This window comes from Rhizobium oryzicola, assembly GCF_030504645.1.
GTDB classification, from domain to species: domain Bacteria; phylum Pseudomonadota; class Alphaproteobacteria; order Rhizobiales; family Rhizobiaceae; genus Neorhizobium; species Neorhizobium oryzicola.
Map to the genome: position 1 here is coordinate 282,450 of NZ_JAUKWQ010000002.1, position 57,087 is coordinate 339,536.

Consider the following 57,087-nt stretch of genomic DNA (forward strand, 5'->3'; position numbering starts at 1 on the left):
GGCGTTTCTTCGCCGCAGAACATTCTGGAAAAGCTGCGCGAGAAGATCGCTGCCTGATCCTTCTAGCAATCTAATTTCGAAGCTGCGGCGCGCAAACACGCGCCGCAGCTTTTTTGGGGGCGGGATGCTCCATAAATTTCCTGTGCTCAGGCCGCATTCGGCTTGTGTTGAGCGTTCCGCGTGGCAATGATGTCGCCGAAGTCACAGGAACCGAACTCTATGCAGCATGTCCATTCCTATCGTCCGGCTGGCAGCGTTTCCGATGCGCCGGTGGATACTGTTTCGCTTCCGCACGATCTACGCCACCTGCGCCGCAAGCTTCTGCACCTCTCCAATGGCGAGATGATCATGCTCGACCTGAAGGAGGCGGTGCTGTTTGCGCATGGCGATCGGCTGGTGCTGGAGAATGGCGATACGGTCGAGATCCAGGCGGCGGCGGAAAAGCTGTTCGAGATCAAGCCGCGCAATACGCTGCATCTCATCGAACTGGCCTGGCATCTCGGCAACCGCCATCTTGGCGCACAGATCGAGGAAGACCGTATCCTGATCCTGCGCGATCACGTGATCCGCGCCATGCTGGAAGGCCTCGGCGCGACGGTCAGCGAGGTGGAAGAGCCTTTCCAGCCCGCACGCGGCGCCTATCATGCGCATGGCGGCCATAGCCACGGTCATGATCATCATGGGCACGATCACCATGGTCACGATCATGGCCACGGCCATCATCACCACGACTGAGCTGCCGGCCCCATGCAGGATACGCAAGCGCTGCTGCGCCTGATCGCCTGGCTCTCTCCTGCCTTTCCGGTGGGCGGCTTTGCCTATTCCGGCGGCCTGGAGCGGGCGGTGCATGACCACCTCGTGACCGACGTGTCCAGCCTTCAGGATTGGCTTTTTACCCTGTTGGATCACGGCAGCCTGTGGAACGATGCCGTTCTGTTTGCCGCTGCCTCAAAGGCCGAAGGGCAGGGTGCGCGGCTGACGGAACTGGCGGAACTAGGGCTGGCGCTGGCCGGGTCTGCCGAGCGGCATCTGGAAACGCTCTCGCTCGGCAAGGCGTTCCTCGCAGCGGCGGTGGCCTGGCCGCATCCGGTGTTCGAGGTTCTGCCGAAGGATTGCCCCTATCCGGTTGCGGTGGGTGCCGTTGCGCAAGCGCATGGCATTGCACCCGTGTCCGCGCTGGCCGCCTATCTGCATGCCGGGGTTTCGCAGGCGGTGTCAGCCGGCATTCGCCTTGGCGTTTGTGGCCAGCATCAGGGCGTTGCCCTGCTCTCCGGCCTGGAAGACAAGCTCTCCGCCGTGGCGGAACGCGCGCTTGTTTCGACGCTCGATGACCTCGGCACGGCCGCCGTGCAGGCGGATATCGCCACCATGCGGCACGAGCAGCAACACTCGCGGCTGTTCCGATCCTGAAGACGCGCCTCTATTGATCTTGTGCGCTGCATTCGCGGCGCTATTCTGCAGCCGAAGAATTGAAAGGATGAGCCTCATGAAGTCAGCCAATGGACCTTTGCGCGTCGGGATCGGCGGACCGGTCGGGTCCGGCAAGACGGCCCTGACGGAAAAGCTCTGCAAGGCAATGCGGGAGAGATATTCGGTCGCCGTGGTCACCAACGACATCTACACCAAGGAAGATGCCGAGGCGCTTGTGCGCATGCAGGCGCTGTCGTCGGACCGCATTGTCGGCGTGGAAACCGGCGGCTGCCCGCATACGGCGATCCGGGAGGATGCGACGATCAATCTGCAGGCGATTGCCGGGCTGAACGAGCGCATCCCGGATCTCGATGTCGTCTTTATCGAATCGGGTGGCGACAATCTGGCCGCGACCTTTTCGCCTGACCTCGCCGATATCACCATTTATGTGATTTCCACCTGTCAGGGTGAGGAAATTCCCCGCAAGGGCGGGCCGGGCATTACCCGCTCCGATCTGCTTGTCATCAACAAGAAGGATCTCGCGCCCTACGTCGGTGCCGATCTCGACGTGATGGACCGCGATGCAAACCGGATGCGCGAAGCCAAGCCCTTCGTCTTCACGGATCTCAAGCGCGGCGAGGGTGTCGATCACATCGTCCGCTTTCTGGAAACGAATGGCGGGCTGGCCGCATGAGCATTGTAAGACATTTTGGCCCCTACGAGGTGTTCGTTCTGCGCGATGGCCAGTTTGAAGCCCCCGCAAAGGCACTTGTCCATACGGGCGGGGAATCCAAGCTGGAAGCCTTCAAGGCGCAGCTCGGAAGCGATACGCTTCCCATAGACGTGAACTGCTTTCTGCTGCGGGGACCGAACGGGCTGACCTTGATCGATTCCGGTTGCGGCACTGCCTGGGGCGAAAACTTCGGAAAGGCGCGTCAGTCCCTGGAGGATATGGGCATATTCCCGATGGATATCGACCAGATCCTGATCACGCATATCCATACGGACCATGTGCTCGGGCTCTTTGATGAGGATGAAGCCTATTTCCCGCGGGCGTTGATTCTGGTGCCAGCAGAGGATTTTGCCTTCTTCACGGATCCCGAAGCCAAGCTCTCCGTTCCGCCCGAGCGGCGTGGTGGCTTCGATCTCGCAGAGAAGATCGAGCGAGTCTATGGTGATCGCCTGGAACTCATCGAGGACGCGCTCGCACTGGAGTCGATTGAGGCTTACCCGCTACCGGGGCACACGCCTGGTCATACCGGCTATCGGATCGGTTCTGGCAACGAAGCTCTGATGGTGATTGGCGATGCCCTTCACCTGGCGAACCATCAGCCTTCCGATCCTGATCTCGCCTTCGTCTTCGATCTCGATCCTGTCCTTGCGGCAGAGACACGCAAGGCGCTGCTACAGCATCTTCAGACATCGGGAGATGTCAGTGTCGGCGGGCATACGCCTGGCTTCGGGCGACTAAAGACGGTTGATGGCGTGCTCCGGATCGTCGCGGAAGAGTAACCTCGACGCCATCCGTCAGAAACGTCTCAGCGCATCGATGTCACTGATCTGGATCACGCGGCCACGCACGGTGACACCGGCGCGGCGCAGTGTCGAGAAGGCACGCGACAGCGCTTCCGGAGCCAGTCCCAGCATGCCGGCCAGCAGGTTCTTCTGGAAAGGCAGGCGGATGGAGGCCTGCCCCGTTTCGATCGGGCAGCGATTGATCAGGTAGTCGGCCACGCGCTGGGGTGCTGTGTGCAGGCGGTCGTTCACCACGCAGTCCATCGTGGACAACAGGTGCTGAGAGAGCGCTGTAATGACGGACCTGGCCACAGCGATGTCGTCATTGGCGGCCTGACGGATATCCTGCATGTCGAAGCGTGCAAGGCTGACATTTTCTGCCGCCTGCGCGCTGAAACGATAGGCGTCACCACCATAGATCAGGCATTCCGCAAAAATGTCGCCCGGACCGCAGATGCGAATATCGGCCTGGCGCCCGTCACGGCTCACACGATAGATGCGGACATAGCCTGCCAAGACGCTATAGAAGGCCAGAGCCGGCTCGCCTTCCTGGAAGATGGTCGTGCGGGCCGGAAAGCTGAAAACGGTCGCGGCGTCCAGAACCCGCGCCAAGGATGGTCCTGTCAGGTCCTTCAGGAAGCTCGTCTTGGTCAACAGGTTTCGTTCCCGAAGGCTTGCCTTGTGGCTCTTGTCCAGCATGTCGATTACCCCCAAACGTGGGCCAATCTTGTCTTGGCCCCAGCGCTCAAATTCGTTGAAGCGGCGCTCGGGTTGGAAAACCGGCTGCGCCAATGCCTCCGATACCCCCGGAGGATTAGCGTCACGATATCTTGGGCTGGGACAAGCCGATTTGATCGATGTCAAATCGTGAATGCCCCAGCGCAATTTTAGCTGTGTGTGAAAGCCTTACTCTGCAGCCAAAGGAGGCAGCCGCAGAACGTTGTTGCCGCCGGTGGAGCTTCCAGCATTGGCCTGCTGGTTCTTGGCCTCAATCGAATGCAGTCGCTCCTCGAGAGATGCCAGACGTTCGCGGTTTTCGCGTGCCGCGCGGGTGAGCTCTTCTTCGGAAAGGATCACGTCTTCCTCTTCCTTCTTGCCAACCATGCGCCCGAAGATGCGGCCAATCAGGCGCGAAAGATCGTCCATGATCAGGAAAAAGGCGGGCACGACGACAAGGCTGAGCACCGTCGAAACGATGATGCCGCCGATGACCGCAATCGCCATGGGCGCACGGAAGGCACCGCCTTCGCCAACGCCGAGCGCAGACGGCAGCATGCCTGCCGACATGGCAATCGAGGTCATGATGATCGGGCGCGCGCGCTTTCGGCCTGCTTCGACCATGGCGTCCAACCGCGTGAGCCCATGCCGCTTCATCTCGATGGCGAAGTCGACAATCAGGATGGCGTTCTTTGTCACGATGCCCATCAGCATGAGAATGCCGATGAGGACAGGCATGGAGAGAGCGTTGTTGGTGATGATCAGCGCCGCAGCGACACCACCAATGGCGAGCGGCAGCGAGAACAGAATGGTGAAGGGCTGTATCACGTCCTTGAACAGCAGGATCAGCACAACCAAAACCAGCAAAAGACCCAGCAGCATGGCATTGGCGAAGCCTTGCACCATTTCCGCCTGCACCTTTGCGTCGCCGCTATTGGCAAGGCGAACGCTGGGCGGCAGCTTGGTTTCTGCCACGATCCGCTTGAATTCGTCGGTTGCCGTATCAAGTGCGGTGCCCTGCGGCACGTCCGAACCGATGGCGACGACACGGCTGCGGGCGTTGCGCTTGATGGAGCTTGGGCCCTCCGAGTAATCGATATCCGCCACGCTCGAAAGCGGTACGGTTGCGCCGGCAGCCGTCTTGACCTTGAGGGCGCGCAGCGCCTGCAGGTCGCGGCGAAGGTCGAGCGAAGCCTGAACGCGGATCGGGATCAGGCGATCATCCAGCGAGATCTTTGCCAGAAGCGAGTCTACGTCACCAATGGTTGCCACGCGAATGGTTTCCGAGATTGCCTGGGGCGTAATGCCGAGGCGTGCCATCTGGTCCTTGCGCGGGCGGATCTGCAGTTCCGGGCGTGGCAGGGCGCCTTCCGAGCTCACATTGGCCAGGATGGGAGACGCGCGCAAACGGCTTTCCAGAATGGAAACGGCGTCATTCAGATCATCGCTGTTTCGCGACAAAAAGTTGAAGGTCAAGTCGCGCTCGCCGCGATCATTCAACTTCGTCACGCGAACATCGGGAATTGTGCGCAAGCGGGCAAAGACTTCCTTTTCAATGTCCCATTGCGGCCGGGTGCGGCCATTTTCCTGCATGCGCGGAATGTATTGCCCAACCAGCGGCAGGTTTCCGAGCCCCTTGTTGACGAGGGTCTTCAACAGCGAATGGTCGATCTTTTTCAGAAGGATGCGAACGGTGGCGCGGCGCAGTTCCAGATCACCCTTCGGCGATGCACCGCCGAGAACGAAGACATTCGCGACACCATCGAGGGTCTTCACCTCATTGTAGATGCGAGTTGTAGTGGCATCTGTTTCGTCCAGCGTGGCGCTCGGCGGCAGTTCCACCGAAAGCACAATGCGGGAGGCATCTTCCGGCGGCAGGAAACTGCCCGGCACGCGGGAGAGCAGGGCGACCGAGCCGACGAGGAAGACGATGGCGCCAACCATGGTGGCATAACGCATATACCAGCGCCGCGTCGTGCCCTTCACGACCCAGGTATAGGCTTTCATGATGCGGCCGTCATTGTCGTGATGGTCGTCCATCGCGTCTTCGGCACGCATCAGATAGGCCGCCATCAGCGGTGTAATGAGGCGCGCCACAAGCAGCGAGAACAGCACCGAAAAGGCAACCGTCAGGCCGAACTGAATGAAGTACTGGCCGGGAATGCCCGGCATGAAGGAAACGGGGACAAACACCGCAATGATGGTGAAGCTGGTCGCAATAACCGCAAGACCGATTTCGTCTGCCGCATCCAGCGCCGCCCGATAGGGTGTCTTGCCCATTTTGATATGGCGGGCAATATTTTCGATCTCGACGATCGCGTCATCGACGAGGATACCGGTCGCCAGCGTCAGGGCCAGAAAGCTGACCAGGTTCAGCGAGAACCCCATGAGGTTCATCACCCAGAATGTCGGGATGGCTGAAAGCGGCAGTGCAACAGCGGCAATCAAGGTGGCGCGCCAGTTGCGCAGGAACAGCAACACCACCACGACGGCCAGCGCCGCGCCTTCCATCAGAGTGTGCAATGCGGCTTCGTAATTGCCGTAGGTGAAATAGACGCTGTCATCCACCATTTCGATGGAGACGTTGGGATTGGTCTGACGGATCTTGTCGAGTTCCGTAGAGACCGTCTTGGCGACGGTGACTTCACTTGCGCCCTTGGAGCGGAATACGGCGAAGGTGACGCTGGGGTTACCGTTGAAGCGCGAGAAGGAGATCGGTTCTTCATAGGTGTCGGTAATCGTTGCGAGATCCGACAACTTGACGAAGCGGTTGTTGGAAAGCGCGATCGTGGTGTTGGCCAGCGTTGCCACATCGCGTGCATCGCCCAGCGTGCGGATTGTCTGCTCGTTGCCCCCGACCTGGCCGCGCCCGGAGCCCAGGTCGATATTCGAGGTTCTGAGCTGCGTGTTCACTTCGCTGGCGGTAATACCGTAGGAGTTCAGCTTTTGCGGCTCCAGCGCCACGCGGATTTCACGATCGGCGCCGCCATAGCGGTCGATCTTGCCAATGCCCGGGCGACCCTGCAGAGCGCGCTTGATCGTATCGTCCACAAACCAGGACAGTTCCTCCAGCGTCATATTGGGGGAGGAAACCGCAAAGGTCTGGATGGCCTGGCCTTCCACGTCGATCTTCGAGACGATCGGCTCATCCACATTGGCAGGAAGGTTGCCGCGAATACGGTCGATCGCATCCTTCGTGTCCTGCACAGCCTCCTGTGTCGGCTTTTCGATGCGAAACAGCACGGAGGTGACCGACTTGCCATCGGTCACATTCGACTGGATTTCATCAACACCGCTGATGGAGGCAACCGCGTCCTCCACCTCCTTCGTTACCTGCATCTCCAACTCGGCGGGAGAACTGCCGCTTTGCGTGACGGTGATGGCAACGACGGGAACATCGATGTTCGGGAAGCGCGTGATCGGCAGCTTGTAGAATGCCTGTACGCCCATGAACATGAGCAGGGTGAAGGCCAGAAGCGGCGCGATGGGATTGCGGATGGACCAGGCGGAGAAGTTCATCGTCTAGACCTCAGTTTCCGGCAGCCGGCTCGGCGGGAACGGGAGAAATCCGATCGCCATCCCGCACGAAGGCGCCCGCCTTTGCCACCACCACATCGCCTGCCTGCAGCCCCGTCACGATCTGCACATAGCCATTGTCCTGAATGCCGGTTTCCACCGCCACCTGCTGCACCGTATTGTTATCCACGCGGCGGGCGATCGAACCCTTCTTGTTGGTTGTGACGGCCGATTGCGGTAGAGCGAGAACATTGTCCTGCTTTACGATGATGCGGGCGCTGCCATACATCCCGGCTTTCGCTCCGGAGTTTCCGTCGAGCAGGACATAAACCAGCCCAAGCCGGGTGGTGGCATCCACCGTGGGTGAGATCAGCCGGACCTTGCCCTTGATGGGGGTGTTGCTGCCTGAAACGGTAATCTCCGCCGGCATGCCCACCTCGATCTTGCGGATCTGATTTTCTGGCACGTCAGCCACCAGTTCAATGGCGCCATCCCGGATCATGGTGAAGAGCGGTGAACTCGCATTCGTGGCAATCGCACCGACCTTGGCATTGCGGGCCGAGATCACGCCATCAACAGGCGCCTTCACCTGCGTGCGGGAGAGTTTCAGCTCCGTATCGGCAATCTGCGCTTCGACAACTTTGATATCCGCCTCACCAACAGACACGGCCTGTCTTGCGGCATTCAACTGCGCAAGTGCTGCATCGGCGGAGGAGGTTTGGCTTTCGACCTGTGAGGTGGACACCGTACCCGAGCGACCAAGCTGGATCTGGCGATCCCTTTGGCGCACCGCATTATCCGCATTGGCCTGCGCCTGAATGACCTGAGCCCGATACTGTGCCAGCGCCGCTTCGGATTTTGCCTTTGTTGCAAGATACTGGCTGCGTTGCAGAACCAGAGCATCGCCGTTGAGTTCGGCCAGCACATCGCCCGCTTTCACACGATCGCCCACATCGGCTTTCAGCGTTTTCACCGAAAGCGCGTCGATGAGGGGCTGCACATAGACTTCCTCAACCGCCTTCAACGTGCCGGTTGCGAGCACCCGATCCGTCATCGGGCGGGTCACCACTTCCGTCACCACGATGGCGGGCAGTTTTTGCGGGGCGGCCTGTTGTGCCAGTGCTCCGGAACAAGCGAATCCGACAAGAAGGGCACTGCTGAAGATGTTAGCAAGAGTGCCTGAAAGCTTAGACCTGCCGATGCGCATGGTTCTGTCCTGATGTAAGAAGATGTTCAGTCTGCGTATACGGGACAACTGTTGAACCGGCTCAGCAACGCGCGCACAATTATGCGGCGGCTCCCCCATTGCCGTTCTCCCTTCAGATTGTGGGTCCGCCCGCCTCCTGCAAGACCACCAATCCCTCAATCACGACATTTAATTCAGCGGTCCTGCATAATCAATCAGGCGCTTGGAATGGGTTCGATACATAGTTTGAATGGAAAAGCACGCGGCATGGGCCGCGTGCTGCTAAAAAAGACGAATGCTTCAGGCGCTTATTTCAAAGCGGCGTCGGTGATTTCGGTCGTGTAGGCGCCTTCAGGCTTCTTGCTGATGATCTTCTGATCCAGAAGAGCCTTTGCCGTGCGTTCGTAGGTTGCCATGTCGAGCTTGCCGGAGCCGCTGCCGATCAGCTTGGCCACTTCACCCATCATGCGCTTCTGGTGCTTTTCGTCCTGGCCGCCATTGTCCATGACGATTTCAGCGGCTTCATCCGGGTGAGCGATCGCATATTTCCAGCCCTTCATCGAAGCGCGGACGAACTTGACCATGGTTTCCTTGAACTTCGGATCCTTCAGCTTGTCGCCATTGGCGTAGAGACCGTCTTCCAGGAGATCATTGCCCATGGCCGAGTAGTTGAACACCGTCAGATCCTGCGGCTTGAAGCCTGCATCGATCGCCTGCCAGTATTCGTTATAGGTCATGACAGAGATGCAGTCTGCTTGCTTCTGCAACAGCGGCTGAACGTCGAAGCTCTGCTTGAGAACGGTCACGCCGTCCTTGCCGCCGTCGGTCTTGAGGCCCAGCTTGTTCATCCAGGCGAAGAAGGGGTACTCGTTGCCATAGAACCAGACGCCCAGCGTATGGCCCTTGAAATCGGCTTCCGTCTTGATCGGCCCGTCCTTCGGGCAGATCAACTGCATACCGGCCTTCTCATAGGGTTGCGCGATGTTGACGAGCGGAACGCCCTTTTCGCGTGCCACCAGAGCACCACCCATCCAGTCGACGATCACATCGGCGCCGCCCCCGGCAATCACCTGTTCCGGTGCGATATCGGGACCGCCGGGCTTGATCGTAACATCAAGGCCTTCTTCCTTGTAGAAGCCCTTGTCCTTGGCGACGAAGTAACCGCCGAACTGGCCCTGTGCCACCCATTTCAGCTGCAGCGTAACCTTGTCTGCGGCCATGGCCGCCTGTGTTGCGGCCAGCGACATGGCGCCGGCCATCAGTGCAAGCATGAATTTTTTCATGTCTTTTATCCTTCCCTCTGAGGTTTGGCCTTAAGGCCGGTTGAAGTTCAGGTCTGCCCTCCACGGACAGACGGATGCCAGAAGGTCACGGTACGCTCCGTCAGGGCGATCGCGCCATAGAAGATTGAGCCTATGATCGCTGCAACCGCGATTTCAGCCCAGACCATATCGACGTTCATGCGGCCGATCTCGGTGGAGATTCGGAAGCCCATGCCGACGATCGGCGTGCCGAAGAATTCCGCAATGATCGCGCCGATCAGCGCCAGCGTCGAGTTGATCTTGAGCGCGTTGAAGATGAAGGGCATGGCTGCGGGCAGCCTGAGCTTCAGCAGTGTCTGCCAGTCGCTGGAGGCATAGGTGCGCATCAGATCTCGTTCCATATGTCCGGCCGCCGCCAATCCCGCCACCGTGTTCACCAGCATGGGGAAGAAGGTGAGGATGATCACCACCGCCGCCTTGGATTGCCAGTCGAAGCCGAACCACATGACCATGATGGGTGCGACGCCGATGATCGGAAGCGCTGACACCATGTTGCCGATGGGCAGCAGGCCCCGCCTGAGGAACGGCACGCGATCCGCCAGGATCGCGGCGACAAACCCGCCCGCGCAGCCGAGGATGTAGCCGGCCAGCACGGCCTTGAACACGGTCTGCCTGACATCTGCCGTCAACACACCCACGGATTCCGCCAGCCGGGCGCCAATGGCGGAGGGTGGCGGAAGTAGGATGAAGGGGATGCCCGCGCCGCGGGTTGCCGCCTCCCAGAGGATCAGGATCCACGCGCCGAAAATCGCCGGTATCAGCAGTCTCAGTGCGTAATCCGCAAATTTCGTTCTCGCTTTTAAGGATGAGAGAACCGTCGCGGCGCGCCAGGCGAGAACCCAGCCAGCAGCAAGCAGCAGCCCGAAGGAGACGGTCGCCTTGCCTTCGTTGCCGGAGAGGCTGCCGATGAGAAGCCATGCGATGAGGTGGGCGCCTGCAAACAGAATGATGGCTGCCACCAAGCGGCGCATGGGGATGAGCGAGGCAATCGCGGTCGCAAAGATCAGCAGGAAGACAGCGACGCTCCATCCACGGCCGGGGATCGAAGTCGCATCGCTTTCGAAAGGCGGAATGGAAATCATGGCGAGAAGCCCAAGCAGAATGGCTGCCGCGCCTTGCCAGGAATCGGTTGTACGGCGGGTCATGCGGGCTTTCCTCCCATCGCCTTGTCGACCAGACGGCCGACGATGGTGACGATGCTGACCAACAAGGCTGCCAGCACGGAACCGGCGACCAATGCCGCCCAGATATCGATGGTCTGGCTGTAATAGGAGCCAGCCAGCAGCTTCGCTCCGATACCGGCGACGGCGCCGGTGGGAAGTTCGCCAACGATCGCGCCGACCAGACTTGCGGCGACGGCCACCTTCATGGAGGCAAACAGGAAGGGCACGGATGCCGGAACCCTGAGCTTGAAGAAGGTCTGCGTGGCGCTGGCATTATAGGTGCGCATGAGATCGAGATGCATGATCTCAGGCGATCTCAAGCCCTTCACCATGCCGACCGCCACGGGGAAGAAGGAGAGATAGGTGGAGATCAGCGCTTTCGGCAAAAGGCCGGTAATGTTGATCGCTCCCAGCACGACGATCACCATGGGGGCAATCGCCAGGATCGGCACTGTTTGCGAGGCGATGATCCACGGCATCAGGCTGCGTTCGAGCACCTTCACATGCACGATGCCAACCGCAATCAGAATGCCGAGCAGCGACCCGAACAGGAAGCCGACCGCCGTGGACGAAAGGGTGACCCAGGCATGATAGACGAGGCTGCGATTGCTTGTCACGGAGCGCAGGAAGGTGTTTTCGTAGACGTTGACGATCACCTGATGCGGCGCCGGCAGGATGGGCTTCGGCTGTGCAAGTGTCGCCCCTATGAACTCGACTTGCGAGCGCTCGACATTGGCCCGCTTGTCCATGTCGCGCTGAAATGGCGTGTTCATCAGCACTGCCGCCACATACCACACCGCCACGATGACGAGCAGGATGGTGCTGACGGGCACGATCTTGTCCTTGAAGCTATCGGGTTTCATGGCAACTCCTTTGTCAGGAACGGCATGATTGTTTGCTCGATGACGATGGACACATGATCCGGGTTTGCAAGAACAACCGCATTATCGAACCTTAGGATCTGAAAACCTTCTGCTTTCAAAAATGCATCGCGGCGGCGATCATGTTGCTTGCCGGCATTGGTTTCGTGACTGTCGCCATCCACTTCCACGACCAGCTTCGCCGATAGCCAGGCGAAATCCGCAATATAGGGACCAATCGGTGTCTCTCGGCGGAACCGGGCGCCACGGGAACGGAAGTCGCGCAAAATGTCCCACATTTCACGCTCCGCCTTGGTTAATTCGCGGCGAAGGCGGCGTGCTCTGTCACGTGTTTTCGGCTCGATGTTTGAGTGGGGCATCGCCGGCCTCCTGCTCACCTTACCAGTGATTTTCCTCGCATCAGGCACGGACATCCCGATCGGGACAAAGACCCCTCCCCAACCCCTCCCCACAAGGGGGAGGGACTTAACTTGCCGCACCGTCGCCACCTCGATCGGCCCGCAACGGTGCCGCGCGTCTTCTCCCCCCTTGTGGCGGGGTCCGAAGGACGGGTCGAGACGCGTGGCTCGACCCCAAAGGCGGCAGCCAGAGGGGGACTTTTCGAGATCGCTACTCGTCATAGCTGTGCCCCGCTCTCAGACCCTCGCGGACGCGATGGGCGATTTCCAGAAATTCCGGGCTCTCGCGAATGTCCAGCGGTCGCTCGCGGGGCAGTGTGGATTCGATCACGTCTGTCACGCGGCCGGGGCGGGGGCTCATGACAACAATCTTGGTGGAGAGATAGACGGCTTCCGGGATGGAGTGGGTCACGAAGCAAATGGTCTTGTTGGTGCGCTCCCACAGCTTGAGAAGCTGCTCGTTCAGGTGGTCGCGAACGATTTCATCCAGCGCGCCGAAGGGTTCGTCCATCAGAAGCAGATCGGCATCGAAAGCCAGCGCACGGGCTATGGAGGCGCGCTGCTGCATGCCGCCGGACAGCTGCCAGGGATATTTTTTTCCGAAACCGGAGAGGTTCACCAGATCCAGCGTTTCTGCGATCCGCTTCTGCTGCTCGGATTTCGCATAGCCCATGATTTCCAAGGGCAGCGCGATATTCTTCTCGATCGTCCGCCAGGGATAAAGCGCTGCGGCCTGAAACACATAACCGTAGGCGCGGCTTTCGCGCGCCTGCTGCGGTGACATGCCGTTGATCTCGATTCCGCCGCTGGTGTGCTTTTCGAGATCGGCGATGACGCGCAGGAAGGTGGTCTTGCCGCAGCCGGAGGGGCCGATGAAGGACACGAAGTCACCCTTCTTGATATCGAGGTTCACGCCTGTCAGCGCATGCACAGGCCCGTCATTGGTCTGGAAGGCCAGCCCCAGATCACGTGCCGAGACAACCGAGGGTACAGGCGAATTCATCGGATGATCTCCGGCACGCAAAGGGAAATAGTCAGGGGCATTTTATCTGTTATCTTCTCTGGCTGAAGCCCTGTCGACACAACGCGGCAATGGCGGCCGACAAAGCGGATGGAGGATTTGAAACATGGATGCATCATCGAAACCCACCTGCCGGCTGGTGAAGCCGGGCAATACCTATGACGGCAAACAGGGACTGAGCTATTTTGAAGGCATTTCGGCCGAGAGCGTCGGCTCGAAGGGCATCTGCATGCATATTCTCACCATGCCGCCGGGCGCGCGCGCCAAGGCGCATCTGCATGAGAACCATGAAACGGCGATCTACATGCTGGCCGGCAAAGCCGACACCTGGTACGGCGACAACCTTGAACATCATGTTGTGGTGAGCGCGGGCGAGCTGTTTTACATTCCGGCAGGCGTGCCGCATCTGCCCGCCAATACGTCCAACGAACCGGCGACAGCGATCATAGCCCGCACGGACCCCAACGAGCAGGAAAGCGTCGTGCTTCTGCCGGAGCTGGACCGGTTGGTGAAATAGTCGAGCAAGGCAAATCGACTGGTAGTCAACTCGTCTTTTTGCGGTCAACTTGGTTTTCATTGGAACACGTATCGGCTGAATTGTCCGGAAGGTGATGTCCAACCTGCTTCAAGAAGATTTTTCAATCTTGTCTGCAGGCGGCTATAGAGAGACACATATGTTTCCCAAAGGGTTTCAGAAAATGTGTGTGGCCTGTCTGTTCGGTCAACGTTAAGATCACAGGGATAGCGCGCCCAGGATACTATTCCATCCGAAATTAAGTCGGCAAATTCTAAGTCCTTTAATGTGGCATCCGCTACATTTGCATCTCTTAGTAGCTTACGGAGGTCGTGGGTTTTTACTTTACTGTGCAGTTGCCCGTTCTCGATCAGCTTGCAGTTGTTGTGGATTATTAACCCCTTGAGCAGATTTTCCAGGCAAAAACCAGCCAGCAAAAAGCATGCTCGATCCGCACCGTCGAGTTGATTAACTAACCGATTGTTGTGATCTAGCTCTGTTAGTATCAACCTGCCGCGTTGCTTTCGAAGTATTAATATCTGTTCGTGCAAGTCCTCGGCGCTCAGCAGCCAAGAGTGAGGACCGGCAAATGTCTCAAATTGTTTGTGCCGGACTGCTGTCATCCTGCCATCCTCAAACCCCTGTTGCCGGAATGCCCGTGCGTTCCACCTTGCGCGGCGCAACCAGTTCCTTCCAGGTGGAGAGTGCCTTGTTAACCGCCGTGAAGGGCTCGCGCTTGACGAACTGGCCGTGTCCCTCGCGGGTCTTCACGGTGTCCTCTTCAATGGCCACGTAGCCGCGCGTCAGCGTGAAGCGCGGCAGGCCGGTCACTTGCTTGCCCTCAAAGACATTGTAATCGATGGAGGATTGCTGGGTTTCGGCCGAGATCGTCTTGGAGCGCTTCGGGTCCCAGACGACCAGATCGGCATCGGCACCCACCAGCACCGCACCCTTCTTCGGATAGATATTGAGGATCTTGGCGATGTTGGTGGAGGTGACGGCCACGAATTCGTTCATGGTCAGGCGGCCGGTCATGACGCCATAGGTCCACAGCATCGGCAGGCGGTCTTCCAAACCACCGGTGCCGTTCGGGATCTTGGCGAAATTGCCGACGCCGAAGCGCTTCTGCTCGGTGGTGAAGGCGCAGTGATCGGTCGCAACGACCGAGAGCGATCCGGATTGCAGGCCAGCCCAGAGTGAATCCTGATGCTGCTTGTTGCGGAAGGGCGGGCTCATGACGCGGCGGGCGGCGTGATCCCAATCCTTGTTGAAATATTCGCTTTCATCCAGCGTCAGGTGCTGGATCAGCGGCTCGCCATAGACACGCATGCCCTTTTGGCGGGCGCGGCGAATAGCTTCATGGGCCTGCTCGCAGGATGTATGAACCACGTAGAGCGGAACGCCTGCCATATCCGCCAGCATGATCGCGCGGTTGGTGGCTTCGCCTTCCACTTCCGGGGGCCTCGAATAGGCATGGGCTTCCGGCCCGTCATTGCCTTCGGCCAGCAGCTTGGCGGTCATGGAGGCAACGACATCGCCGTTTTCCGCATGCACCAGCGGCAGCGCGCCGAGTTCCGCACAACGCTGGAAGGAGGCGAACATCTCGTCATCATTCACCATAAGCGCGCCCTTATAGGCCATGAAGTGCTTGAAGGTGTTGATGCCCTTTTCCTGAACGATCACCTTCATCTCGTCAAAGATGCGCTCGTTCCAGCCGGTGATTGCCATGTGGAAGGAATAGTCCGCCGTGGCGCGGGAGGTCTTGTTATCCCACATGGTGAGCGCTTCGAGCAGCGATTGATCCGGCGCGGGCAGACAGAAATCCACCACCATGGTGGTGCCCCCGGCAAGACCCGCACGCGTGCCGCTTTCGAAGTCATCAGCGGAATAGGTGCCCATGAACGGCATTTCGAGGTGAACGTGCGGATCGATGCCGCCCGGCATCACATAACAGCCGGTGGCATCGAGAACCGTATCGCCTGACAGGTTCGGTCCGATCTCGACAATCTTGCCGCCGTCCACCTTCACGTCAGCCTTGTAGGTCAGGTCTGCCGTGACGATGGTTCCACCCTTGATGACTGTGGTCATTGGTCTGCTCCCTCCATCTATTTTAGGCGGTTCAAGTCGATCGTTCCCTCGATCAAAAGATCTTGGAAGTGACTGCCAGATATTCCTGGGCCCTTCAAAAGCGCCTTCCAACTCGGATTTTTGATAAGAAAGTACGCTAACTCTTCCTCAGTCTCGAATGCCGCTTCGTAAGTCTGCTCATTCTCTGAGCTTGGAAATGCTCGGAATTTGGCAGGTCGACCATCGCGATAGGGGCGCTTATAGGCGCGGCAATCAGGCGCCCCTCTCAAGTAAACCCTCACGCCGCAATCTCCGCCGTCTCCACCACCGCATGGAACAGCACATCGCAACCGGCGGCGGCCCAGTCCCTGGAGATCTCTTCCGCCTCATTGTGGCTGAGGCCGCCGACGCAGGGGCACATGACCATGGTGGAGGGGGCCACCTTGGCGGCCCAGCAGGCATCGTGGCCGGCGCCGGAAATGATGTTCATGTGGCTGTAGCCCAGCTTTTCCGCCGCATTGCGCACCCGGTCCACCAGAACCGGATCGAAGGTGACGGGATCAAAATGGCCAACCGCTTCCACCGAGCAACCAACGCCGAGTGCTTCGCAGATTTTTGCGGCTTCCGCCTCGATCTTGGCACGCATACGGTCCAGCTTTTCCTGGGAGGGGGTGCGCAGATCGACCGTAAAGACCACCTTACCCGGCAGCACGTTGCGGGAATTGGGCGAGAAGAACGTCTGGCCAACACCAGCAACAGCGCCGGGCTGCTCGGACATCGCGACCTCCTGCACCATTTCCAGGATGCGGCCAAAGGCGAGGCCGGCATTCACACGCATGTTCATGGGCGTGGAACCGGTATGGGCTTCCTTGCCGGTCAGCGTGAATTCCAGCCACCACAGGCCCTGGCAGTGCGTGACGACGCCGATCTGTTTCTCTTCTGCCTCGAGAATCGGGCCCTGCTCAATGTGGTATTCGAAATAGGCGTGCATCTTTCGCGCGCCCACTTCTTCCTTGCCCAGCCAGCCGATGCGCTTCAACTCGTCGCCATAGGTCTTGCCTTCAGGATCCTTGCGGCCATAGGCATAATCCAGAGAATGGACGCCGGCAAACACGCCTGATGCCAGCATGGCCGGTGCAAAGCGTGCGCCTTCCTCATTGGCCCAGTTGGTGACGACGATGGGATGCTTGGTCTTGATGCCGAGATCATTCATCGTTCTGACAACTTCGAGGCCAGCCAGAACGCCCAGCACGCCATCATACTTGCCGCCGGTCGGCTGCGTATCGAGGTGGCTGCCGACATAAACAGGCAGCGCGTCCGGGTCCGTGCCGGGGCGGGTGGCAAACATGGTGCCCATCTTGTCGACGCCCATGGTCAGCCCTGCGGCCTCGCACCACTGCTGGAAGAGATGGCGGCCTTCGCCATCGGCATCCGTCAGCGTCTGGCGGTTGTTGCCGCCTGCAATGCCGGGGCCGATTTTCGCCATGTCCATCAGCGTGTCCCACAGCCTGTCGCCGTTCACGCGCAGGTTTTCGCCTGGTGCCGCCACCATACGTGTATTCCTTCATCTGTTTCAGCCGGGAAGCTGATGTCCGGCTGCTGTTCCCTTTGGTCGTCACGCCCACCTTCTTTGTGACTTCGGGCGCGCTGATGGCTTGCCTTTGTCGAGTGGGTCATCGATATTTGACCGATTGGTAAAAGCTTACAATGTCCACGGCGGCACTCAAGCGCAAAATCGCGATAGCGATGAAAAAATGAACAAGTTTCCGGCAGAGTTTCTGCTGGGGTAAATTTTGTGCATTTGCAATCCGTGCTATGCCGCTGAAGGACGAGACGAGGCATGATGATTCCACGAGCGGCCAAGACCCAGCGGCGCACCCGCATTCAGGAAGAGAAAGAGGAAAAAATCCTCGAAGCGGCGCTGGACGTGTTTTCCGCCAATGGCTTTCGCGGCGCCACCATCGACCAGATTGCGGAAGCGGCCGGCATGTCGAAGCCGAACCTGCTCTATTACTTCCGCACCAAGGAGGCGATCCACCGGGCGCTTCTGGACCGCATGCTGTTTACCTGGCTGGAGCCGCTGCAGGCCTTTGATCCTGAAGGCAATCCGGAAACGGAGATCCGCTCCTACATTCGCCGCAAGCTGGAAATGTCGCGGGATTTTCCGCGCGAAAGCCGCCTCTTCGCCAATGAGATCATCCAGGGCGCCCAGCATATCGAGGACGAGCTGAAAGGCCCGCTGAAAGAGCTGGTGGATGAAAAGGCCGAAGTGATCCGCGCCTGGATCAAGGCCGGCAAGATCGCCAAATGCGATCCCTATCACCTGATCTTCTCCATCTGGTCCACCACGCAGCATTACGCGGATTTCGATGTGCAGGTGCAGGCTGTGCTGGGCGACAAGTCAGGGGAGGGGCGCTTCGAGGATGCCGCCCGCTTCCTCGAAGATCTTTTCATGCGGGGGCTGGCGATCAAGCCGGCCACTGGTTGAGACGAATTAGAACCCCGCCAGCTTCACCATCATAAATCCGAACACCGAGATGAAGACCCAGCCGAAGGCGCCAAGCGCCAGCGGGCGGAGCCCCTCTACAGCCAGTTGCTTCACATGCGTCTGCAGGCCCATGGCGGCCAGGCCGCAGGAGAGCAGGAAGGTGCCGACCAGGTTCAGGTCCTGCGTCAGGCTTGCCGGAATGTGGATTAGGCTGTTCAGCACGACCAAGGCTAGGAAGCCGATCACGAACCACGGGAAGGGCGCGCGATCCGCCTTGTTGGCGCTTGGGGCGCGAAACAGGGTGAGCGCCAATGTCATGACCAGCGGTGCCAGCAGAACCACGCGGGCCAGCTTGGCAATGGTGCCGAACTGGCCAGCGACCTCGCCGCTCTGGAAGGTGGCGGCAACCACCTGCGCCACTTCATGGATGGTGGCCCCGGACCAGACGCCATAGGCGACGGCACTCAAATGCAGCGGCACCATCAGCAGCGGAAAGAGCAGCATGGAGATGGAGCCGAAAATGGTGACGCAAGCGACTGCATAGGCCACATCCTCCTGCCGGCCACGAATGGCGGCATTGGCTGCAATCACCGCGGATGCGCCGCAGACAGAAGTGCCCGCCGCGATCAGCCCCGTCAGACGACGATCGACGCCGAGCAACCGACCAACGAACATGGTGCTGACGAATGTGGCGGCGAGTGTCAGCGTAACGACCGCCACGCCAGGCAGGCCCAGCGAGAGCAACTGCGGCAGGGTGATCTGCAGGCCGAGCAGGATGATCCCGATTCGCAGCAACCGCTTGAGGGAGAAGGACAGGCCCGGATGCAACACACCATGAGGCCGCCGGATATTGCCGATGACCATGCCGATCACGATCGACAGGATCAGAGGCGAAAGCGTCTGGATGCCTGTCCATGCGCGGAAGGCCAGCGCCGCCGCTGCAATGCCGCCCGTCAGCGCCAGCCCCGGCAGGATGTGCGCAACGGTGGTCAGGATCGGATGGTGATGGCTTTCCAATGTGTGTGGGCGAACGAGCATGCCATGCTTCCCAATGGGGTATTGATCATGCACCTATTCTCCGCCTGCCATTCCCATAGTTCCAACGAATTGATATGATCAGATTGATCGGCAAAAACGAATGATTGTCCATGACGCTCGAACAGTTGCGCATCTTCCTTGCCGTGGCAGAGAAAAGCCATGTGACGCGGGCCGCCGAACAGCTCAACCTCACGCAATCCAGCGTCAGCGCGGCGGTGGCAGCACTTGAGGAGCGATATGGCGTCAAACTCTTCAACCGTGTCGGGCGCGGTATCGAGTTGACGGAAGCGGGACGGCTGTTCGTGCCGGAAGCACGCGCCGTGCTGGAAAAGGCGGCAGGGGCGGCGCGGCTGTTGAAGGATCTCTCCGGCGCGCCATCCGGGCATCTTGCCATCCATGCCAGCCAGACGGTGGCCAGCTACTGGCTGCCTTCGCGGCTTATGGCTTATCACGAGCGGCATCCGCAGGTGGATGTGGCGATGAGCGTCGGCAATACGAAGTTGGTGGCGGGAGCTGTGCTGGGCGGGCAGGCGGATCTCGGCGTGGTGGAAGGCCGGGTGAATGAGCCGGCGCTGTCCGTCACAAAGGTGGGCGAGGACCGGCTGGTGCTGGTGGTGGGCCGCAGACACCGCTGGGGCAAAGGGGAGGGATTGGCTCCATTCGATCTCCTGGAAACCGGCTGGATCCTGCGCGAGGCGGGATCGGGTACCCGCGCTGCCCTGGAGGAGGAGTTGCGGCGGCTGGGCATTGCGCCTTCAGAGCTTCAGGTAGTGCTGGAACTGCCCTCCAACGAGGCGGTCATTGCCGCCGTTGAGGCGGGCACGAGTGCTGCCGTGCTGTCGCTACGGGCCGTAGAAGCACACCTGGCGCAGGGGCGGCTGGTGATGCCGGATTTCCCCATGCCGACGCGGCCCTTCTTTCTGCTCACTCACCGCGAGCGCCACGTGACGCGGGCCATGCGGGCGATGATGGATGTGCTGGGTGAGGGGTAGCAGCCTGTAATTCCGCCTGGCCGAAACGGCGCTGACGCCGTCTCAATGCTGGATGTCGAGATTGAAGGCAGCTTTTCCGTCAGCTTTAACCCGGTAAAGCGCTCTGTCAGCGCGGAGAAAAATCTGTTCGGGTGTACTCGCAGGGTCGATCGTGGCAACGCCCACCGACGCGCTGACCTTGATGCCGTGGCCGATGAGTGAGCTTTGATCGTCCAGCGCCCGCGTGATCTGGCTGGTCAATGCCGTCAATGCATCCCGCGTTTTCCATGCGTGAATAATGGCAAATTCGTCGCCGCCCAGTCGCGCACGGGTCAGGGCGTCCGGGGCGGCTTCTTCAAGCCTACGCGCAGTCAGCCGCAGGAATTCGTCCCCGGCCTGATGCCCCAGCTTGTCGTTCACGGCCTTGAAGCCATCAAGGTCGATCAGCAACAGGGCATGCGGAAAGTCCGTGGGCTGCTCCCATATCTTGCGGAACAGTTCTTCGAACTTCATGCGGGATGCCATGCCGGTTAGTCCGTCCACTTCGCTCATGCGGCGGATCTGTTCGAACATCAGCTTTTCAGCGGTAATGTCCTGCTTCATGCCGAACAGGCGAACCGACTTTCCATCGATCTGATCGACGATGGCGGTAATCCGGATCCAGCGCGGGTTTCCCTTGGCGGTGGTGATCCGGGCATCCAGGGAAAAACCTTCGCCGTCGCGGATCGCCTTGTCGCGTACAAGTTTCAATTCTGCGCGGGATTCGGGGGCGTAGAGAGCGACGACATCGTCCCGCTTGATTGCCGACTGCGGTTCGATCTCGAACAATTCGAACACCGTATCCGTCCAGCGCAGCGTCTCGTCTGGCAAAGTGCATTCCCAGATGCCAACCCGCGCAGCCTTGAAGGAGCGATCAATGACCGTCTCCAGGTCTCCGAAGTCATCGCCGGGGGCGGAGTTGCGCAGAATTGGCTTTGAATCCGGGGATGCCTTGCGGCGCGTGTCGAGCCATGACCGCAGAATATTCGGCATAAACGCCACCGTTAAGTCGACAATAATGTTCCGATTGACGGCAGCTTAGGGCGCATAACTTTAAACTTCGTTTAGCGAGCGCTGTTGTAGCCGGGCCGCGGAGAGGGCGATCGTGGATACAGGAGGCTACGATGCCTCCTTTCAATTGAGGGGCGTTGCGCTATCTGTCGTCTCACGATGTTGGTCGGTGCCGGGGCCAAAAACATGATGCCAATGGTTCGCCGCAAGGTTTTGACGATGGGAGGTATGGCAGTGATCAGCTCGGCATTTCCCGGACACTCCGCCCCGGCCACGCTGTTTCGGGGTACCCTCTTTGCCGATTATTTTCAGGTGTATCTGGCAGATGCAGATCATCTCGGTCTGCCGGATGAATACACGGCTGAGGCTGTCGAGCAGCGTCTGATGGCCGGTCCCTATGCTGTCGTTGTCCATACGGCGCGCAATATGGGCGTGCCCGTCACGGTGGAATGGCATGCCGCGCCTCCTGCCATTGATCCGGCCTATCAGCATGTGGTCGAGGCTGTCTTCTCTTGCCCTTCAGGCACTCTCATTCTTGCCGGTTTGATGGATGATATCTCTTCGGCACACCGGTTGGCGGTACCGCCCGGATTTGTTCACTTTAGGGTCAGCATGGCAGGACTGGATACGCTGAGTGATGATGGCCTTGATGGCGACGACCGCTATCTTCTGCAGCTTTGGCCAGGCAGAGCCGGCGAAGGCGTCCGTGTCCTGAAGGCATGGAGAGAGTAGTTGCCGCTGCGAGGAACTTGAGGGTTAGAATGCTCCGGGCATCTATCGCTGCGGTGTCAGAGCGCAACCTCTTGCGTTGATCCCGCATAAGGCGATCTCAGCTTCGCGCAAGTATCGCAAGGGTAGTGTTTGGCATTGCTAGAACGCGACCTTTACGGGATTGAACATGCAGATAACCAACTCCTATGCATCTCCGTTCATTCAACCTCCTCGTGTTGATATTGCCCGTAAGACTCCTGACGCTTCCGCTGTGTCGGAGGCTTCCAATCATTCTCCGGCTTCGGAGAGCGGAGATGAGTTTGCAGCTGGCTCCGCCAGCGATACAGCGGAACCGAAATTCCCCTATTACGACATATTGGGACGACCGCGTGATCTTGAAGGCCGGTTGGTCGATGAGCAGGGACATCTGCTCCAAAGCGAAGCGGTTGAAAAACCGCCAGAGAATTCGACGGACAAATTCTGGGAGCAAAAACCTGAGCGGGTTCAGTTGTTCCCAACTCGGTTAATCTCGAAACAACGCGTTCTTGAGCACGCAAAGCTCATGCAAGACTACAACGAGTTTGTCGAGACGGTGCTAAAGTATCATATGCGTACGCCGTCATCCCTCCAGCAGATGATGGATGACAAGGTTACTTCTGAAATGCCGAAGGCGGTTGAGTGGCTTGATACGACGGTATCGGTCTATAACGTTTTCAAACAGCGAGCGAATAGCGAGCAATATCGCACCGACGCGGCCTATAAGGCATCTGTCGATAACTGGCTCGCGAACAGCAAATCGCTTGTGACCAATGCCTATCAGGCGATTGCGGGACAGACGGATGTCAAGGGCTCCCTGCTGGAGTGGAATGCCGATGGCACATTGAATGTGCCGAGCTTTGCCCTGGCCTTGAAGGGGCAGACCATTCTGACCCACACCGCTGCATCTTGATTGGGCTATCGGCGCCCGCGATGGAGCGCCGGATGCCATGAAGGTTGATTACTCCGCAGCCACCTGAGCCATCGGGTTGTTGGGGTGCGTCGTCCAGTTGGCGTAGGTGGGTTCAACGATGGTTAGCTGGCCGAGGGAAGCGGTGCGGGGCTGGGCAGCTAGTTCAACTGCACATGCGCCGACGCGCCGGTCTTATGGGCTGCTGCCATCAGCCGCTTGTCTCTCGTCCAAAGCGCGGTGCCGCGATCCAGCAGCACTGACGCCAGCAAGTGAGCGTCAGTATAGCCGATTCCCATGCTGAAGATGGAATGGCGATTGATCAGCAGCATGACTTCTTCATGGGTGGCAACAACGGCTTGCCGCTGGGCCAACAGAACATCGAGTACTTCGTTTCGGTTCTTGAGGCTGCCGAGTGCCAGTTCTCCGATGACGAACGGATGGCACAGGAGTCGATTTTCTTCGATGATTCGCCGCAGCTCATCATCCGGCGATCGGAAGTGATCGATCCAGATCGATGTATCGACCAAGATCATTTTGCGGCGTCACTGCGGCGCCTCGGGGCGCCTTCCGCATCGGGCATAGATCCACCAAGTGCAATCAGGCGCTTGCCGGACTCCACACGGACTAGCGTTTCAAGGGCCTGTCGCACGAGCGCTGCCGTTTCTTTTGTCCCCGTCAGGGCGCGGGCGCGTTCGAGAAGCTGGTCATCGAGGTTGATTGTGGATCGCATGGCGGGGCCCTCCTGAGCGTTAAATATAGCACCGTTTGGTGCCAAATTCTACGCCTATAAATTGTTGTTGGGAGCAGGGCAAGCGCCGCCCCGACCGTGCCGCCGAAGCTTACCTGCGGGTGATCGAGCGCATGCCGGACGCGGCAAGAGTGGCGCAGGAGGATGAATTGCAGAGCTTGAGGGTGGGTTGAGGGGCCAACTCATTTCTCTTCGAGAACGAGTTTTTGAACTCGGGCGTCGCTCTTAAGCCCGAGAAGATCGTTTCTATCTTCTACAAGTTTTAAGAGGCATCTCTTTAGGAATTTCACGGCTTTGGCGCGTTCTTTAGGAATATCGAGCTTCGCAAGCCGACTCTGATCTCCGTGGACGATCGAGCTACGAGCATTGTAAAATTTCTTTACTTCTTCGAAAATGGCTTTGCGTTCTGTGTTTGATTTACCAAGAAGAGCCGAGACCCCCGCGGAAACCTGGAATGTAATTTCAGATTTTCCGCCGAACAAGCTTTCCAGACCTATCACGGCATCAATCAAACTATCATGAAAATCACTTCTGTTAATGACCGCGCTGATATAGCGCTTAATAGCAACTTGTATATGATCGAGATCTAAACTTTCAATATTCTTGAACAGCGTATCCAGCTGTATGCATTCTTCTTCGGTAGCCAGATGGTGGCCGCCAAGCGGTGACTTTGAATGAGTCCATCTCCGCGAAATGCCATTGATAGGGTCAATTGAAATCGTTGACCTGAAACGCGCTGCCGTTGCTACGTCGTCGTTAATCGCTAATGCCGTCACAAGTGAGACGCGCACTTGATCTTTTTCGGAGCCAACTGTTATTTCAATAGGCGAGCCCGCCTCCGGGTTGAATTCGGATTCGTGCTGAGCCAAAAGTACTGAGAAGGGTGCTTTACGAACGAGCATACATCCGAGGCTCGCTTGCTCTGAAATAATCGCAGGTCGTGCTGATGGCGGAATCGCGTCGTGGAAGTCGCGAGGTATGCTGCGAAGTGTCTTACCTTGAACTGTTATTTCAGCATTTTTCGGTATCCCCACCAGATCGAATACGTCGATGACTGGCAGATAAGCGGTTTCCCCGTTCGCAACTTTGCGCAGAATATTTAGCATTTCTACGGAGTTGAGTTGTAGATCTCTAGGGCTGCATTGACTGCGTAATTGCATTAGCCCAATTGCCGCTCTGATAATGTTTTCATGTAACATATGTAGATAGACACTTGAACTGGTTCCAAATGAGGTAAATATCTGAGTGCTCATGCTAAATTCGTTCGGAGCACCATCTGGGAACAGCTTCATCAGCGATTCGTCACCTCGAACAGCGTTCATGAACTCCAAAAGCAAAGAGCGCCTGACAAACTGCGGTAGTTCCCGGCGCCCAAAGTCAAAGCCCCAAGGATTTACATTTAGCAGCGCAAAGGGAAACGACTCAAAGGCGAGTTTTGAAATGGATCGTTCGACTGCGTCGATTTGACCTTCCGATATCTCATCCGCGCCTATTTTCGCTCGAATCTCGGTAAAAATGTTTTTGCCTTCAGGCGAAGTGTTTAAACCCAGCCTGAAAATATCGCCCCACTCGATAATCTGGTTTTCGGCACGTTGGTACGCAATCTGGTTCAGGTTATACTCTAACTCGTATAGTGCTGCCGCCTCCTCAGGATTGGGCTCTGCGTTGTGGCGAAGTATATCTTGAGCGCGATCGTCACTAACATTGAGCGTAAAAGCCACCAAACGAGGATCAAGATGCTTTACGCGGACAAGCTCAAGCCCAATCATAATTTCCAACTCCAAATGATGCAGTCTGTAATGATTAGCTGGGTGCCGTTCGCCTTTGGAGATAAAACACGAGATGTCTACAACTAAATAAAAGCAGGGCGCCGCAGCACCCCGCCCAATCTCTCCCCTAAGCCCGATTACTCCGCAGCCACCTGAGCCATCGGGTTGTTGGGGTGCGTCGTCCAGTTGGCGTAGGTGGGTTCCACCACCTTGCCGGTGCGCTGGTCGAGCGTTCCCGGTTCCAGACCCACCATGGTGATGCAGTTTTCGACCGGGCAGACGTTGACGCAGAGGTTGCAGCCCACGCATTCGTCTTCCATCACCTCGAAGTGCCTTACGCCATTCACCATGCTGGTGATCGCCTGATGCGAGGTATCCTCGCAGGCGATGTGACAGCGGCCGCATTTGATGCAGGCGTCCTGATCGATATGGGCTTTCGCCACATAATTGAGGTTCAGGTATTTCCAGTCGGTCACGTTGGGAACGGCGCGACCGGTGATGTCGGAGAGCGAGCGGTGGCCCTTCTCATCCATCCAGTCGGAGAGGCCGGAGATCATTTCCTGAACGATCTTGAAGCCATAGGTCATAGCGGCGGTGCAGACCTGCACATTGCCAGCCCCAAGAACGAGAAACTCCGCGGCATCGCGCCATGTCGTCACGCCACCGATGCCTGAGATCGGCAGGCCGTAGGTTTCCGGATCGCGAGCGATTTCAGAGACCATGTTGAGCGCGATGGGCTTCACCGCCGGGCCGCAATAGCCGCCATGGCTGCCCTTGCCGTCGACGCTCGGAACGGGTGCGAAATTATCGAGATCAACCGAGGTGATGGAGTTGATGGTGTTGATCAGCGAGACGGCATCCGTGCCGCCGCGTTTTGCGGCGCGGGCCGGGTTGCGGATATCGGTGATATTCGGCGTCAGCTTGGTGATGACGGGCATGCGGGTGTATTGCTTGCACCAGCGCACCACCATTTCGATATATTCCGGCACCTGACCGACGGCAGACCCCATGCCGCGCTCGCTCATGCCGTGCGGACAGCCGAAGTTGAGTTCGATGCCGTCTGCGCCGGTTTCTTCCACCAGCGGCAGGATGGCCTTCCACTCTTCCTCCACGCAAGGCACCATGATCGATGCGATGAGCGCCCGATCCGGCCAGTTCATCTTCACCTGCTTCATTTCCTGCAGGTTCACCTGAAGAGGCCGGTCAGTGATCAGTTCGATATTGTTGAGGCCCAGCAGGCGGCGATCAGCCCCCCAGATCGCGCCGTAACGCGGGCCGTTGACGTTGACGACCGGCGGGCCTTCGGAGCCCAGCGTTTTCCACACCACGCCGCCCCAGCCCGCCTTGAAGGCGCGCTCCACATTATAGGCTTTGTCAGTGGGCGGTGCGGAGGCCAGCCAGAAGGGGTTGGGCGATTTGATGCCGACGAAATTATTGCGCAGATCAGCCATTGTTCAATCCTCCACCGGGTTCAGGCAACGGCCACAGCCGGTTGCCCGGCAACGGCAAAGGCGGAATGAATGGCTTCGGCGGCGTCGCGCCCATGGGCCACGGCGGAAACGGTCAGATCCTCGCCCCGGCTGACGCAATCGCCCCCGGCGTAGACCCGCTCCATGGAGGTGCGACAGTGATCGTCCACCACGATGCGGCCTTTCTCCATGGCCAGCGCGCCCAGGCCGCTGGCCTTGAAGGACTGGCCGATGGCCTTGAAGATCTGGTCGGCGGCAATCACGCCCGTCTCGCCGGTGCCGACGAGGTGACCGTCGCGCAGCGCGGTATATTCCAGCTCGATGCCAGCGACCGCGCCGTCCTTGCCGACAATGCGCTTCGGCGCCAGCCAGTGGCGGATGGTGACGCCCTTGGAGGCGGCGAGATCCTGCTCGAATTCGGAGGCATTCATATGCTCCTTGCCGCGGCGATAGCAGATGGTCACTTCTTCCGCGCCCAGAAGCTTGGCCTGAACGGCGGCATCAACAGCGGTCATGCCGCCGCCGAGAACCACGACACGGCGACCGATCGGCACATCCGCCTTGTTGTCCGCCTGACGCAGATAGGCGATGAAATCCACCGCATCATCCACGCCTGCCAGCTCTTCGCCTTCGATGCCGAGACCGTTGACGCCCGCAAGACCGATCCCGAGGAACACCGCATCGTAATCGGCAGCCAGATCCTGAAGCGAAAAATCGCGGCCCAGCGCCTGACCGTTGCGGATGTCGATGCCGCCGATGGCGAGCAGATAATCCACCTCCTTCTGGGCGAAATCATCAGGCGCCTTGTAGGTAGCGATGCCGTATTCGTTGAGGCCGCCCGCCTTTTCGCGTGCATCGAAAATCACCGCCGTATGGCCGTGCATGGCCAGCCGATGGGCGCAGGCAAGGCCCGCCGGACCCGCGCCGACGATCGCGATTGTCTTGCCGGTCGCTGCCCCACGATGGAAGAACTGGCGTCCCTGTTCCATGGCAATATCGGTGGCGTAACGTTGCAGGCGGCCGATATCGACCGGACGGTCCTCTGCCGTGTTGCGCACGCAGGCCTGCTCGCACAGCGTTTCGGTGGGACAGACGCGGGCGCACATGCCACCCAGAATGTTCTGGGAGAAGATGGTGCGGGCAGCGCCCAGCGGATTGGCCGTCGAGATCTGCCGGATGAACAGCGGAATATCGATTTCGGTGGGACAGGCCGTCATGCACGGCGCGTCATGACAGAAATAGCACCTGTCGGATGCCACCAGCGCTTCGTGCTTGTCAAAGCGCGGATGTAGGTCTGAAAAATTCTGTTCGTACTCCGCGGGCGCCAGACGGCCTCCCGCGATACCGCTTCCCAGTCTGTGCATGTTGCTTCCCTCTTTTATGGACTTCTATGCAACTGAGGCAGAGCGTAGCACGGCCAAAATTTTTATCAATCGGTCAAATTTTGCTGAATTGGCAGAACGCAAATCCCGGATCTGAAGCTTGCGTGGGGCTTGCTTCAGCGCATTCTGATAGACTGTTCGAGATTGCGGCGCAGTCTCGCGTTCTTTATGCCTAACAGACAGTTAACGGCATCCAAGGGTTGCGACGCATGGCCGACACGCAGAAGTCTCGTCACTCTCTCGCAGGGCTGAACCGGCCTACACCCCGCGTGGATCTGCAATTCCGCGATACGGATTTGCAGGCGAGAGCCGTCTATTATTCGCGCGGCATGAAGGTTTCGTCTTCCATGCAGGTGCGCATCGTGAGGCTGTCAACGGGTGGGGCGATCCTGCAGGGCGAGCTGCTGCCTTTCCTGACCGACCAGTTCTACCTCGTTCTCGGTGATCGCGAGATCTTCATTACCTGCGCCAAGCGCCATCTGGCGGATGGCAAGATGGCAGTTGCTTTTGCGTCCCCGGAACATCGCGAATTCATTGATGCGCTGGCAGGGATTTCCGAACCGCAGACCACGCTGAAGCGGTTGCGGGGCGCAACGCCCATGATCATCGAAAGCCGCATTACGGCGCGCTACGCGCTGTAAAAACTGCCCTCCGACATCCATTGCCTGGCGTCAAAAAATGAACCCCGAGAGGCGCATCCGCATCTCGGGGTCTTTGATGTTCGCTGCTGTACCGGTTTACGATGCGAGGCGCTGTTTGCTTTCGTCCGCGGCTGTTTGCGCGGCGTACCAGTTGGCGATTTCCTTGGCCAATACCTGGCTTGCCTCCACCTTGAAATGCATGGAGTCCACCATTCCCTCTGGGCCGATCAGGCTTTCCACGTCAAGCATGTCAATGCAGTCGTGGCGGCTTGCGACCGCATGCCACGCAGCATTGAAGGTTTCCACGCGTTGACGCGTGACGCCGGCTTCCAGCCAATAAAGATCATCCGGCAGATCCGATGGCGTGGTCAAAACCAGCATGCGCTTGCCTGTCGCAGCCAGATGCTGGGCCAGGGTTTCGGCGCATTGTTCGTAAAGGCCATTTTCCACTTCCGGCAGCCGGTCACGCCAGGCTTTGTCCATGTAGTCGATGCCATTGTAATAGACGAGATAGTCCGGAAAATTCTGGATTAGATGACCATGGGTCAGCACCAGCGGAAGCGCAAAAATGCGGGGGAAGTTGTCCACTTCCGCCACGTCGCGCAGCCCTGAGAAATGGGCGAATACGCCGGAATGGCAATGCGCCATGAAGCGAATGCGGATGTTGGCAGGATCGACTTCCAGACTATTTTCCTTGCGCAGGATCATCTCGCGGATTTCCGCGTCGTGGTAATCCTCCAGCTTGATCCAGGTCGCGTAGCCTGCCGGCATGGAAACCTGCTCCGGTATGATCAGCGCCGGATACCGCTGCAGCACATGCGCGAGCATGAAGCTTTCCATGCCCATATGCATGATGCGGCAGGAGAAGGCCATGTGCAGCAGCCGCTTCGTGCGGGTTTCCACGGCCATGAAACCGACCAGGCCGTGATAGCCGAACTTGTCCCAGGCAAAGAGGGCAAAGCCCGCATAGAGCGAGGGCTCCGACAACAGTGCCACGATTTCGCCGGGCTTTACGCGTGTCTTCAAGAAGTTGAGCTGGTTCGTGCGGTTGATCAGCTCTTCGATGCGCGGCGCAAAGTCCATGAGATCGGCTGATTCCACCAGAACGATATGGATATCGCAGGAATGCAGAAACTCCTCGCGACTACCTTCGTGTTGCTGGCTTTCGGTTACGCGGTTCTGTAATGCGCGGTAATCCTCGACGCGCGACTTGGTGACGCTCCCATGCGCCTCCAACAGGGCGTGCAGGAAGAGATCGCATTCTTCGCTTGTGGCATCCAGCACGTTGAGATCAGGAAGGGTCGCGACCGCTTCTGCCAGGTTCACGGCGTTGTCGTCGATGAAGAGGCAGTTCTTCGGCCGCAACTGCATGTCATCAATCATCGATTTCAGCGCAGCACCTTTCGGCACGAAGTTGATGCGCGGAAACACGAAATCATCCCAAAGCCCCAGGCTTTCCAGTTTTGCCTTGGCGATTTCGAAATCGTTCTTGGAACAGATGGCGGAGATCAGCCCATGGCCGTTCAGGCGGCGGATGGCTTCGACGCGGAATTCTTTCAGTTTGATGTCGCCGACGTCATCCAGCGTGCCGTCCCACAGCGTATCGTCAAGATCCCAGATAATCGCTTTGATCGATTTCGCCAGCTCTTCACGGGATTGGGGCTGCTTGGTGGCGGGCAGCGGCAGAGCAGCTGTCACGCCGTGTAGGAAGTACATGGCCGAATCTACGCCGTAAGCCTGCAACTCCGGACCTGCGTCGGGCTGGAAGCAGGTGAAGGTGGGAAGACCGGCGCGACCGAGCTTTTCGAAGCTGCTCATGAATTCCGGCGGCGGCACCAATGCGTCAAGTGCTCCGTGTACGAGAAACACTGAGGGACGGCTGCGGACTTTCTGCGTCCAGCTATCAATCCGCTCGAACCGGGCGGAGAAGCCGATCACGGCGGCGATCTTTTTCTCCGCCTGAACTGCGGCAGAAAGCGCGATATCGACCCCGCGGCCGATTGCAATCAGGCTGAGGTGCTGGCTGTCAAGCTTGATGTCGTCGGCCAATGCGAGAAGGCGCTGATCCAATGAGGTGGGGGCATTGGCATCAATCAAAGCAAATGCAGTCTGCGGCATATGCGATTGCCAGCGCATTTGGATTGTCCGCACTTCCAGAAGGCCGTTTTCTCCCTCGTGCAGCAAAGCCACCAGATGCCGGGCATTATCCGGCCGGGAGAGATAATGAACACCTGAAAGCATATGTCCCTCTTCGATAATGATGCTCTACGCGGCATTGTAACGCGAAGGTCTTGCCTGAAGCTTGAAACTCTCTAGGCAAGTGCGTGTTTTCGACATCGCTACAGGCCGCCATCGCTTTCGTGAGAAATCCGCGAGCTTAATCTTTACTATTTTTATCATGTTATCTATGGTGCCCGTCATATCGCCCCTGTGGGCACGGATCAAAGGAAGACCGAGACGTGGCGAAGAAGGACAAGCGCAAGACAAATCAGCGCGATAGCGGTGAGCAGGCGACCAACAAGTCGGAGCAGGCTCAGGGCGTGAAAAGCTTTCTTTATGTCGGCGGGCGCGATTGCCAGGTGGCGCATTTGCGCCAGATCGCCAGCGATTTCGGTGCTGAACTCATTCATCACGATGGCGGTTTGAGAGAGGCCGTTTCCCGGATCGATACGGTGCTGCCGTCAGTCGACTGCGTGTTCTGCCCCATCGACTGTATCAGCCATGATGCATGTCTCAGGGTCAAAACCGGCTGCAAGAAGTTCGGCAAGGCTTTCATTCCGCTTCGCAACGGGTCGAAGTCAAGCTTGGAGCGGGCCTTGCAGACCATGAAGGAACGGAATGCCCAGCAATGAATGACGATCAGAACGATCTGACGATGTTTATCGGTCTGCATAAGCTCGCGCAGCAGAATGGCGATGGTCTGGTGCCGGAACTTTACGCCCTTTTGACGAGCCGTCCGGATGAACTTGCCGATGGCGACCGCATTCTTCGCTTTCCCATCGGTCGTGCACGAATGCCGCATACGCCGCGTCCATCGGAGCTTGCGGACGAGCCTGGGCGAATCATCCCGTTGCGCCAGATAGGCCTTTCGCGCTGATTGTCTCATATCGATGCAGTTGACAGTTGAACCGCTGCAGTTTTCTGCGGCGGTTACGCTTTGTTGACAGCTAACGTGACTTTAGGTTGCCGTCAGGATCATTTCGCCGGATGTTTTCATCAGGAGGTATCTGGCCATGATCCGGATGTGTTTGGCATTGATCTTCAGCATGCTCTCCCTTCCTGTTTGGGCTCAGGAAAACCGCGCGGAATTGGTGGACGATTTCCTCGCCTATTCCATGTTCATGGTTGCAAACCGGAACTGTCCGGGCCTCACCTTCAATCCCGATCGCCTGCATCAGCAAGTCTCTGAAATCGGCCGTCATCTTTATTTTACACCGAATGAACTGCGCTCCCGGACCACAGCCATCGTGCAGCAAAGCGTGGAACAGTTCCAAGCGGACCGTGGTGCCTTCTGCGTTCAAGCGTTGGCTGTGCTCGGTGATCAGGATACCCAGAAGCTGCTTAAGGCCGGCATGCTGACACGCTGAAGATCCGGCCAACCCCATCCCGCGTAACCGGTGTCAAGATAATCTTGCCATCGGGATGTGCATGGTCCGCAATCTCATCTTTATCCTGGGCGATCAACTGTCGCCCGAACTCTCCAGTCTTGATGGAGCCGATCCGGAACGCGATCACATCCTCATGTGCGAGGTGATGGCGGAGGCGACTTATGTGCGCCACCACAAGCGCAAGATCGCGTTCATCTTTTCCGCCATGCGCCATTTTGCGGAAGAGCTGCGTGCGAGAGGCTTTCAGGTTCGCTATGTGACCTTGGATGACCCCGACAACGGCAGCTCCTTCGGTGCCGAACTTCGCCGGGCCGTCGAGGCCCTGTCACCGGAGCGCATTGTCGTGACCGAACCCGGCGAATGGCGCGTGCTGGAGGACATCAAGTCCTGGCAGCAGTTGACGGGCATTCCCGTCGAGATGCGGCCCGATCATCGCTTCCTCTGCGCGCATGCGGATTTCCGGGCCTGGGCCGAGGGGCGCCGGGAGTTGACGATGGAGTTCTTCTATCGCGAAATGCGCCGCCGCACCGGCCTGCTCATGGAGGGGGACGCGCCGGTGGGCGGCCGCTGGAACTTCGATGCTGAAAATCGCAAGCCCGCCAAGCCCGATCTGCTGCGTCCGAGACGTCTTTCGTTTTCACCTGACGAGACGACCAAGACAGTGCTGGCGCTGGTGGAGGAGCGGTTCGGCGGGCATATCGGCAGCCTCAAGGGGTTCGATTTCGCCGTCACGCGTGCCGATGCAGAGACGGCGCTTGATGCCTTCATCGAAAATCACCTGCCTCAGTTCGGTGAGACGCAGGATGCCATGCTATCAGGCGATCCCTTCCTCAATCACGCGCTGATTTCCTTCTACATCAATATCGGCTTGCTCGATCCGCTCATGGTCTGCCGCCGAGCGGAGGCGGAATATACGCAAGGCCGGGCGCCGCTGAATGCGGTGGAGGGCTTCATTCGCCAGATCATTGGCTGGCGGGAATATGTACGCGGCGTCTATTGGCTGAAGATGCCTGACTACGTGCACAGTAATTTCCTTGATGCCCGACGCGCCTTGCCGGATTTCTTCTGGACCGCAGAGACGGACATGGCCTGCCTTGCCACGGTCATCGATGAAACGATTAAGCACGCTTACGCCCATCACATTCAAAGGCTGATGGTGACGGGCAATTTCGCGCTGCTTGCCGGGCTTGATCCGCATGCCGTGCACGAATGGTATCTGGAGGTCTATGCAGATGCCTATGAATGGGTGGAGGTGCCGAATGTCATCGGCATGAGCCAGTTTGCCGATGGTGGTGTGCTGGGTTCCAAGCCGTATGCGGCGAGCGGCAACTATATCTCCAAGATGTCGGACTACTGCCAGAACTGCCGCTACGACGTGAAGAAGAAGACAGGGGAGGGGAGCTGTCCCTTCAATTCGCTCTACTGGGACTTTCTCGATCGCAACGGCGAAAAGCTATTGGGCAATCGCAGGCTTGCGCAACCCTATGCGACATGGCGGCGGATGAGCGACGCACAGCGTCAGGATTATCGCAGCACAGCGAGGCGCTTTCTGGAGAAAATGGATCGCGGTGAGCGCGTCTGAAGAGAACTGTTCGCCCGGCGCTGACGTAATGGCTTGCGACCAGGAGGACGATCATGACGACAGCTTTGATGAACTCTCTTGCCCATGGATACCGCGCCATCGTGATCGGTCGCAGCGGCGGCATCGGCAGCGCAATTGCTGCTGCGGTCCAGGCAGATCCAGCCTGCGGCGAACTGATTGCCTTGTCGCGTAGCGGTGATGGGCTGGACGTGACCAGCGAGGAAAGTGTCGCGGCCGCCGCCTCCCGTCTCTCCGGTGAATTTCAGCTGATCTTCTGCGCCACCGGCGGGCTGACGATTGATGGTGTCGGTCCGGAGAAATCGCTGCGGCAGATCACGGCGGACGCGATGATGAAGCAGTTCTCGCTGAACGCGGTCGGCACGGCGCTCGTGCTCAAATACTTTGCGCCGTTGCTGGCGCGTAAGGAAAGGGCGCTGATGGGCTTCCTGTCCGCCCGCGTCGGTTCGATCGGCGATAACCAGCTGGGCGGTTGGATTTCCTACCGCGCTTCGAAGGCGGCGTTGAACCAGATCGTCCGAACGGCTTCGATCGAGCTTGCCCGCACGCATCCGCAATCCGTGCTGGTGCCTCTGCATCCCGGCACTGTCGCGACCACGCTGTCGGAGAAATATTCCGGCAATCACGCCCGCACCGAACCGCATGAGGCGGCGCGCAATCTGCTGGCTGTGCTGGATGGATTGCAGCCTGTGCAGACCGGTCGCTTTTTCGCCTATGACGGTAGTGATATCGAGTGGTGATCAGAGGAAAAGGATTGCTGCCACATAGCATGCGCTGACAATGGCCGTGATGCGGATCCGCATGTCCCAATACCAGCGCGGCTCTTGCGAAGCGCTTGTCAGTTCGCGATCGACGAGCAACAGGCCGGCAAACACGACAAACTGGATCATCAGGGCCATTCGCCCCGGCGCCATCAACAGAGTGGCCCAGGCGAGTAGTGCTGCGACATTGCTGGCAATCAATATTCCAGCCGGCGGCTGTCCATCCCGTTGCACCAATCCCCACAGGCTGCCGGCCATGAAGCTTGCGATGACAGCGCCATAGGCTAGCAATGCGTTCACGCGCTGCGCTTCATCGATCAGCGGAAGATGCGGAATGGCCAGAACCGCAAACGGGATCGCGCCGCTAAAGGTGAGCAGACCGGTGAGGCTGATGCTGCTCAGGTTCATGCCGCATTCTCCTTGATGATAGAGGTGAGGGCGTCGCCAAGCCGATGTCCGCTGATGAACGCCGCCTCAACGCGATTGCCCATGCACCAGTCGCCGCAAGCGGCCAACTGCCGGTCTTCGTCCAGCAGGAAGGCCTCACCAAGCGGCTGCTCGACGCTCGCATATCGCCAGCGATGCAGGGCTACATTCATCGCAGATGCAAGCGGCAGGTTGGGCAGAATCGTCGTCAGGGCGGCAAGCATGTTTTCGCGGACCTGATCCAAGGCACTGTCGAGATGGGTCTGGGCCCACTCATTGTTGGCGTGCACGATGATGCAGGGCGCGGCGTCGCGCTCGGGCTTGCTATTGTTGGCGCCAATCCAGCTGAGTCTATCGTGTTCCACCTGACATGCGTTAAAGGGCAAGAGAACGTCGTCCGGCAGACGGATCATCATTGTGAAGCAACCATTCATGCGCACCTCTCGCAGCATTGCCTGTTCCGGCTCTTTGAATGGCATCAAGGCTGCGGTTTGCGGCGCGGGTGCTGAGGATATCACCCAGTCAAACGGACCGAACCGCTCATCCTCCGTCTCGACCAACCAACGGCGGGGTTCGCCTGATATCTTCCGGATCTGGGTTTCCGTCTGGAAGTTAAGTGCTGATGCCCAGCTTTTGGCGAGTGCCGTCATGGAAGGCACGGCAACAAAGCGTGGCGAGCGATCTTCTAGTTTTTCAACCTGCCCATCCGCACCCATCCGATGCAGCGGTTCGGACCAGGCCTGTACGGTGCCGTTGTCCAGCATCGGCTCGAGAGCGTCATGAAAGGCGGGATCGCGGATGGTGAAGTATTGCGCACCGTGATCAAAGCTTCCGTGTTCACCGCGACGCGTGGCCATCCGCCCGCCTGTGCCGCGGCTCTTCTCGAAGATCGTGACCTCTGCAAAGCCGGACAATCTGCGCGCCAGGGCTAGACCCGCAATACCGGCACCAATGATGGCAACGGAATGTTTGATCATCGTGCGGCTCCCTTTTCGCTCCGGCAACGTTCGGAGCAATACTTCACGGCTTCCCAATCCCGCGCCCATTTCTTGCGCCAGACGAAGGGGCGTCCACAGCGAGGGCAGGTCTTGCTCGGCAGTTGGCTCTTGGGAACTATTTTCGGCATGGCTTCACGCTGCAATCACACGACGGTGATTACGTCTTGGTTTCGTGCTTGGATCAACCGCACGGCGCCATTGCTATGAGCCTGCGCGTTCCGTGAGGTGTTGCTTTGCGATCTCGGGCCTCCTAAACCTGCCGCAACAGCTATTGCGGAGCATGAGTCATGAGCACGGGACGATATTACTCACAGATGGGCGGCCTGCCGGGACAGACGGACCTGTTGTCCGGACGCGCGGTCTTCACCACGGCATATGCGGTGATACCCAAGGGCGTGATGCGTGATATCGTCACCAGCCTCCTGCCGCATTGGGACAAGACCCAGGCATGGATCATTGCTCGCCCACTGACGGGCTTTGCCGAAACCTTTGCGCAATACATCATGGAAGTCGCGCCGGGTGGCGGCAGTGATCGGCCGGAACCGAACCCGGCGGCCCAGGCGGCAATCTTTGTCGTCGAAGGCGAGTTCACCCTGACGATTGCCGGCAAGGCGCATGCACTGCGCGAAGGTTCGTTTGCCTATGTGCCGGCAGGAACGGCCTGGAGCGTCAAGAACACTTCAAACGCGCCTGCCAAGTTTCACTGGGTACGCAAGAAGTTTCAGGCCGTCGAAGGGCTGGAACTGCCCCCGGCCATCGTCTCGCATGAAGACGAACATCAGATCTCGGGCATGCCTGACACGGACGGCAAGTGGGGCACGACCCGTTTCATCGATCCCGCCGATGTCCGCTACGACATGCATCTGAACATTGTGACCTTCGAGCCGGGCGCGATCATTCCCTTCATGGAAACGCATGTGATGGAGCATGGTCTCTATGTTCTCGAAGGCAAGGCGGTCTATCGCCTCAACAGTGATTGGGTCGAAGTAGAAGCCGGCGATTTTATGTGGCTTCGCGCCTTCTGCCCGCAGGCCTGCTATGCAGGCGGGCCCGGGCGCTTCCGGTACCTTCTTTACAAGGACGTCAATCGGCACGTCGATCTCTGGTGAGCGGAATTTCTCAAGTATAAATTCTGCGACGGGAGGCCGCTATTGGTCGTCTGTCTGGCGGCCGTTAGCCTGCTGCAAATGGGGGATCGCCCGATCCCCCTCTGTGTTTTCAGCCAAAATCAAAAAATGATTAAGGGTTATATTTTCGCTCACCATAAGTTCGCAGGCGGCTTTGCTGATCCGACTATTGTCAAACTTAGAAATTTTCGTAAGTTTCACTCGAAATTAAGAATCATTCCCTATGGTCTAGTCAGCCATGCGAGGCGGTCTATATCTCAAAGTAGAGTGCCAGAATATACCGAGATATATTCCCGAAGTTTTTCGTAACGCGGCGGCGGATTTTCCCAAAAACAGAGCGAATCACGTAAACTAATACGTGGGGAACTTTCATAATTCCCCGCTACCCTGTATTGATTTGGGAATAATTTAATTCGGGCAATCGAAGCCTCTTCATTAATTTAAAATTAAGAGGTAAAAGCGTATCTGTTTAGCATCGCGAGCTTATGCTGCATGACAGAATCGCTCAACCACGGAACTTTGTGAGCGCATCCTCTCATTCGTTAGCTTGGCGGATACTGGCGTGAGGGCAGGATCGATGTAGATCCTGTATGCATGATGCCCTTTCACCGCGCTGGCTCGTGCGAGCCATGTTTCTATCACATTTCCTTCCGTAGGCCGTTCGTGTGATGGGTGCCGTTTTTGGTGTCTTTCGCCTGGGCGGGGCCGCCAGCGGCGCCATTGCGTTTGAGCCGATGATTTAGGTTCTGCTGGTTTTCGCAGGCGGTCGTGAGGAGGGAAAATGCTCGCAACTGTCCCGAAAACGAGAGACGCACGTCTATGACATCGATCATTTCCTCTCTGAGCATCCCCCAGATCAAGGCGCTATCAACGTCCGCGATCTCGAAGTTGACGACAACCGATATCGCGGCTCTGACGTCTACCCAGGTTCAGGCACTTAGCTCCGCCCAGATCCGCGCCATCAACACGGATGACGTCGCCGCCCTGAAGTCGGACCAGCTGAGCCAGATCGCAACAAGCGCGATTATCGGCTTCTCTCTGGACCAGCTTGCAGCGATCAGCACGGCAAACATCACCGCCCTCAACACCGCTCAGGTTGGTGCACTTACCACCTCCCAGATAGTAAACCTTTCCACTGACCAGGTATCGGTACTGAATTCCACGCAGCTCGGCGCTCTCAAGAGCAGCCAGATTGCTGCCATGGAAACGGTTGACTTCGCCGCCCTGACCACGGATCAGATCACCAAGCTGTCCACCGCTCAGGTTGCTGCTCTGACGACCGCACAGATCGTCTCTCTGACGACCGCTCAGGCTGCAGCTCTGACAACTGCACAGGTTGCCGTGCTCTCCAGTGCGCAGGCTGCCGCACTTGAAACCGATGACCTGAACGCTCTTTCGTCCGACCAGCTCCTGGCGCTGCGTTCGGGCGATATCGCCGTTCTGAGCAGCGCCCAGATTGGCGTTCTCGGCACCGACGACATTGCCATCCTCTCCAGCACGCAGATCAAGGCGCTGACGACCCGTCAGATCGCCGCTCTCTCGAGTGATCAGATTGCTGCTCTGAAGACGGATCAGGTTGCTGCTCTCTCCAGCGCCCAGATTTCGGCCATCGAAACGGCTGACCTCACCGCTCTGAAGACTTCGCAGGTTGCCGCTCTCTCGAGTTCTCAGATCTCCGCTCTGACCACCAATCAGGTCAAGACGCTTTCCACGGATCAGGTTGTCGCCTTCAACACGACGCAGGTTGCAGCGTTGACCTCTAACCAGGCTGCTTCTCTGACGACTGACGCTGTGGCCGCTCTGACGACGGATCAGGTCACGAACCTGAAGTCGCTTGCCATCTCCGCGCTGACGACCGCTCAGATCGCTGCGATGACAACAGCCGATGTCGCAGTCCTGAAGACGGAACAGGTCAAGTCCCTGACGAGCCGCCAGCTCGGCGCTCTGACGACCGACCAGACTGTCAAGCTGACCTCTGACCAGCTGAATGCTCTGACCTCGACGCAGGTTGCCTCGATCACCACAACAAACCTCAACGTTCTGACGACCGATCAGGTCTCCAAGCTGAACAGCGGCCAGATCTCTGCTCTGACCACCGCTCAGATCAAGGCTCTGACGACCGACCAGGCTGTGGTTCTCACCAGCGGTCAGATCAACGCGATTAGCTCCACTCAGGCTGCCGCGCTGACCACCGATGACCTGGCTGCCCTGAAGACCGACCAGATCGTCAACCTGAAATCCTCCGCAATCTCTGCCCTCAGCACTGGCCAGATCGCGATCCTGACCACCGACAACGTCGCGGTCCTGAACACGACCCAGCTGTCTGCCCTCAAGAGCGCCCAGATCGCTGCCCTGACTTCGGATCAGGTCTCCAAGCTGACCACGGCTCAGTTGAGCGCACTCAGCTCGGCTCAGATCGCTTCGATCGAAACCGGTGACCTCGCGGGCATGTCCACGGACCAGATCGCTTCGCTCGGTTCCACGCAGGTCAAGGCTCTGACCTCGAAGCAGATCGTTGCTCTGACGACTGACCAGGTGGCCGTCCTGAAGACCGACCAGATTGCTGCTCTCTCCAGCACGCAGGTTGCATCGATCGAAACGACGGACCTCGCAGTCCTGAAGAGCTCGCAGATTGTGGCTCTGTCCGGTACGCAGGTTGCTTCTCTGACGACGAGCCAGATCAAGACGCTCTCGACGGACCAGGCAGTCGCCCTCAACACTGCACAGGTTGCGGCCCTGACCTCTACCCAGGTCTCGTCTCTGACCACCGACGCTGTTGCGGTTCTGACCACCGATCAGATCACCAACCTGCGGTCGACGGTCATCTCCGCTCTGACCACCGCCCAGATCGCATCGCTCTCCACCGGTGATGTCGCAGTCCTGAAGAACGAGCAGGTCAAGTCGCTGACGAGCCGTCAGATCGGCGCTCTGACGACCGACCAGACTGTCAAGCTGACCTCCGATCAGCTGAACGCTCTGACCTCGACGCAGGTTGCCTCGATCACCACGACGAACCTCAATGTTCTGACGACCGATCAGGTCTCCAAGCTGAACAGCGGCCAGATCTCTGCTCTGACCACCGCTCAGATCAAGGCTCTGACGACCGACCAGGCTGTGGTTCTCACCAGCGGTCAGATCAACGCGATTAGCTCCGCTCAGGCTGCCGCTCTGACGACCGATGACCTGGCTGCCCTGAAGACCGACCAGATCGTCAACCTGAAATCCTCCGCAATCTCTGCTCTCAGCACTGGCCAGATCGCAATCCTGACCACCGACAACGTCGCGGTCCTGAACACGACGCAACTGGCCGCTCTGAAGAGCAACCAGATCGCCGCTCTGACCACGGACCAGGTATCGAAGCTGACGACCGCTCAGCTGAACGCCCTGAGCTCTGCCCAGATCTCTGCAATCGAAACAGTCGACCTCGCAACGCTGTCGACTGATCAGATCGCGGCGCTCTCCACTGGTGAAGTGCGCGCTCTGACGACGGCACAGATTGTGGCTCTGACGACGGACCAGATCGCAGTTCTGAAGACGGATCAGGTTGCTGCTCTCTCCAGCGCCCAGGTTGCTGCGATTGAAACTGTCGATCTTGCAGCCCTGAAGACGGCACAGGTTGCCGCTCTGACCGGCACGCAGGTTGCTTCGCTGACCACCAATCAGGTCAAGACGCTCTCGACGGATCAGGTTGTCGCCTTCAACACGACGCAGGTTGCAGCTTTGACCTCTAACCAGGCTGCTTCTCTGACGACCGATGCTGTGGCCGCCCTGACGACGGATCAGGTCACGAACCTGAAGTCGCTCGCCATCTCCGCGCTGACGACCGCTCAGATCGCTGCGATGACGACAGCCGATGTGGCAGTCCTGAAGACGGAACAGGTCAAGTCCCTGACGAGCCGCCAGCTCGGCGCTCTGACGACCGACCAGACCGTCAAGCTGACCTCTGACCAGCTGAATGCTCTGACCTCGACGCAGGTTGCCTCGATCACCACGACGAACCTCAACGTTCTGACGACCGATCAGGTCTCCAAGCTGAACAGCGGCCAGATCTCTGCCCTGACCACCGCCCAGATCAAGGCCCTGAGCACCGATCAGGCTGTGGTTCTCAACAGCAACCAGGTTGGCGCTCTGACCTCGGCTCAGGCCGCGGCTCTGACCACCGATGACCTGGCTGCGCTGAAGACCGATCAGATCGTCAACCTGAAGTCCTTGGCAATCTCCGCCCTGAGCACCGGCCAGATCGCGATCCTGACCACCGACAACGTCGCGGTCCTGAACACGACCCAGCTGTCTGCCCTCAAGAGCGCCCAGATCGCTGCCCTGACTTCGGATCAGGTCTCCAAGCTGACCACGGCTCAGTTGAGCGCACTCAGCTCGGCTCAGATCGCTTCGATCGAAACCGGTGACCTCGCGGGCATGTCCACGGACCAGATCGCTTCGCTCGGCTCTGCCCAGGTGAAGGCTCTGAACACCCGCCAGATCGTTGCTCTGACGACTGACCAGGTGGCCGTCCTGAAGACCGACCAGATCGCTGCTCTCTCCAGCACGCAGGTTGCATCGATCGAAACGACGGACCTCGCAGTCCTGAAGAGCTCGCAGATTGTGGCTCTGTCCGGTACGCAGGTTGCTTCTCTGACGACGAGCCAGATCAAGACGCTCTCGACGGACCAGGCAGTCGCCCTCAACACGGCACAGGTTGCAGCCCTGACCTCTACCCAGGTCTCGTCCCTGACCACCGACGCTGTTGCGGTTCTGACCACCGATCAGATCACCAACCTGCGGTCGACGGTCATCTCCGCTCTGACCACCGCCCAGATCGCATCGCTCTCCACCGGTGATGTCGCAGTCCTGAAGAACGAGCAGGTCAAGTCGCTGACGAGCTCGCAGATCAAGTCTCTGACGACGGATCAGGTCTCCAAGCTGACTTCCGATCAGCTGAACGCCCTGAACTCGACGCAGGTTGCTTCTCTGACCACCGCTGACGTCGCAGTCCTGACCACGGACCAGATTTCTAAGCTCGGTACGGCTCAGTTCTCTGCTCTGACCACTGCGCAGGTTGCGGCCTTCACGACGGACCAGGTTGCTGCACTGACGACCACTCAGTTCGCAACTCTGAGCTCCGCCCAGTTGGCAGCCTTCGAAACCGACGACATGGCAGCATTCTCCACCGGAGATATTGCAGCCCTGACGACCAAGGCTCTGGCTGGCCTGGAAACCCAGGATATCGCGAAGCTGAATACGACCCAGATCTCGACCTTCTCTTCGGTCCAGATCCAGGCTCTGAACTCTTCGCAGGTCGACGCGATCATCGCGGCCTACAACGCGGTCTAACAATCGAGGAGGCGGAGTATTCCCGCCTCCCACCCTCCAGCGAAACGGCGTGCGGTTTATCCGCGCGCCGTTTCTGCTTTTGGCGCCTGTATTACGTAGGCAAGGGAGGGCGCGAAGGCCTTTGTGCAAGCCCCATGCAAGCTGCTTCAAATAAACCGCTTAAGAACAAATCCATCAGTACCTCGGAGTCGGGGTCGTTGACATTTACAAGCGGGATATCATGGGCGCTAACCTTTCGAACGTGACTGAAGACGCGTCGCCACTGGCGGGTTTTCTTGAGCAGGCCAAGGCTCAGGACATGTCTGTCGCCACGGTCTTTCAGGTGGCGGAAAGCCTGAATACGGCAGGGCTGAAACAGCAGGCAATCGAGATTTACAAGACCTGGCTCGCCTACAACGAAGGTAATCCTCTCCGTCATCTGGTGTACTTCAATTATTCAGTAACCTTGCGTCAGGCCGGGGATTTGGCTGGTTCGATCGAGGCGCTTCGCTCCTGTGTGGAAGTAAATCCCGATTTTGCGCCGGGCCACATCAATCTCGGTCGCGCGCTGGAAGATGCCGGGCTTGTCGGTCGCGCCATTCTGCAGTGGCAGTCTTACGCAGAAAAAACCGCCGAAGTGACGGCCGACAAGATCAAGCATCGCCACATGGTGCTGCAGCATATCGGTCGTGTGCTCGAAAATTCAGAAATGCTTGATCAGGCCGAGGCCGTTCTATGGCAGGCCATTGAAATGCAGCCGCACAAGTCCGAGGCCGGACAGCATTGGACAGCACTTCGCCAGCGGCAGTGCAAATGGCCGATCCTGACGCCATCGGAGCATGTTACGCACCGCCAGCTGATCGATATGCTGTCCCCCTTGGCTTTCTCCTGCTATTTGGATGATCCGCTTTTCCACCTGGCGAAATCCTATCGCTACAGTCAGTCGCTAATCGGCCGTCCGGATACGCGTGACTTTCCGCGCAAGGCTCCGCGTCGGATCTCCGGCACGAACGAGCGGCTTCGCGTCGGGTATCTCTCGTCGGATTTGCGAGAGCATGCCGTTGGCTTCGCGCTCGTTGAAGTTCTCGAGTTGCACGACAAGCAAAAGGTAGAGGTCTTTGCCTACTACTGCGGCGATCCACGCCCGGCATCCGATGAGACCCATCAGCGTATCCGCACTGCCGTTGATCACTGGCGCGATATTGCTGGAGTCAGCGATGCGGATGCCGCTCGTCAGATTTCAGCTGACGGAATTGATGTGTTGATCGACGTCAACGGCTTCACGAAACATGCCCGCACGAAGATCTTCGCCTATCGTCCGGCACCGGTCATCGTCAATTTCTGTGGCTATCCAGGCTCGATGGCCAATCCGTACCATCAGTACATGATCGCCGATAACTTCATCGTGCCGCCTGAAAACGAGATCTACTACACGGAAAAGGTGCTACGCATAGCCTGCAACCAGCCTGTCGATCGCAAGCGCAAGATTGCGCCAAAGCCGACGCGCGAGGAGGCCGGTTTGCCGGATGATGCCTTCGTCTACGTTTCTTTCAATGGCATGCAGAAGATCACTCAGGAGTGCTTCGCACGCTGGATGGCCATTCTGAATGCGACCCCGGGTAGCGTTCTTTGGTTGCTTGGAAGCAACGACATTGCCAATAATCGCCTTCGCGAAGAAGCGGAGAAGGCCGGCGTTGATCCGCAGCGTCTGATCTTTGCGCCAAAGGCATCCAATCCCCAGCATCTCGCGCGCATCGGGCTGGCCGATCTCTTCCTCGACACTTTCCCCTACGGCGCCCACTCAACGGCGGCCGATGCGATCACCATGGGTGTGCCGATTGTGACGATGCCGGGTAAGACATTTGCTTCGCGCTTCTGCGCCAGCATCGTCCACTCGGCGGGCGTTCCAGAACTGATCTGCAATACCGCTGATGAATATGTGAATCTGGCCGTCAACCTGGAACGTGACCGTCAGAGCCTCAAGACGATCCGAGAGTCGATTCAGCGGCAGCGTGAAACCTGCGCCCTTCGCGATATGCCTGGCCTCGCGCGTCGTCTGGAAGAGCTTTATTGGCAGATGCAGGGCGAATGCGAACGCGGCGAGACGCCCGCGCCGGACCTGACAAACCTTGACCTCTATTACGAGATTGGCGCGGAACTGGTGGCTGCCGGTCCGGAAAATGAGGATGAGTCCTCCTACCGTGCGCGCTATAGGGCGAAGCTTGCCGAGTGGGATGCCATTTCGCCGCTTCCACGCGATGCGAGACTCTGGAACTGAGCTGCGCCTGACGGCAAGATCGATCCAACGTGCATGTGGGCGGTTGAATGATGCTCAGCCGTCCAAAAGGGAGGGCGAAGGTTCTTGTCCCCCCGTCTTGAACGCAATTTCCGATACGTCATTCCGCCACCACACCGCTGATCCGAAAGCGTGGATCCCGGGCTTGGCTTTCTTTGAAGGGGACAGCAATGGAAGAGAAATACGCCTACTACCAGAGTATCGTCGGTGCGGTTGATGAGGTGATTGCAAAGGTACGCGATCTGCCGCTGCAACGCTGCTACGACATGCAGTACCTCGAGCATGAATTCATTCCGTCTCTCGGTCTGAATAACGAGCAGCTGGAGCAGCAGCCGCCGGAACTCGGTGCCTATTTCGGCAGGGGCCTGCATCTGTGGCAGTATCCTTCGCAGCTCGCCAACTATCTGGTATGGTTGGCGCATAACGCCAAGAGTGTTCACAATTACACGGAAATCGGTTGCCGCTGGGGTGGCACCTTTATTCTGGTCAATGAATGGCTGAAGCGCATCGGCGCGCCGATCGAATTCTCGCTCGCGATCGATCCGATTGCTCCGACACCATTTATCCAGCGATATCGGGAAATTTCGTCCAGCCCGATCATCTATCTTGAAGCGTTCTCGACCTCTGAAGAAGTGAAGAAGTATTTCGCGACCTTCCGGCCGGAAATGGTTTTCATTGATGGCGATCACTCGCTGCACGGGGTAATGTTCGACCACCTGCTGGTGCGCACGAAGGCGGATATCATCGTCCACCACGACGTCACTTCGGATGGTTGCCCGGCAACGACACTGTTCTGGTCCTATCTCAAGCAGGCGGAAACCGATTTCGACCATTGGGAATTCGGCCAGCAGTATGACAGCGTTCAGGGCAACTTCCTCGGCCTTGGCGTCCTGAAGAAGAAGGCCTGATCAAGCCTGATCCCAGGCATCTGCCACAAATGAAGTGCCGGTTTGATGGATAGACCGGTACTTCCATTTTTCCTGTTCGGCGCGTGGCCTCATCTCTATTCCCAACAGTACGCCAGCCCCGAACAAGCGACGGATTTTATTAAAGAATCAACAGCGTTCAATTCTCGGGCCGCAGACCGTGGCCCTTTGCCGAACAACTCTAGTCACCCGAATTGGGAGGTCTCACCGTTGCATTCGCTTGTTATCGCCCGATACTCGGAAAACGTCGATTGGCTCGTTCAGGTGCCCGACAACTACGAGATCTTCCTCTACAACAAGGGGGAGCCGATCCAGTCGCCCGAGTTGTTGAAGCGCGTCAACCACATTATCGACCGACCGAATATGGGCCGCGAGTCTGAAACCTATCTGCACCATATGATGACGGTGAAGCGTATGGACCACGATTTCACCGTATTCGCGCAGGGCGACCCTTTCGAGCATAGCCCGGATTTCCTTCCGCTCCTCGATACATGGGTCGAGTGGGACAAGGTGCAGGCCCTTTCGTGGCAATGGATGGCAGAGCGCAATATTCCGCCGGCATCCTTGCTTGACGATTACATGCCGCTACTCAAAGGCGGCCTGCGAGTGCGCCCGGAACGATACTCCCTGATCACCTGGGGTCCGCTTGATTTCACGGACGCCGGCGCCAGCGGCATGAGCATGGTCTATCGCCTTCTGCACGGCAATCCGCCGGAAGGCATCAACGTGGCGGGCCACTACCTGCGCTCCTGCGGCCTTGATGAACTGGCCGACAAGGCGGAAGCCCATACGGTTGGCGTATTCTCCTATGGGGCGATCTTTGCTGTGCGCAACGATTTGATTGCGCGCTTCCCACAACATGGGCTGGATGCCATGCGCAATCTCGCGAACACGGGCGTCACCGTTTACGGTTACGTGCTGGAGCGTTTGTGGCTGCATCTCTTCGGCCAGGAATTCCTTGTTCCGAAGCAGCGATAAGATCAACTGTCGGCAGTCGCCGATGGTTCAGGACAAGGCCCGCCGGTCGCCTCTGGCGGGCCTTGTCTTTTTTCAGTTCTGCGAGATCAGATGGTGACCTGCTCGCCCAGTTCCACCACTCGGTTTGCCGGCAGCTTGAAGTAGTTGGATGGGTCGATGCCGAAATCGGCAAGCGCGATGTAAAGCCTCTCCTGCCAGGCGGGCAGGCCGGTATTGGGCGCGCGCACCAGGCTTCTACGGCCGAGATAGAAGGAGGTCTGCATGATCTCGAACTTGAAGCCCTTCTTGCGGCAGAGGCTCAGAGCTTTCGTGATGTTCTGCTCTTCCATGAAGCCGAAGGTGATGTCGAGACGGATGAAACGCTCCGACAGCCTGCGGATTTCCACCCGGTCATATTCCGGCACATAGGGCTTGTCCTGTGTCCAGACCGTCAGGATGACGTTCTGTTCGTGCAGGACATGGTTATGCTTGATATTGTGCAGCAGCACGGCGGGTGTGCGATCCGGCACACTGGTGAGGAACACGGCCGTGCCCGGTACTGTGACCGGCGCGTGGGCGGACTCCTTTTCGATTGCCACCAGGAACTTGTCGAGCGGGATGTCGTTCTTGGAGATCTTGTCCTTGAGGTATTTCGAGCCACGCGTCCAGGTCCACATCATCAGCATGATGACGGTGGCGAGTGCCAGCGGCACCCAGCCGCCGTCATGTACCTTCAGCATATTGGCCGCCAGGAAGACGCCTTCGATCAAAAGCAACGGCAGAAGCAGTAGTGCCGAGGTGATCGGCGAATAACCCCAGATCGAGCGCAGGAACTGGAAGGCCATGATTGTCGTGACCAGCATGGCGCCCGTCACCGAAATGCCATAGGCCGTGGCCAGCGCTTCCGAACTGCCGAAGGCGAAGATCAGCACGATCACGCCGGCAAACAGCAGGCCGTTGACGGCAGGCACGTAAATCTGCCCTGTGTTGGTTTCGGACGTGAACTTGATCATCAGGCGCGGCAGGAAGCCGAGATTGACCGCCTGTCTTGCCAGCGAAAAGGCGCCGGTAATCACCGCCTGGCTGGCGATGATCGTCGCAAGGGTGGCAAGGATCACGATCGGCAGCAGCGCCCAGGATGGGTAAAGCAGATAGAATGGGTTCTCGATGGTTGCAGGATCGGTCAGAACCAGTGCGCCCTGGCCGAGATAGTTCAGCGTGAGCGCCGGGAAGACCAGCACGAACCAGGCGATCTGGATCGGCCGACGCCCGAAATGGCCGAGATCCGCATAAAGCGCTTCCGCACCGGTCACCGTCAGGAAAACGGCACCCAGAACAATCAGACCCACCGTGCCAGCATGGGTAATGAACCACAGCGCATTCAGCGGGTTCAACGCCTGCAGGATCATCCAGTTATCGCCGATATGGATGAGGCCGCCCCAGGCCATGGCCAGGAACCACACGACGGTGATCGGTCCGAAGAAATTGGAGACGGCGGCTGTTCCCTTGGATTGCACCATGAACAGGGCCACCATGATGGCCGCCGACATGGGCAGCACGTAATCGGCAAAGGCAGGCGTGACGAGCTTCAGACCTTCCAGCGCCGACATGACTGACAGGGCAGGGGTGATCATGGCATCGCCGATGAACAGGGCCGCACCGATCACGCCTGCGAAGAACAACACGGGCAGGTAGCTGCCGGTCTTCTTCATCAGCAGTGCCAGAAGCGACAGCGTGCCGCCTTCGCCATCATTGTCTGCGCGCAGCAGAAAAAGCACGTATTTGAACGTGACGATGATCGTCAGCGTCCACACCATCAGGGAAATCAGGCCGATCACTTCCGTGGAGTGCACGCCATCCGCTGCAAAGGGACGCAATGCTTCACGAAAGGCATAGAGCGGGCTTGTGCCGATATCGCCATAGACGACACCGATGGAGCCGAGCAGCAGACCAAGGAACTTTCGGGTCTCGGACGTCTCATGCGAGACAGGCGAGGAGGAAGAAGACATGCAAATCTGACCCTGGGATGATGACCCAATTAATGCATCGATGCCACGCGAGCGGATGCCCTATCTGAACGGGAATGGAAGCGCAAAGGGATTCTCAGTGCGACACCCGGTTCCGACGATCCACATGTGGATGCGCACTGCACGGGCTTCACCATAATGTATCGCAGCTCGGTCTTATGGGGATGAGGGGCGCAAGCCGCATCACGGCAGCTGAGGTGGACGGAATAAAATCGCATGACTCGATTCAAGTCCTCACGCTGGCGCCAAAGGCCGGTTGGTGTGCAGTATGCGGCAAACTCTGCCTCACGGCAACGCCTTCTCCCTAAAGAATACCCGGCTTCTCGTTAGGCGTCTTCAGGGGGCATGGAAACACCATCTCATTCTCTGGGGATAGGCGCAAAACGATACCTCGCGTCAGGCGTTAAGGCCCCTTGAGGAATGGTTCCATTTCATTTCGCTTGTTTTTTTAGGAAACTTTATTCGAGCTAAGGGGTTGGACGGAGCAGGATGTCAATGGTTGATATCCCCTGGAGGAAACACGATGATTACAAAACTACTCACCGTATCCGTTCTTTCCCTCGGTCTCGCCACTGCTGCGATGGCCCAGTCTGGCTCCGGCTCCGGCTCGGGTGGTACTAGCGGTTCGGGCGCAGGCGCGTCATCTGGTACAAACTCCGGCGCAGGCACGGGCAGCGGCACTGGCTCGAATGCCGGCTCTGGCACGGGGACCGGCGCAACGAGCACCGGCTCGAACAGCAACGCTTCCGGCGGCGGCAGCAATTGTGGTCCTAACCGCAGCGCAACGCAGTCCGCTAACGCGCCCACCAATGACGGTGCAAGCACTCAGGGCGCAGCGTCCGGCACGACTGGCACCGCAACCGCTAATAGCTGCTGAATCGATCAGGGGGAGGGGTTTTTGGCCCCTCCGCCTGTTTGCAATGCCGATTGACATCGGACTTCTCCACGCAATCTCCATAATAACTGCACGCCGCCTTAATTCGGATGGCTCTATTCCTGACGAAACCGTTGTCGACAGGAATGGCCACATGACCGAAATTTCTCACCCAAGTCGTCGCGCCAAGTATCCAATATTGATGCGTATCCTGCACTGGCTACGTGCAATGATGATTTTGGGGTTAATCGCGTGTGGCTGGTACATGACCGGTCGCGCCGAGCATGATCCGGTCGCGGGTATTCTCTACCCCAACCACAAGCAATTCGGCGTCCTAGTCTGGCTTTTGGCGCTGGTGCACCTGATGTTGCGATGGCGTTATCGCTCTGTGCTGCCGCAGGCGCCAGCGGCTCTCAAGGCCTGGGAAAAAAGCCTGTCGCATGCAATCCACCGGCTGATCATTGCCTTGACCCTGCTGACGCCGCTGCTGGGCTATGCCATGTCGAGCAGCATTCCTGATGGTGACGGCATTCCCTTTTTCTTTATTACGCACGTGCCGGAGCTTCTGCCGAAGAGCGATGCGCTTTTCACCTTGTTTCAGACGCTCCACCGTTACTGCGCCTATCTCCTGCTTGTCTGCGTCCTGCTTCACGTCGCGGGCGCTGTTAAGCACCGCCTGCAAGACAGGGGTGGCGAAACAGACGTTCTCCCGCGCATGATTTAAAGGGTGGGTGTTGAAGTCGGCAACCGGAACCGAACGAACAACGATCTGCGGACGCTCTGCACCGGCGCCAAATACTCGTTCAGCGTCGATGTGAAGCGATATCCGCGTGCTGCCGAGGTGCGCCAGGGCGATCGGGTCAGCCTCGATGACGGGCGCGTCTTAGTTGTCCTTTCGCGGAGATCCTAGTGCAATCTTTTCGTACAAAGGGAACGATTTTCAATCAATGCGATAGTATGTGGTGTACGCGCAAATGACGTTATGAAGCATGTTATGCACAGTAAAAGGTTTCTTGCAGAAATCTTAATCTTTTCAACGAGTTAGTTATGGAAATTGGCGCACCCGACAGGATTCGAACCTGTGACCTTTGGAATCGGAATCCAACACTCTATCCAGCTGAGCTACGGGTGCGTAAGAGGAATCGAAGCAGGGCTTCGATCAGCCGATGCAGGGTTCATAACAAAGAGCATGGCCGGCATCAATCGCCAAAAGGCGGAAAATTGGTTTCATCCGAAATTCGCTACTTCAGTTTGCGCTGAAGCGCATCGAGCCGCAGGGCCTGATCCACCAGCATGTTGGCGACCGTCATGCGGCGGGTGGCGGCCTCGCGGAATTCCGGCGCAACCCGATCCGGGTGATTGTCACGCGCAAAGCGTCGCCGTTTGTCTGCCAGCATCTCGGCATCGTCCCGCGGGGTGAGGCCAAGGTCCTCACCAATCTCTGCCTCGCTCAGGCGCAGCAGATGTGGTGGCGGCAGTTTTGGCGCAGGTGGTTCGACGACCTGTTCCGCTGCGGGTGAGGTGATCTCGTCCGCATCCGCCTCCAGAAAGTGGCGATAGGCAAGGTCCGGCTCACCTGTGGGAACGTGCTGAACCGTTTCCGCCACGAAGCCCGCGCTCAAACCACGCACGCGAAAGCCTGGGGCAGCCTCGGGCTGCGGCTCGGGGCTTTCCTCGTCTAGCCGGGTCAGAATGGACTGGAAGACCGAGCGTCCAAACAGCATGGGTGACATCCTTTCGGCGCGAACCCAACCACACCGGCATGGCGCCGGGCTTGTGTTGCGACGGATCGGTCCTCATCCCTGCGTTTGGGTTTGGCTCTGGCCATCCTGGGTCTGGGATTGCTGGCCGGGCGCCTGCACCGTCAGTGATACTTTCAGGTTTTCACCTGTCGTGCCGATGCGCATGCCGGAGACGGGAGCTGCATCGCGATAGCAGAGACCGGTCGCGATCCGCACATAGCGCTCATCCGGGCAGACCTTGTTGGCGGGGTCAAAGCCCACCCAACCAAGACCCGGAATATGCGCTTCCGCCCAGGCATGGGTTGCCACCTGCTCCGTCTGCCCTTCCATCAGAAGATAGCCTGAGGCGTAGCGGGCGGGGATGTTGAGCTGCCGGGCTGCGGCTATGAAGATATGCGCGTGGTCCTGGCACACGCCGGTCTTCGCTTCCAGCGCCTGTTCTGCCGTCGTTTCCGAGGTCGTGGTGCCGGGCGTATAGGTCACGAGTTCGTGGATCGCTTCCATCAGCGCATGCATCTGCGCCAGTTCGCTGTCGCCCTTCAGGCTGCGCGCCAGTTCAAGTACGAGCTTGCCGCTTTTCGTGCGCGGCGTTTCGCGAAGGTAAAGCCAGAGCGGCACGAAGCCCAGATGCTGGCCGACCACGCCGGCGCGATCGATGGTTTCCACGTCGCCACTCGCCGTGATGCGGATCACATGTTCTCCGCCTTCGGTGGAGACAAGTTCCACGCGGTTGTCGAACTGGTCGAGATAGCCGGCCTCGATCTTGGCGCCGTCTACCTCGATCGTCCAGTTCAGCACCTTCTGCGTGGCGCCATTGAGCGGGGTCAGCCGCAAGCGCTGCAGGGCATAGGTCACCGGCTCGTCGTAATGATATTCTGTGGTATGGCTGATGGTGAGACGCATATCGGCCCGTCCGTTTCCGATCCGCTGACCGGCCTTTCGATTTCCAGGCCGGTGATCGAGGATCGATTGACTTGAATGAACGAATGAAGCGGTTCCGCCGAGGGCGGAACCGGCAATGAATGTTCCCGTCTAATGATAGAAGCGGTAGCCTTCCGAAATCTCGGCGCTCAGCTGGTTGTTGCGGCTGATGAAATCCTCCAGGAATTCATGCAGGCCCTGGTCCATGACATCGCCGATGGAGCCGCGCTTCAGCATGGTCTTGATGGCGCCCGCCGTGTCATGCGCCTTGTGTCGCTCGCCGTAATCGGCTTCCAGATAACCGAGATTGCTGACGATCTTCTCATAGCAATAGGCCAGCGAGCGCGGCATGCGCACGTTGAGGATCAGGAAGTCGGCAATGTTCGCCGGGCGGTATTCCGCATCATACACCCAGCCATAGGAGCGGTGCGCGGAGACGGATCGCAGGATGGATTCCCACTGGAAGTTATCCAGCGATGAGCCGACCTGGCTCACGGCGGGCAGCAGCACGTAATACTTCACATCGAGAATGCGGCTGGTATTGTCCGCCCGCTCGATGAAGGTGCCGATGCGCGAGAAGTTGTAAAGATCGTTGCGCAGCATGGAGCCGTGGAAGGCGCCGCGGATAAGACCCGCCCGACGCTTGATCACGTCGATGACTTCAGGCAGTTCCGCCGCTTTTATCTTGCGGTCGAGCAGTTGCTTCAGCTCGATCCAGCATTCGTTGGTGGCTTCCCAGGTCTCGCGCGTCAGGGCCGTGCGCACCATGCGGGCGTTGTTGCGGCCCGAATCGATGCAGGACATGACGCTGGACGGGTTGGCGCGGTCCCGCAGCAGATAATCGATGGCATTGGCGGCAGTCAGCGTTTCATGCACTTCGCCAAAGGCTTCGCGCACGCCCGCACTTTGCAGCACACCGTCCCAATCCTCATCCGACGAGCCGGCGCGCGTCAGTGAAACGCGCAGGCCCGCATCGACCAGGCGCGCAATGTTTTCGGCGCGCTCGATGTAACGGAACATCCAGTAGAGGCCGTTTGCAGTTCTTCCCAGCATGGTCGCTCAGTCCTCCAGTACCCAGGTGTCCTTGGTGCCGCCGCCCTGGCTGGAATTCACCACCAGAGAGCCTTGCTTCAGTGCCACACGGGTGAGGCCACCCGGAATGATGCGCACCTTGTCGGAGACCAGAACGTAAGGACGAAGATCGACGTGACGGGGGGCGATGCCCTTGTTGACCAGGATCGGCACCGTCGAGAGGGAAAGCGTGGGCTGGGCAATATAATTGGCGGGCTTGGCCTTCAGCTTGTCGGCAAAATCGGCCCGTTCCTTCTTGGAGGCGGTGGGGCCGACCAGCATGCCGTAGCCACCGGAGCCATGCACTTCCTTCACAACCAGCTCTTCCAGATGCTCCAGCACGTATTTCAGGCTGTCGGCCTCGGAACAGCGCCAGGTCGGCACGTTTTCCAGGATCGGCTTGCGGCCGGTATAGAACTCGACGATCTCAGGCATGTAGGAATAGATCGCCTTGTCATCGGAAATGCCGGTGCCCGGCGCATTGGCAATGGTGATGTTGCCGGAGCGGTAGACATCCATGATGCCGGGAATGCCGAGTGCCGAATCCGGGCGGAAGGTGAGGGGATCAAGGAAGTCGTCATCGACGCGGCGGTAAAGCACATCGATCGCCTCGTAGCCGCGCGTCGTGCGCATCTTCACCTTGCCGTCCATCACGCGCAGGTCGGAGCCTTCCACCAGTTCCACGCCCATGGTATCGGCCAGGAAGGAATGCTCGTAATAGGCAGAGTTGTAGATGCCGGGCGTCAGCACGGCGACGCGCGGCTTGCCCTTGCAGCCGGGCGGTGCGAGCGAGGCCAGCGACTGGCGCAGCAGATAGGGGTAATCCTCCACGCGCTGCACCTTGTTCAGGGTAAACAGCTCCGGGAACATCTGCATCATGGTTTCCCGGTTCTCCAGCATGTAGGAGACGCCGGAGGGCGTGCGGGCATTGTCTTCAAGGACATAGAACTGGTCTTCGCCGGTGCGCACGATGTCGGTGCCGACGATATGGGTATAGACGCCGCCGGGCGGCTTGAAGCCGATCATCTCGGGCAGGAAGGCGTCGTTCTTTTCGATCAGCGCGCGGGGAATGCGGCCAGCCCGGATGATCTCCTGCTTGTGATAGATGTCATCCAGGAAGGCATTGAGGGCGAGAACCCGCTGCTCAATGCCCTGCGCCAGCTTTCGCCATTCGCGCGCCGAGATGATGCGGGGGATGATATCGAACGGAATGAGCTTTTCCGAGGAATCGGCATGTCCGTAGACGGCAAAGGTAATGCCGGTTTTCCGAAAGATGTTTTCGGCATCGCGAGACTTCTGGATCAGGTGTGCCGGATCCTGGCTCGCATACCACTCATGATAGGTTTGGTAAGGTCCGCGCGGAAGGTTTTCCGCATTCAACATTTCATCAAATGCCAATGGTCAGTTCCCCGTTTTCGACCATAAGAATACAACGGAAGGGGCAATGCAAGAACCATGCACGATGAAGGAACAAATTGATTGCAGCTGCTTGAAAACTGTCATTCTTCCGCGCAGAGCGCCGCGTAAACTTTGTGCAAATGCCTGTAAATGCACGTTTATGTTGGTTCTGACACACCAGAAACAATATTGCGCCGCGTCTGCGCATTTGATGTCCGTCTCGCTCTCCTGTTGATCTGCAATAATGCTGAGCGTGTTGCCTGGTTTTAAGGCAGGCCCATGTGTCCGCGGTCATGGCTGCCTCCATCCGTCAGGCAATTCGCACGGTTTTAGCGCTGAACACAGTAAACCCTTGGGTTGCCATGCTGCGATATTTCGAAACGGGGCTGACGCGTCGACAATTGTCTTTGGCGTGGTCGCCTGACGTCTTGATCGCGGCGTTGACGACCTGCATTGTGCGTTGTTTTGATTGATCTAATCTATTCCGTAGCGCTAAAATTGAGGGCTTTTCTTAACGCAATATCCACGGCTTGCGGCCAGCCTCAAGCGCATTCCGTCAACCCATTCAAGCCTAAGATTTTCGGGAGCTCCATTCGCTTTTCAAGATGTCACCCGGACCGCAGTTCTTACTGTTCCATCAGTCAGCACCCCGAAATTTAGGGGTTTTGACTAATCTATTTTCCGCGACAAGGCAGAAGCTCTTCCTCTGATTGAACAATCTTTGATTTTACGTAGAGCTTTCATAAAATTCACGGTTTGTTATTCGATTTTCCTAATGATCGTTCCGATTGCATCAACGCCACGCTCATGGAGTAAATCCGTGCAAAATCTCAATATCAAAGTCGCTCTGATGTCCGTCCTGTCCGTGATTACGGTGTCGATTGTGGTACTCGTCGTTTCATCGTTCTACGGTCTTTCCAATGTATACTCTGGAACCGTTTATATCGGATCAACTCTCGCAAAGCGCCAGATGGACGTTGCGCTGATCCGTACAGAATTTGCAAATTTGCGACTGGCAGTTGCTCGGGTGTCTATTTACAAGAATGATCCGATCGGCGTAAAGGCGCAGGCCAATGCTTTAACTGAGCAGGAACGCAATTTGAATGGGCTCATTCAAAACTTCATTGATACGGCCAATACAGGTAAAGGCAAAGATTTGATGCTGGCCGTACAAGGCGCGGTTAATGCATACGAGATGTCGGCTCATAAAGCTGCCGACCTCTGGGTTGCAGGTCGCGATGCAGAAGGACAAGCTGTCATCGACAAGGAGGTGCCCGCCAAGGTTGCTGCTGCCGGTGCTGCTGTCGAGGAGATGATCAAGTTCATTACCGGCCGCATCAACCAGTTTATGGATGCAAATGCCGAAACGCGCGATAGCGTCTATACCACAGTAATTGCTGTCTCGGTGATCAGCATCGCTTTGTCGCTTGCCGGTGTCGCCTATGTCCTTCGCGGCGTCGCAAACCCGATCCGTCGACTGGCCGCCGCCATGCGCCGCCTGGCCGATGGTGATCTCAAGAGCGACATTCCGTTTGCGGGTCGTCGCAATGAGCTGGGAGATATGGCGGCGGCTGTTGAAGTGTTCCGTCAAGCCAGCCTCAGCAAGATCCAGCTGGAAGATGAGGCGGCTGCCACGCGCGAAAGCCAGATCGAGCAGGATCGTGAGCAGGCACGGCGGGCTGCTGACGAAGCGCAGAAGCTGCGCGTTGCCACGCAGACACTCGGCGAAGGTCTGCGTCGTCTGGCCGCCGGGGACGTTTCCTTCACCCTCTCTGATGCGTTTGCTCCCGAATATGAGGATCTGCGTCACGATTTCAACGAAACGGTTCACCAGCTCAGCCACACCATCTCCGAGGTTCTGACCATCGTTCATTCCATGGACAGCGGTACGCAGGAAATCGCCTCCGGAGCGAACGATCTCTCCAAGCGGACGGAGCAGCAGGCGGCTTCTCTCGAGGAAACAGCGGCGGCTCTGGATGAGATCACGCAGAACGTTTCCATGGCGTCCAAGCGCACCGATGAGGCACGTCAGGTCGCTTCGCGTGCGAATGCCAATGCGGAGAACTCCGTTCGGGTTGTGGGCGATGCGGAAGAAGCCATGCGGCGGATCGAAGAGTCC

The 57,087-nt window shown here is 58.4% G+C and carries 52 protein-coding genes and 1 tRNA gene (2 of these 53 running past the window's edge); 24 read left to right on the plus strand and 29 right to left on the minus strand.

Annotated features, from left to right (window positions below; genetic code table 11):
* The 5 genes from Q2T52_RS08685 to Q2T52_RS08705 form a co-directional block, all read left to right on the plus strand.
* On the plus strand, positions 1-57 hold the final stretch of the coding sequence (locus Q2T52_RS08685) for a peroxiredoxin (protein ID WP_302076312.1). It extends 480 nt beyond the left edge of the window; the window shows 57 of its 537 coding nt (coding positions 481-537); its start codon lies beyond the left edge, outside the window; its stop codon occupies positions 55-57.
* A 162-nt stretch (positions 58-219) separates the two neighbouring features.
* Entirely contained in the window at positions 220-735 is a 516-nt protein-coding gene (gene ureE / locus Q2T52_RS08690) for an urease accessory protein UreE (RefSeq protein WP_302076313.1), read from the plus strand.
* Between the two features lie 12 nt (positions 736-747).
* Complete coding sequence (locus Q2T52_RS08695) at positions 748-1,410, plus strand: urease accessory protein UreF (RefSeq protein ID WP_302076314.1); 663 nt, start codon at positions 748-750, stop codon at positions 1,408-1,410.
* A gap of 76 nt (positions 1,411-1,486) precedes the next feature.
* Entirely contained in the window at positions 1,487-2,104 is a 618-nt protein-coding gene (ureG, locus tag Q2T52_RS08700) for an urease accessory protein UreG (protein WP_302076315.1), read from the plus strand.
* On the plus strand, positions 2,101-2,922 hold the full coding sequence (locus Q2T52_RS08705; protein WP_302076316.1) for an MBL fold metallo-hydrolase: 822 nt from the start codon (positions 2,101-2,103) through the stop codon (positions 2,920-2,922). Before ureG ends, Q2T52_RS08705 begins: the two co-directional genes overlap by 4 nt.
* Positions 2,923-2,937: 15 nt before the next feature.
* On the opposite strand, the gene Q2T52_RS08710 is transcribed toward Q2T52_RS08705, so the two are convergent.
* From Q2T52_RS08710 to Q2T52_RS08745, 8 genes are all read right to left on the minus strand, one after another.
* Positions 2,938-3,624 (minus strand): Crp/Fnr family transcriptional regulator, encoded by a 687-nt coding sequence (locus tag Q2T52_RS08710; protein WP_436799512.1) that lies wholly within the window; start codon positions 3,622-3,624, stop codon positions 2,938-2,940.
* 207 nt (positions 3,625-3,831) lie between these two features.
* Entirely contained in the window at positions 3,832-7,161 is a 3,330-nt protein-coding gene (locus tag Q2T52_RS08715; protein WP_302076317.1) for an efflux RND transporter permease subunit, read from the minus strand.
* Between the two features lie 10 nt (positions 7,162-7,171).
* Positions 7,172-8,365: an efflux RND transporter periplasmic adaptor subunit gene (locus Q2T52_RS08720; protein ID WP_302076318.1), complete on the minus strand. Its 1,194-nt coding sequence runs from the start codon at positions 8,363-8,365 to the stop codon at positions 7,172-7,174.
* 287 nt (positions 8,366-8,652) lie between these two features.
* Positions 8,653-9,627, minus strand: a complete 975-nt coding sequence (locus Q2T52_RS08725) for an ABC transporter substrate-binding protein (protein WP_302076319.1) — start codon at positions 9,625-9,627, stop codon at positions 8,653-8,655.
* A gap of 47 nt (positions 9,628-9,674) precedes the next feature.
* Positions 9,675-10,811, minus strand: coding sequence for an ABC transporter permease (locus tag Q2T52_RS08730; RefSeq protein WP_302076320.1), 1,137 nt, complete (start codon positions 10,809-10,811; stop codon positions 9,675-9,677).
* Positions 10,808-11,692, minus strand: coding sequence for an ABC transporter permease (locus Q2T52_RS08735; protein WP_302076321.1), 885 nt, complete (start codon positions 11,690-11,692; stop codon positions 10,808-10,810). Before Q2T52_RS08735 ends, Q2T52_RS08730 begins: the two co-directional genes overlap by 4 nt.
* Positions 11,689-12,123, minus strand: a complete 435-nt coding sequence (locus Q2T52_RS08740; RefSeq protein WP_302076322.1) for an endonuclease domain-containing protein — start codon at positions 12,121-12,123, stop codon at positions 11,689-11,691. The genes Q2T52_RS08735 and Q2T52_RS08740 overlap by 4 nt, the downstream gene beginning before the upstream one ends.
* A 196-nt stretch (positions 12,124-12,319) precedes the next feature.
* Complete coding sequence (locus Q2T52_RS08745; RefSeq protein ID WP_302076323.1) at positions 12,320-13,111, minus strand: ABC transporter ATP-binding protein; 792 nt, start codon at positions 13,109-13,111, stop codon at positions 12,320-12,322.
* Positions 13,112-13,235: 124 nt separating this feature from the next.
* On the opposite strand from Q2T52_RS08745, the gene Q2T52_RS08750 reads away from it, so the two are divergent.
* Positions 13,236-13,646 carry a cupin domain-containing protein gene (locus tag Q2T52_RS08750; RefSeq protein ID WP_302076324.1) on the plus strand — a complete coding sequence of 137 codons (411 nt, stop codon included), beginning with the start codon at positions 13,236-13,238 and terminating at the stop codon, positions 13,644-13,646.
* Between the two features lie 56 nt (positions 13,647-13,702).
* On the opposite strand, the gene Q2T52_RS08755 is transcribed toward Q2T52_RS08750, so the two are convergent.
* From Q2T52_RS08755 to Q2T52_RS08765, 3 genes are all read right to left on the minus strand, one after another.
* Positions 13,703-14,266: a hypothetical protein gene (locus Q2T52_RS08755; RefSeq protein WP_302076325.1), complete on the minus strand. Its 564-nt coding sequence runs from the start codon at positions 14,264-14,266 to the stop codon at positions 13,703-13,705.
* Positions 14,267-14,276: 10 nt separating this feature from the next.
* Positions 14,277-15,731, minus strand: coding sequence for a dihydropyrimidinase (gene hydA, locus Q2T52_RS08760; RefSeq protein ID WP_302076326.1), 1,455 nt, complete (start codon positions 15,729-15,731; stop codon positions 14,277-14,279).
* Between the two features lie 277 nt (positions 15,732-16,008).
* A complete protein-coding gene (locus tag Q2T52_RS08765) occupies positions 16,009-17,262 on the minus strand; it encodes a Zn-dependent hydrolase (protein ID WP_302076327.1) in 1,254 nt (417 codons plus the stop codon).
* Positions 17,263-17,550: 288 nt separating this feature from the next.
* Between Q2T52_RS08765 and Q2T52_RS08770 the strand changes: the two genes are divergently transcribed.
* On the plus strand, positions 17,551-18,198 hold the full coding sequence (locus Q2T52_RS08770) for a TetR family transcriptional regulator C-terminal domain-containing protein (protein ID WP_302076328.1): 648 nt from the start codon (positions 17,551-17,553) through the stop codon (positions 18,196-18,198).
* Positions 18,199-18,204: 6 nt separating this feature from the next.
* Here Q2T52_RS08770 and Q2T52_RS08775 read toward each other — a convergent pair whose 3' ends face one another.
* Entirely contained in the window at positions 18,205-19,236 is a 1,032-nt protein-coding gene (locus tag Q2T52_RS08775; RefSeq protein WP_302076329.1) for a YeiH family protein, read from the minus strand.
* A gap of 110 nt (positions 19,237-19,346) precedes the next feature.
* Between Q2T52_RS08775 and Q2T52_RS08780 the strand changes: the two genes are divergently transcribed.
* The gene (locus tag Q2T52_RS08780) at positions 19,347-20,228 is read left to right on the plus strand and encodes a LysR family transcriptional regulator (protein WP_302076330.1); all 882 of its coding nucleotides are present in this window, start codon (positions 19,347-19,349) and stop codon (positions 20,226-20,228) included.
* A 42-nt stretch (positions 20,229-20,270) separates the two neighbouring features.
* Here Q2T52_RS08780 and Q2T52_RS08785 read toward each other — a convergent pair whose 3' ends face one another.
* Positions 20,271-21,239, minus strand: coding sequence for a GGDEF domain-containing protein (locus Q2T52_RS08785; protein ID WP_302076331.1), 969 nt, complete (start codon positions 21,237-21,239; stop codon positions 20,271-20,273).
* Between the two features lie 246 nt (positions 21,240-21,485).
* Here Q2T52_RS08785 and Q2T52_RS08790 point away from each other — a divergent pair, with 246 nt between their 5' ends.
* Together Q2T52_RS08790 and Q2T52_RS08795 are read left to right on the plus strand one after the other, a co-directional pair.
* On the plus strand, positions 21,486-21,989 hold the full coding sequence (locus tag Q2T52_RS08790) for a hypothetical protein (RefSeq protein WP_302076332.1): 504 nt from the start codon (positions 21,486-21,488) through the stop codon (positions 21,987-21,989).
* A gap of 166 nt (positions 21,990-22,155) precedes the next feature.
* Complete coding sequence (locus tag Q2T52_RS08795) at positions 22,156-22,917, plus strand: hypothetical protein (protein ID WP_302076333.1); 762 nt, start codon at positions 22,156-22,158, stop codon at positions 22,915-22,917.
* A gap of 158 nt (positions 22,918-23,075) precedes the next feature.
* On the opposite strand, the gene Q2T52_RS08800 is transcribed toward Q2T52_RS08795, so the two are convergent.
* The 5 genes from Q2T52_RS08800 to Q2T52_RS08820 all read right to left on the minus strand — a co-directional run bounded on the left by Q2T52_RS08800 (position 23,076) and on the right by Q2T52_RS08820 (position 28,267).
* Positions 23,076-23,450, minus strand: coding sequence for a type II toxin-antitoxin system VapC family toxin (locus Q2T52_RS08800; RefSeq protein ID WP_302076334.1), 375 nt, complete (start codon positions 23,448-23,450; stop codon positions 23,076-23,078).
* Positions 23,447-23,647, minus strand: coding sequence for a type II toxin-antitoxin system VapB family antitoxin (locus tag Q2T52_RS08805; RefSeq protein WP_302076335.1), 201 nt, complete (start codon positions 23,645-23,647; stop codon positions 23,447-23,449). Before Q2T52_RS08805 ends, Q2T52_RS08800 begins: the two co-directional genes overlap by 4 nt.
* 200 nt (positions 23,648-23,847) lie before the next feature.
* On the minus strand, positions 23,848-25,434 hold the full coding sequence (locus tag Q2T52_RS08810; protein WP_302076336.1) for a HEPN domain-containing protein: 1,587 nt from the start codon (positions 25,432-25,434) through the stop codon (positions 23,848-23,850).
* A gap of 137 nt (positions 25,435-25,571) precedes the next feature.
* On the minus strand, positions 25,572-26,885 hold the full coding sequence (gene preA, locus Q2T52_RS08815) for an NAD-dependent dihydropyrimidine dehydrogenase subunit PreA (RefSeq protein WP_302076337.1): 1,314 nt from the start codon (positions 26,883-26,885) through the stop codon (positions 25,572-25,574).
* A gap of 20 nt (positions 26,886-26,905) precedes the next feature.
* Positions 26,906-28,267, minus strand: a complete 1,362-nt coding sequence (locus tag Q2T52_RS08820; RefSeq protein WP_302076338.1) for an NAD(P)-dependent oxidoreductase — start codon at positions 28,265-28,267, stop codon at positions 26,906-26,908.
* Between the two features lie 227 nt (positions 28,268-28,494).
* On the opposite strand from Q2T52_RS08820, the gene Q2T52_RS08825 reads away from it, so the two are divergent.
* The gene (locus Q2T52_RS08825) at positions 28,495-28,926 is read left to right on the plus strand and encodes a hypothetical protein (RefSeq protein ID WP_302076339.1); all 432 of its coding nucleotides are present in this window, start codon (positions 28,495-28,497) and stop codon (positions 28,924-28,926) included.
* Between the two features lie 96 nt (positions 28,927-29,022).
* Here the strand turns inward: Q2T52_RS08825 and Q2T52_RS08830 are convergent, their stop codons facing one another.
* Positions 29,023-31,167: an HAD-IIIC family phosphatase gene (locus tag Q2T52_RS08830; RefSeq protein ID WP_302076340.1), complete on the minus strand. Its 2,145-nt coding sequence runs from the start codon at positions 31,165-31,167 to the stop codon at positions 29,023-29,025.
* 218 nt (positions 31,168-31,385) lie between these two features.
* Here Q2T52_RS08830 and Q2T52_RS08835 point away from each other — a divergent pair, with 218 nt between their 5' ends.
* From Q2T52_RS08835 to Q2T52_RS08855, 5 genes are all read left to right on the plus strand, one after another.
* Entirely contained in the window at positions 31,386-31,778 is a 393-nt protein-coding gene (locus Q2T52_RS08835) for a DUF2325 domain-containing protein (protein WP_302076341.1), read from the plus strand.
* Entirely contained in the window at positions 31,775-32,023 is a 249-nt protein-coding gene (locus Q2T52_RS08840; RefSeq protein ID WP_302076342.1) for a hypothetical protein, read from the plus strand. The genes Q2T52_RS08835 and Q2T52_RS08840 overlap by 4 nt, the downstream gene beginning before the upstream one ends.
* Positions 32,024-32,174: 151 nt before the next feature.
* A complete protein-coding gene (locus Q2T52_RS08845; RefSeq protein WP_302076343.1) occupies positions 32,175-32,513 on the plus strand; it encodes a hypothetical protein in 339 nt (112 codons plus the stop codon).
* A 61-nt stretch (positions 32,514-32,574) separates the two neighbouring features.
* Positions 32,575-34,116: a cryptochrome/photolyase family protein gene (locus tag Q2T52_RS08850; RefSeq protein ID WP_302076344.1), complete on the plus strand. Its 1,542-nt coding sequence runs from the start codon at positions 32,575-32,577 to the stop codon at positions 34,114-34,116.
* Positions 34,117-34,169: 53 nt separating this feature from the next.
* On the plus strand, positions 34,170-34,874 hold the full coding sequence (locus tag Q2T52_RS08855; protein WP_302076345.1) for an SDR family NAD(P)-dependent oxidoreductase: 705 nt from the start codon (positions 34,170-34,172) through the stop codon (positions 34,872-34,874).
* Here the strand turns inward: Q2T52_RS08855 and Q2T52_RS08860 are convergent, their stop codons facing one another.
* The 3 genes from Q2T52_RS08860 to Q2T52_RS08870 are packed head-to-tail and all read right to left on the minus strand — an operon-like array spanning position 34,875 to position 36,447.
* On the minus strand, positions 34,875-35,303 hold the full coding sequence (locus Q2T52_RS08860; RefSeq protein ID WP_302076346.1) for a DUF3429 domain-containing protein: 429 nt from the start codon (positions 35,301-35,303) through the stop codon (positions 34,875-34,877).
* Entirely contained in the window at positions 35,300-36,298 is a 999-nt protein-coding gene (locus tag Q2T52_RS08865) for an NAD(P)/FAD-dependent oxidoreductase (RefSeq protein ID WP_302076347.1), read from the minus strand. The genes Q2T52_RS08860 and Q2T52_RS08865 overlap by 4 nt, the downstream gene beginning before the upstream one ends.
* Positions 36,295-36,447, minus strand: coding sequence for a DUF2256 domain-containing protein (locus Q2T52_RS08870; protein WP_302076348.1), 153 nt, complete (start codon positions 36,445-36,447; stop codon positions 36,295-36,297). The genes Q2T52_RS08865 and Q2T52_RS08870 overlap by 4 nt, the downstream gene beginning before the upstream one ends.
* 159 nt (positions 36,448-36,606) lie before the next feature.
* Here Q2T52_RS08870 and Q2T52_RS08875 point away from each other — a divergent pair, with 159 nt between their 5' ends.
* Positions 36,607-37,428 carry a bifunctional allantoicase/(S)-ureidoglycine aminohydrolase gene (locus Q2T52_RS08875; RefSeq protein ID WP_302076349.1) on the plus strand — a complete coding sequence of 274 codons (822 nt, stop codon included), beginning with the start codon at positions 36,607-36,609 and terminating at the stop codon, positions 37,426-37,428.
* Positions 37,429-38,084: 656 nt separating this feature from the next.
* On the opposite strand, the gene Q2T52_RS08880 is transcribed toward Q2T52_RS08875, so the two are convergent.
* Positions 38,085-38,279, minus strand: a complete 195-nt coding sequence (locus Q2T52_RS08880) for a hypothetical protein (protein ID WP_302076350.1) — start codon at positions 38,277-38,279, stop codon at positions 38,085-38,087.
* Between Q2T52_RS08880 and Q2T52_RS08885 the strand changes: the two genes are divergently transcribed.
* The 4 genes from Q2T52_RS08885 to Q2T52_RS08900 all read left to right on the plus strand — a co-directional run bounded on the left by Q2T52_RS08885 (position 38,266) and on the right by Q2T52_RS08900 (position 46,956).
* On the plus strand, positions 38,266-42,777 hold the full coding sequence (locus Q2T52_RS08885) for a beta strand repeat-containing protein (protein ID WP_302076351.1): 4,512 nt from the start codon (positions 38,266-38,268) through the stop codon (positions 42,775-42,777). The genes Q2T52_RS08880 and Q2T52_RS08885 overlap by 14 nt on opposite strands.
* Before the next feature lie 220 nt (positions 42,778-42,997).
* Positions 42,998-45,034 carry an O-linked N-acetylglucosamine transferase, SPINDLY family protein gene (locus Q2T52_RS08890; RefSeq protein ID WP_302076352.1) on the plus strand — a complete coding sequence of 679 codons (2,037 nt, stop codon included), beginning with the start codon at positions 42,998-43,000 and terminating at the stop codon, positions 45,032-45,034.
* A gap of 188 nt (positions 45,035-45,222) precedes the next feature.
* Complete coding sequence (locus Q2T52_RS08895) at positions 45,223-45,960, plus strand: hypothetical protein (protein WP_302076353.1); 738 nt, start codon at positions 45,223-45,225, stop codon at positions 45,958-45,960.
* A gap of 228 nt (positions 45,961-46,188) precedes the next feature.
* Positions 46,189-46,956, plus strand: coding sequence for a hypothetical protein (locus Q2T52_RS08900; RefSeq protein ID WP_302076354.1), 768 nt, complete (start codon positions 46,189-46,191; stop codon positions 46,954-46,956).
* Between the two features lie 86 nt (positions 46,957-47,042).
* On the opposite strand, the gene Q2T52_RS08905 is transcribed toward Q2T52_RS08900, so the two are convergent.
* A complete protein-coding gene (locus tag Q2T52_RS08905; protein WP_302076355.1) occupies positions 47,043-48,944 on the minus strand; it encodes a potassium transporter Kup in 1,902 nt (633 codons plus the stop codon).
* A 541-nt stretch (positions 48,945-49,485) separates the two neighbouring features.
* Between Q2T52_RS08905 and Q2T52_RS08910 the strand changes: the two genes are divergently transcribed.
* A complete protein-coding gene (locus tag Q2T52_RS08910; protein WP_302076356.1) occupies positions 49,486-49,839 on the plus strand; it encodes an oxidoreductase in 354 nt (117 codons plus the stop codon).
* A 151-nt stretch (positions 49,840-49,990) separates the two neighbouring features.
* On the plus strand, positions 49,991-50,560 hold the full coding sequence (locus Q2T52_RS08915) for a cytochrome b (RefSeq protein WP_302076357.1): 570 nt from the start codon (positions 49,991-49,993) through the stop codon (positions 50,558-50,560).
* Between the two features lie 331 nt (positions 50,561-50,891).
* Here the strand turns inward: Q2T52_RS08915 and Q2T52_RS08920 are convergent.
* The 5 genes from Q2T52_RS08920 to Q2T52_RS08940 all read right to left on the minus strand — a co-directional run bounded on the left by Q2T52_RS08920 (position 50,892) and on the right by Q2T52_RS08940 (position 54,968).
* Positions 50,892-50,968, minus strand: a tRNA-Arg gene (locus Q2T52_RS08920).
* A gap of 109 nt (positions 50,969-51,077) precedes the next feature.
* Positions 51,078-51,560: a hypothetical protein gene (locus tag Q2T52_RS08925; RefSeq protein WP_302076358.1), complete on the minus strand. Its 483-nt coding sequence runs from the start codon at positions 51,558-51,560 to the stop codon at positions 51,078-51,080.
* Between the two features lie 72 nt (positions 51,561-51,632).
* Entirely contained in the window at positions 51,633-52,481 is an 849-nt protein-coding gene (locus Q2T52_RS08930) for a transglutaminase family protein (protein ID WP_302076359.1), read from the minus strand.
* 129 nt (positions 52,482-52,610) lie between these two features.
* Entirely contained in the window at positions 52,611-53,552 is a 942-nt protein-coding gene (locus Q2T52_RS08935) for an alpha-E domain-containing protein (protein WP_302076360.1), read from the minus strand.
* 6 nt (positions 53,553-53,558) lie between these two features.
* Positions 53,559-54,968 (minus strand): circularly permuted type 2 ATP-grasp protein, encoded by a 1,410-nt coding sequence (locus Q2T52_RS08940; RefSeq protein ID WP_302076361.1) that lies wholly within the window; start codon positions 54,966-54,968, stop codon positions 53,559-53,561.
* 820 nt (positions 54,969-55,788) lie between these two features.
* Between Q2T52_RS08940 and Q2T52_RS08945 the strand changes: the two genes are divergently transcribed.
* Positions 55,789-57,087: the 5' portion of a methyl-accepting chemotaxis protein gene (locus Q2T52_RS08945; protein ID WP_302076362.1), read on the plus strand. Its footprint extends 528 nt past the window's final position; the window shows 1,299 of its 1,827 coding nt (coding positions 1-1,299); its start codon is at positions 55,789-55,791; its stop codon lies beyond the right edge, outside the window.

Bases quoted from the DNA above. Each gene is read 5' to 3' on its own strand.
- Q2T52_RS08910 (WP_302076356.1), top strand. From the start codon at position 49,486: ATGATTACAAAACTACTCACCGTATCCGTTCTTTCCCTCGGTCTCGCC.
- Q2T52_RS08840 (WP_302076342.1), top strand. From the start codon at position 31,775: ATGAATGACGATCAGAACGATCTGACGATGTTTATCGGTCTGCATAAG.
- Q2T52_RS08880 (WP_302076350.1), bottom strand. From the start codon at position 38,279: ATGATCGATGTCATAGACGTGCGTCTCTCGTTTTCGGGACAGTTGCGA.
- Q2T52_RS08865 (WP_302076347.1), bottom strand. From the start codon at position 36,298: ATGATCAAACATTCCGTTGCCATCATTGGTGCCGGTATTGCGGGTCTA.
- Q2T52_RS08755 (WP_302076325.1), bottom strand. From the start codon at position 14,266: ATGACAGCAGTCCGGCACAAACAATTTGAGACATTTGCCGGTCCTCAC.
- Q2T52_RS08820 (WP_302076338.1), bottom strand. From the start codon at position 28,267: ATGCACAGACTGGGAAGCGGTATCGCGGGAGGCCGTCTGGCGCCCGCG.
- Q2T52_RS08915 (WP_302076357.1), top strand. From the start codon at position 49,991: ATGACCGAAATTTCTCACCCAAGTCGTCGCGCCAAGTATCCAATATTG.
- preA (WP_302076337.1), bottom strand. From the start codon at position 26,885: ATGGCTGATCTGCGCAATAATTTCGTCGGCATCAAATCGCCCAACCCC.
- Q2T52_RS08785 (WP_302076331.1), bottom strand. From the start codon at position 21,239: ATGCCGAATATTCTGCGGTCATGGCTCGACACGCGCCGCAAGGCATCC.
- Q2T52_RS08725 (WP_302076319.1), bottom strand. From the start codon at position 9,627: ATGAAAAAATTCATGCTTGCACTGATGGCCGGCGCCATGTCGCTGGCC.
- Q2T52_RS08830 (WP_302076340.1), bottom strand. From the start codon at position 31,167: ATGCTTTCAGGTGTTCATTATCTCTCCCGGCCGGATAATGCCCGGCAT.
- Q2T52_RS08930 (WP_302076359.1), bottom strand. From the start codon at position 52,481: ATGCGTCTCACCATCAGCCATACCACAGAATATCATTACGACGAGCCG.
- Q2T52_RS08695 (WP_302076314.1), top strand. From the start codon at position 748: ATGCAGGATACGCAAGCGCTGCTGCGCCTGATCGCCTGGCTCTCTCCT.
- Q2T52_RS08870 (WP_302076348.1), bottom strand. From the start codon at position 36,447: ATGCCGAAAATAGTTCCCAAGAGCCAACTGCCGAGCAAGACCTGCCCT.
- Q2T52_RS08780 (WP_302076330.1), top strand. From the start codon at position 19,347: ATGACGCTCGAACAGTTGCGCATCTTCCTTGCCGTGGCAGAGAAAAGC.
- ureG (WP_302076315.1), top strand. From the start codon at position 1,487: ATGAAGTCAGCCAATGGACCTTTGCGCGTCGGGATCGGCGGACCGGTC.
- Q2T52_RS08875 (WP_302076349.1), top strand. From the start codon at position 36,607: ATGAGCACGGGACGATATTACTCACAGATGGGCGGCCTGCCGGGACAG.
- Q2T52_RS08855 (WP_302076345.1), top strand. From the start codon at position 34,170: ATGACGACAGCTTTGATGAACTCTCTTGCCCATGGATACCGCGCCATC.
- Q2T52_RS08935 (WP_302076360.1), bottom strand. From the start codon at position 53,552: ATGCTGGGAAGAACTGCAAACGGCCTCTACTGGATGTTCCGTTACATC.
- hydA (WP_302076326.1), bottom strand. From the start codon at position 15,731: ATGACCACAGTCATCAAGGGTGGAACCATCGTCACGGCAGACCTGACC.
- Q2T52_RS08810 (WP_302076336.1), bottom strand. From the start codon at position 25,434: ATGATTGGGCTTGAGCTTGTCCGCGTAAAGCATCTTGATCCTCGTTTG.
- Q2T52_RS08705 (WP_302076316.1), top strand. From the start codon at position 2,101: ATGAGCATTGTAAGACATTTTGGCCCCTACGAGGTGTTCGTTCTGCGC.
- Q2T52_RS08850 (WP_302076344.1), top strand. From the start codon at position 32,575: ATGGTCCGCAATCTCATCTTTATCCTGGGCGATCAACTGTCGCCCGAA.
- Q2T52_RS08770 (WP_302076328.1), top strand. From the start codon at position 17,551: ATGATGATTCCACGAGCGGCCAAGACCCAGCGGCGCACCCGCATTCAG.
- Q2T52_RS08790 (WP_302076332.1), top strand. From the start codon at position 21,486: ATGGCAGTGATCAGCTCGGCATTTCCCGGACACTCCGCCCCGGCCACG.
- Q2T52_RS08715 (WP_302076317.1), bottom strand. From the start codon at position 7,161: ATGAACTTCTCCGCCTGGTCCATCCGCAATCCCATCGCGCCGCTTCTG.
- Q2T52_RS08710 (WP_436799512.1), bottom strand. From the start codon at position 3,624: ATGCTGGACAAGAGCCACAAGGCAAGCCTTCGGGAACGAAACCTGTTG.
- Q2T52_RS08745 (WP_302076323.1), bottom strand. From the start codon at position 13,111: ATGAATTCGCCTGTACCCTCGGTTGTCTCGGCACGTGATCTGGGGCTG.
- Q2T52_RS08895 (WP_302076353.1), top strand. From the start codon at position 45,223: ATGGAAGAGAAATACGCCTACTACCAGAGTATCGTCGGTGCGGTTGAT.
- Q2T52_RS08730 (WP_302076320.1), bottom strand. From the start codon at position 10,811: ATGACCCGCCGTACAACCGATTCCTGGCAAGGCGCGGCAGCCATTCTG.
- Q2T52_RS08825 (WP_302076339.1), top strand. From the start codon at position 28,495: ATGGCCGACACGCAGAAGTCTCGTCACTCTCTCGCAGGGCTGAACCGG.
- Q2T52_RS08905 (WP_302076355.1), bottom strand. From the start codon at position 48,944: ATGTCTTCTTCCTCCTCGCCTGTCTCGCATGAGACGTCCGAGACCCGA.
- Q2T52_RS08720 (WP_302076318.1), bottom strand. From the start codon at position 8,365: ATGCGCATCGGCAGGTCTAAGCTTTCAGGCACTCTTGCTAACATCTTC.
- Q2T52_RS08775 (WP_302076329.1), bottom strand. From the start codon at position 19,236: ATGCTCGTTCGCCCACACACATTGGAAAGCCATCACCATCCGATCCTG.
- Q2T52_RS08925 (WP_302076358.1), bottom strand. From the start codon at position 51,560: ATGCTGTTTGGACGCTCGGTCTTCCAGTCCATTCTGACCCGGCTAGAC.
- Q2T52_RS08805 (WP_302076335.1), bottom strand. From the start codon at position 23,647: ATGCGATCCACAATCAACCTCGATGACCAGCTTCTCGAACGCGCCCGC.
- Q2T52_RS08765 (WP_302076327.1), bottom strand. From the start codon at position 17,262: ATGGTGGCGGCACCAGGCGAAAACCTGCGCGTGAACGGCGACAGGCTG.
- ureE (WP_302076313.1), top strand. From the start codon at position 220: ATGCAGCATGTCCATTCCTATCGTCCGGCTGGCAGCGTTTCCGATGCG.
- Q2T52_RS08800 (WP_302076334.1), bottom strand. From the start codon at position 23,450: ATGATCTTGGTCGATACATCGATCTGGATCGATCACTTCCGATCGCCG.
- Q2T52_RS08740 (WP_302076322.1), bottom strand. From the start codon at position 12,123: ATGTCCGTGCCTGATGCGAGGAAAATCACTGGTAAGGTGAGCAGGAGG.
- Q2T52_RS08750 (WP_302076324.1), top strand. From the start codon at position 13,236: ATGGATGCATCATCGAAACCCACCTGCCGGCTGGTGAAGCCGGGCAAT.
- Q2T52_RS08735 (WP_302076321.1), bottom strand. From the start codon at position 11,692: ATGAAACCCGATAGCTTCAAGGACAAGATCGTGCCCGTCAGCACCATC.
- Q2T52_RS08860 (WP_302076346.1), bottom strand. From the start codon at position 35,303: ATGAACCTGAGCAGCATCAGCCTCACCGGTCTGCTCACCTTTAGCGGC.
- Q2T52_RS08795 (WP_302076333.1), top strand. From the start codon at position 22,156: ATGCAGATAACCAACTCCTATGCATCTCCGTTCATTCAACCTCCTCGT.
- Q2T52_RS08890 (WP_302076352.1), top strand. From the start codon at position 42,998: ATGGGCGCTAACCTTTCGAACGTGACTGAAGACGCGTCGCCACTGGCG.
- Q2T52_RS08885 (WP_302076351.1), top strand. From the start codon at position 38,266: ATGACATCGATCATTTCCTCTCTGAGCATCCCCCAGATCAAGGCGCTA.